The sequence below is a fragment of the Janthinobacterium sp. PC23-8 genome (assembly GCF_002250505.1).
In the GTDB taxonomy this organism is placed as follows: Bacteria; Pseudomonadota; Gammaproteobacteria; order Burkholderiales; family Burkholderiaceae_D; genus Janthinobacterium.
Genome location: NZ_NJGY01000004.1, coordinates 117,124 through 174,794 on the forward strand (window position 1 = coordinate 117,124; position 57,671 = coordinate 174,794).

Genomic DNA, 57,671 nt, shown 5'->3' on the forward strand with positions numbered 1-57,671 from the left:
AAAAGATGCTTTTGCAGTTTGCCGGCTGCCGACATCGGCAATTCGCATGCGAAATCCACGCTGCGGGGACACTTGTAGCCAGCGATCAAGGTCTTGCAATGATCAATCAGTTCCGCCGCCACCAGCTGTACGTGTTGATGCAACACCACCACGGCATGCACGCTCTCCCCCCAGCGTTCATCGGGTATCCCGATCACGGCGCACTGTGCCACGTACGGATGACTCGCAATTGCCTTTTCGACTTCAGCCGAATACACGTTCTCGCCACCGGACACGATCATGTCCTTGACCCGATCGACAATGTAGATGAATCCTTCGTCATCCATATACGCCAGATCCCCGGTGTGTATCCACCCCTTGCGCACTGTCGCCGCCATATCGGCGGGCCGATTCCAATAACCGAGCATTGCCGTTGCACCGCGCGCCACAATCTCTCCGACCTGGCCTCTCGGCAATTCTTCGCCAGCGGCATCGACCACCGCCACTTCCGACATCACTGCGGCATACCCCGCCGAACCGAGTCTGTCGGGGTGGCACGCTTGCCTGCCGTGGTATCGGGCCGGCAGAAACGTGACGCACCCACTGAGCTCGGTCATGCCAAATCCTTGCATCAGGCGCAGATCGGGCAACGCCTCCATCAATCGATCCTGCAGCGCCGGCGAGATGGGCGCTCCGCCATACACCACATGTTTGAAACTTGCCAGATTGAAGTCGGCCCGCTGTGGATGGTCCAGGATCATCTGGATCATCGTCGGCACGATCAGCGTGTCGGTCACCTGTTCGCGCTCGATCAGCGCCATCGCCGCGCGCGGCTCAAACGAAGGCAGAAATACGTGGGTGCCGCCCTTCGCCAGCTGTGACCACATGCCGAGCGCACCGGCCAGATGAAACAGCGGCGCGGCATGGAGCGAAATGGCGCCAGGCCCCTGGTCCGCCGCGATGCGGTTGATCACCGCTGCACCAATACTGCCGTGGCTGAGCATCACTCCTTTTGGAAAGCCGGTCGTACCACCCGTATAAAAAATGCCGGCCAGGTCATCGTCGCAGCGAAATGCATCCTCGATCGGCGCCGAATCGCGCACCAGGTCCTCATACGCATGCATGCCCGACGGCGTCGCGCCATCGCCCATATAGATGACGTGGCGTAACGTTGATGCGCTGGCGCGCAGCCGTATCCCCATGGCGCAAAACGCTTCGTCGACCAGCAGTATCGTGGCCGCGCAGTCATCGAGTGAAAATAGAATTTCCTTTTCACTCCAGCGCGTATTGACCGGGTTGACTGCGGCGCCGGCCCAGAACACGGCCAGCTGGGATTCGAGGTAGCGGTCGCAGTTGAGCGACAACAGCGCCACCCGATCATCCCTGTCCACGCCGAGAAGCTTCAATCCGCCTGCCAGCCGCGCCACCCGCTGGCCCAGTTCCGCATAGCTCACGCGGCGCTCATTGAATATCGTCGCGGTACACCGCGGTGCATGCCGCATCGCGCGATGCAGGTGTATCGTCAGGCTGCCAGCCATAATCGCAGTTTCCTCAGTTGACCACTCGTTGACGTCGATAAGTGCATGAATATGGGCCGCTACTCGAACCGGGGCGGGCGCTTTTCGATGAAGGCGGCGACGGCCTCTTCATGCTGCGACGTTTTGTGGGCCATTGCCTGAAACGCCGCCGACAACTCCAGCAGCGTGTCGAGCCGCACATGCTGGCCCTCTCGCAGCAGGCGTTTCGTCAGGCGCAGCGTCGGCCCCGGGTTGGCCGCGATGCGGGCGGCCAGCGCCCGCGCTGCGGCCATCAATTGGTCCTCTGGCACGACTTGGCTCACCAGGCCGCATGCCAGCGCCGCCTGGGCGTCGACGGCGTCGCCCGTAAATGACATCTCGGCCGCCTTTGAGGCGCCTACAATGCGCGGCAACAACCAGGCGCCGCCATCGCCCGGCACAATGCCGACCTTGATGAAGCTCTCGGCAAACTTCGCGCTCTCGGAGGCGATCCGAATGTCGCACATGCAGGCGAGGTCGCAACCGGCGCCGATTGCCGCGCCATTGACCGCGGCGATGGTCGGCACTTCCAGGTTATACAGGGCCAGCGGCAAGCGCTGAATGCCATGGCGGTATTCGTCGCGAATCGGCATGGGCGCTATCGCATCACGCGAATAGCGTTGCATGTCCTTGACGTTGCCTCCAGAACAGAACGCGGCGCCGGCGCCCGTGATGATGACCACCTTGATGGTCGGATCGGCCTCGATCTGCTGGCATGCAGCCAGGAACTCCGCAATCGCGGTATTGCCGGTCAGCGGATTGCGGTTCTCCGGCTGGTTCATCGTGAGCGTCATGACAGCCCCGTCACGCTCGCATTTCAAGAATTTTTCCATACAACACTCCAATTATCAGATAGGGGTCGTCGCGTGCCGATGCGCGAGATTTTTTTGAATAAACTGCAGCGCCGTGTCCTGCGCCTCCAGCACGCACTGGCCCAGCTTGGCGTTCCAGAACGACTCGCTGCCGTATTGCATGCGCCATTCATGCAGCCGCCGCGTGTAGAGCTGCAAGTCATATTCTTCTGTCACGCCGATGGCACCATGCACCGAATGGCTCAAGGCGGCGACGATGACTGCGGCCTCGCTGGTGCGCGCCTTGGCCACGGCGGCGCGCAGCGGATCGACGTGCGTATCGCCGCTCGCCAGGCCGAGCAAGGCGGCACTGCGCGCGGCAAACGTCTGTTCCGCCATCACGCTGATTTGCTGCTGAATGATCTGGAGCTTGCTGATCGGCTTGCCAAATTGCGAGCGCTCATTGGCATACGCGATCGTCATCTCGGTGAGTTTTTCCATGGCGCCGGCCATCTGCGCCGCCATCAGCGCGCCACCGATCGCCTGCCAATCGCAAGCCATCACTTGCCCGTGGCGGGACAACTCGATAGCCTGCTCCGGCAAGGTGTGCCACACCGCACTGGCCATCAGACTGCCGTGTCCCCCCGCCGGTATCCGCTCGGCCGCAGCGAGCGGCATCAACCAATCGTCGCCGGCGATGTTGAGCAGAACCCAGTCGGCGACAGCGCCATACGGCACGTTCGATGCCGTCACCGTGCGCGCGCTGTCCGTGTCCGTCCATGACACTTGCGACGCAATGCTGATCGAGCCGCTTGGAGACGCGATGCCGGCGGCACCGAGCGCCGCGCGCACCACCATCGTCTGGGCCAACGGCAGCGGCATGGCATGGCGCCCGCAGCACAGGACGAGGGGCGCAACGTCGGCCATGCACAGGCCGGCGCCGTCCTGCTCGACCACGACCAGGGCGTCGACAAATCCCGATTCCAGCATTTCCTGCCACAGCCTGTCAGCCGATTCACCGGCCTCGATGGCGCGAACCTGATGTGCAGTGCAATGACCTGAAAGAAATTGATCAAATGATTCAGTTAATAACGCATCCATACTATTTTTTCCTGGTCGATTATCGGAGGCCGAGTCCGCGGGCTATCATGCCGCGCAAAATCTCGCGGGTTCCACCCCGCAAAGAAAACGTCGGTGCCACTTGGGTCAAATAGGCCAGGGTCGCAAGCAATGGCGCATCGGCGCCGGCATCGGGCAGCGCCCCCAGCGCGTCGGCAATCAGGGACGGCACGCTTTGTTCGAATTCGGTGCCAAGGTCCTTCACCAACGCCGCTTCCACCACCGGGCTATCGCCATTGGCCAGCTTGCTGGTGACAGAAATCGACATTTCACGCAAGACGGCCAAATGGCTGATGAAACGGCCCATCAGCCGCACATTGGCGCTGTCGCGTGGCGCCGCCTTGCGCAGATAGTTCAACCATTCGTCGAGCAGGACAATGCTGGAATAGAGGCGTTCCGGACCGCTGCGCTCGAACGCCAGTTCGGCCGTCACCTGTTCCCAGCCAGCGCCTTCGGCCCCGATCAAGGCGTGTTCATCGAGTTCCACATCGTCGAAGAAGATTTCAGAGAAATGGGCGTCTCCGGCCAGGTCGCGTATCGGCCGCACCGATACACCCGGTGCGGCAAGATCGACGATAAATTGGGACAAACCCTTTTGCCGGTCGGCAGGCGAGCCCGAGGTACGCACCAGCACGATCACATAATGCGAATGCGGTGCATTGGTGGTCCAGATCTTGCGCCCGTTGAGCTTCCAGCCAGCGGCGGTTGGTTCGGCGCGGCTGCCCACGCTGGCCAGGTCCGATCCGGCATTGGGTTCGCTCATGCCGATGCAGAAAAACGCTTCCGCCTTGCAGATCTTGGGGAGATAGAACTGCTTTTGCGTTTCCGTGCCGTACTTCGCAATCAAAGGCCCGCTTTGCCTGTCGGCGATCCAGTGCGCCGACACCGGCGCGCCCGCAGCGAGCAGTTCTTCGACCACCACGAAGCGGGCAAAATGCCCGCGCGCCTGGCCGCCGTATTGCGTGGGCAAGGTCATGCCGAGCCAACCGCGATCGGCAAGCTGCCGGCTGAAAGCGGCATCGAAGCCCAGCCAGGTACGCGCCCTGACCTCGGGCGCCACGTCTTTCATGGCGGTGGCGAGAAACGCCCGCACCGGGGCACGCAAGGCCTCGTCGGCGGCGGGAATGGTTGCCAAAGGCAGTACACTGATCATGGCTCAAGTTCCGTACAAAAATGGTTAACGAATTCGCGTTCGAGTGCTTCGCGGCAGTCAGGATGGGCGATGGCGATCAGGCCGCGCGCACGCGCTTTCGGCGGCGTCCCGCGTATCGGTGCGATCCCGTATTCGGTGACGACATAGTCGATGTGTTCCGCACCGACCGTGACGGGCGTGCCGGCGCCCAGAGAGGCGACGATATTGCTATGCTGGCCATTGCGGAACGACGAACGCAGGGCGAGGATACTGAGGCCCCGCTTGGCCTCGGTGGCGCCGGCGGCGAAGTCGGGCAGACCGCCGGGCAGCGCAATTTTCCTGCCCTGCACCTGCTCGGCATTGGCACGCCCGGACAAATCCACCTGCAGCACGCTGTTGATGGCGCAAAAGCCCTCGATTCGAGCCAAGACGGCCCGGTCATGGGTGAGCGAACACGGGTGAAACTCGACTGCGGCATTGCAATTTAAAAAATCGTAGAAATCCTGCGTTCCAGCGGCCATCGTGGCGACGCTGACGCCTTGCCGCTCGCGCTTGCTGGAATTGTCGATCACGCCGCTTTCGATCAGGGGCCGCACCGCCGCCGTCACAATGCCGCTGTGCAGGCCCAAATGCCGCAAATGGCCAACCTTGGCCAAGACCATGTCCGGCAGGGCGCCTATGCCGATCTGCAAGACGGCGCCGTCGCGCAGCAACGATGCGACATGCTCGGCAATTCGACCGTCGACCGTGTCCCCTGCCGCAGCGAGCACGGTTTGCGGCGCCTCGATCGCGTCCACGAACCAGTCGATGGCATCGACATGCACGCGCGTATCGCCGCAGGTGTGCGGCATCGCGGGGTTGACCTCCGCGATAACGCGTGGCTGGCGCCGCAACGCAGCGTGCATATAGTCGACCGAGACGCCGAGCGACACATAGCCGGCGGCGTCGGGCGGCGACACCTGCAACAGCAACAGGTCGACCGCGCAGCGGCGCTGCGCAAACAGATTCGGGATGGCCGACAATGCATGGCGCTGCGCCGTCACGCGCCCGGCATTGAATGCCTCGCGCAGTCCGCGGCCGGGAAAAAAGGTGTTGAGATGCAGGTGCCGCGCCGGCGCTGGCGCCGCATACGGGGAATCGCCCATCGGCATCAAGGTATGCACCAGCACGCCGTCCATGAACGGCGCGCTGGCGGCCAACTCGCTGGCCAGGCGCTTCGGTTCCGCGCAGGCGGAATGGATCACGATCGATTTGCCGGCACCAAGATCGGCGAAATGAGCGGCAACATCGTGCAGATATTTCATTTTTATCAACCCCTTGAAATGGCCGGGCGCATTACTTCTGCGGGTAGGTGTAGAAGCCCTTGCCAGACTTCTTTCCCCAAGTGCCGCGCTCGTACATTTGCTTGAGTATCGGGTTCGGTTTGGCACTCTCGACGCCAGTCTCGAGGTACTCGTCCATCCGGGCAAGATAGGACACGTCGATGCCGGTCGCGTCGAGCAGGCGCAAGGGACCCATCGGATGGCCAAGCCCTTTCACCACCGCCAGGTCAATATCTTCCGCCGTCGCATAGCCGCCTTCATAGAGGCTGATCGCTTCGCGCGTCAGCGCACGGAAAATCCGGTTCACGATAAAGCCCGGAATCTCTTTGCGCATCAAGACCGGCGCCTTGCCGATGGCCCGGCAAAATTCCATCGCCGCGTCAATCACCTGTTCCGACACGGCCGGATGGACCACCACCTCGACCAGTTCCATGACCAGCGCCGGATTAAAGAAATGCAGATTGAGCATCCGCCCCGGACGGCCACATGTTTCAGCCAGGCGCGAGGCGCGAATGTTCGAACTGTTCGAAGCGAAGAGGGTATGTTTCGGACACAATCCATCGAGACGCCGGAACAACTCCGCTTTCGGTTCAAACTGCTCGACAATGGCCTCGATGACAAGATCGGCATCGCGCGCGGCGTCGGCCAGGTCGCTTGTGGCGCGCAACCGGGCCAGGGCGGCCTCCTTGCCCTCCTGGATCAGTTTGCCTTTGGCGATGCGTCCATCCAGATACTCATTGCAGAATTTGAACGCCTCGTCCAGCCCCTGCTGACGGCTGTCGTGCAACACCACGGAAAAGCCGCGCAGCGCACACTGCAGCGCAATCTGCCGGCCCATGGCGCCGGCGCCAATCACGGTGATTTTTTTGATGGACATCTTTATTCCTCGTTTTGTTGTGATCGCGGCGCAGCGCCGAAACGTTCCACGGCGCGCGATGAATAGCAATAATTCGACACCTCCATGTCAAATCGCGTGGCGGCCCAGGCATTGACGGCGTCGTCGATACAGCGCTTGGCGCCGCGCACGGCGTGCTGCATATTGCCGGCGATGCGCGACGCCAGGGCAATGGCCACCGCCATCTGCGTGCCGGCCGGCACCAGGCGGTTGATCACGCCCGCGCCGAGCGCCTCCTTGCCATCGATGGTTGAGGCGGTGAGTATCAATTCCTTGGCGCGCGCCGCGCCTATCAGCGCCGGCAACTTGCGGCAGCCGCCCGCAGCCGGGATCAGCCCCCATTTCACTTCAGGCAAGCCAAAGCGGACGTCCTCGGCTGCAACGATCAGGTCGCACGACAGCGCCAATTCGAAACCGCCGGCAAGCGTATGGCCAAATACCGCCGCGATCGCCGGCTTGCTGCGGCCATCGAGTTCCCGATACATGGGAAACAGTTCATTGGCGCGAAACACGGCCGCTTCGGCATCCGAGAGCGTCTGCCGTTCCTTGAGATCGATGCCGGTACAGAAGGCGCGCTCGCCGGCGCCGGTGACGATCATCACATCGACGGCGGGATCGGCCTCCAGATCCGCGATAGCGAGCCGCAAGGCACGCGTCATCGCCTGGTTGATGGAATTGAGCGCCTGCGGCCGGTTCAGCGTGATCACCGCGATGCGGTCATCGCGCTTCTCGATCAAGATTTCATTGTTCATTGGAACTCCTTATGCTTCGCGGCGTATGACCATCGCGGTCGTGACGCCACCGCCGCCGCAGATCGCGGCAATGCCCCACTCCTTGTCACGCTGACGCAAGATATTCGATAGCGTCATGAGCAGCCGGGCCCCGGAAAAGCCGGTCGGATGGCCCAGGGCGATCGCGCCGCCCCAGACGTTGAGCCGCTCCCGGTCCCAGCCGAGCGCCTGTTCATTGGCCAGCACCTGCGCCGCAAACGCTTCATTGACCTCGATAAAATCCATGTCGGCCAGCGTCATGCCGGCCCGTTGCAAGGCCAGCGCCATCGAGACCGATGGGCCGTCGCCCATCAGCGACGGCGCCACCGCCGTTTCGGCAAACGAGACTATCGAAAACAGCGGCTTGAGTCCGTGTGCGGCGGCATGTTCGTCGGTGCTAAGCACAATGGCGCTGGCGGCATCACCCATGGTGCAGGCATTGCCGGCCGTTACCGTGCCGTCCGCCTTGAAGACCGGACGCAGCAGCGCGAGCCGCTCCACGGTCGAGTCGGCGCGCCATCCCTCATCCTTGGAAAACAGCCGTCCTTCCGGACACGTCTTGCTGGCCGCGAGCCGGACCGGCACGATCTCGCCGTCAAACCAGCCGGCCTCCTGGGCCACGCGGGCCTTGGCTTGCGACTGCGCCGCGAAGGCGTCCTGTGCGGCGCGGCCTATGCCATATTTCTCGGCCTGGTTTTCGGCAGTGATGCCCATGCCATAACCGCACAGCGGGTCGATCGTATCGCTCCAGGAATCCATCAAGGTCTTGTCGCCCGAACGCAAGCCCTCCCAACGTGCCCCTTTGAGCAGATAAGGCATCGTGCTCATCGATTCCATGCCGCCGGCCATCACGAACCGGGCGTCGCCGGCCTGCAGTTCGCGGCTCGCCAACATCACCGTTTTCATGCCCGATGGACAAGCCATATTGACCGTCATGACGGGCGCCGCGATCGGCATCCCGCCCCGGATGGCGGCGGTACGGGCGGGATTGGGGCCGTTGCCGGCCTGGCGGCAGTTGGCATAAATGACCTTGTCGACAGCGGCGCCGTCAACCCCTGAGCGCGCCAGGGCGCCCGCGATGGCGACAGCGCCCAGGTCGTACACGGGCACGTCGCGCAATGTGCCGCCAAAGCTGCCGATCGGCGTGCGCGCGGCACCGACCGCCACGATTTTCGTTTTCATCTCTGTTCTCCGCCCCATTACAACTTGTAGACCCGCGCCGCGTTCTCATGCAGCACCTTGTTGGCGACTTTTTCCGACAGTCCCAGCTCGTTACGGATGATCTCGATGGCCTCCTTGTGCATCACGGCCGGATAGTTGGTGCCCCAGATGACCTTGTTCTGGCCGCGCGTCTTCATGAACTGGACCAGCGATGGCTCAAGGTATTTCGGGTTGTGGGCATCGATGCCCAGATAGACGTTTTCATGCTTCCAGGCCAGCGACATCATTTCCTCGGTCCATGGCCAGCCGGTATGGGCACCGATGATATTGAGCTCGGGGAAATCAAGGGCAATGTCGTCCATGTGGATGGGGCGGCCAAACTCATTGGGCATATGCTCGGCGGAGTGGCCGACCTGCATCGACACGGGCACGCCCAACTCGGCGCACTTCGCATACAGGGGATAAAACTGCCGGTGGTTGAGAGGAATGCCCCAGCCATAGGGGTGGATATAGACGCCCTTGAAGCCATATTCGCGCACCGCCTTTTCCACCTGGCGCACGCTTTCCATACCCAGCAAAGGATTGAATCCCGCCAGGCCCTGAATGCGTCCGCCCGACAGCTTGACGACCTCGAAGACTTCCTCCTCCGTGATGTTCCACACCAGGGTCTTCTTTTTGTACGAAAACATGCGGATCGCGGGAACCAGGGTTGTATCGCAACCGGCTTCATCCATCATGGCCAGGAACTCCGCGACCGTCTTGCCCTGCACGCGGTCCTCCATTTTCCACCACTTGATGAGCCGATACATCTCCGGCGCGTCGTACCAGTTCTTCTTGATCGCTTCCGGGGTAAACAAATTGCAATGAAAGTCGATGGCCATAGTTGTCTCCAATAACAGATAGATAATCGTCTGCGGCTACAGCGCCAGCGCGCCGCGCCGGTCGTAGTCGCGGGCCTCTTGGCCAAAGCGGATGAAATAGTCGATCGCCGCCGGGTTGCTCATCGCATCACGGCTGGCAATTTTTTCCAGCGGCAGGCCCATCAGAAGTTTGCGCACCGGCACCTCCATCTTCTTCCCCGTCAGCGTGTAGGGGACCGCATCGATGGCGTAGATCTTGTCCGGCACGTGGCGCGGACTGGCTTCGTGTTTCAACTGCGTGTTGATGCGCTCGATCAGCGCCTGGTTTAAGGTCGCGCCCGCCTTCAGCACCACGAACAGGGGCATGAAAAAGGCGCCCCCCGGCAACTCGCAACACACCACCAGGCTGTCGGCCAGTTCCGGCATTTTTTCCAGGGCCTGGTACACCTCGGCAGTGCCGATGCGCACCCCGAATCGGTTCAGCGTCGAATCGGAACGGCCGTAAATAAAGCATCCGCCACGCGCGTTGATCTTGATGAAGTCGCCGTGGCGCCAGACGCCGGGAAAGACGTCGAAGTAGGCCTCGCGATAGCGCCGGTCGCCGGCGTCATTCCAGAAGCGTAGCGGCATGGAAGGAAACGGCTTGCGTATCACCAGTTCGCCAACCTCGCCAACCATCGCCTGCCCATCGTCATTCCACGACTGCAGATCGATGCCCAATGCGCGCGCCTGAATTTCGCCGGCATACACAGGCTGGGTCGGCACCGCGGTGACCAGACAGCTGCAGGTCTCGGTGCCGCCCGATTGTGAACTGAACCAGCAATCCCGGGCCACGTTCTCATAGAACCACGCGAACAGTTCCGCGCCAACCGGCGAGCCGCCGGTCAAGGTAGCCCGTATCTTGAGCTGGAAATGGTCCTTGGGGACGACGCCATTCTTGCGCATGATCTGTAGGAACGCCGCGCTTGCCCCGAAGTACGTTACCCCGGCATCCTGGGCGATTTGCCATAAACGGTGTTGGTCGGGATGCATCGGACTACCGTCGTACAGCACGATCGCGGCACCCGACAGCAGCGACGACACGACCACGTTCCACATCATCCATCCGGTCGATGAATAGAAGAACATGACGGAGGCCGGCGTCAGGTCCATGTGCAGACAGACGAGCTTGTAGTGTTCCGCCAGGATCCCGACGTGGCTCTGCGCAATCGCCTTGGGCAGCCCGGTCGTCCCCGATGAAAACAGCACCCACAAGGTGTGGTCGAAAGGAACATATTCATATTCGAACGCGTCCGCCGGCACATCCTTGCCCTGGAACAGGTCCGACCAAAGGACGCCGTGCGCGACAAGGGCATCGGTGCGTCGCGCCTGCAGGATGGGCACGCAAACGACCTGTTCGACGCTCGGCAGCTGCGCCGCCAGATCGCGCACCTCGCTTTCGCGGGAAAATTCCTTGCCATTGAAACGATAGCCATCGCACGCGAACAGGACCTTGGGCCTGATCTGCGCGAAACGGTCCAGCACCGTTTGCACCCCGAACTCCGGTGCCGACGACGACCAGACCGCGCCGATGGCGGCGCTGGCCAGAAAGGCGATCAGCGTCTGCGGGGTATTGGGCATGTAGGACACCACGCAGTCGCCGGCCACCACGCCGCGGGCGCGCAGTTGCGTGGCCAGCTGGCGCACCTGCCGGCCCAGTTCATGCCACGACATCGTTTGCAGGGGCGTCGATTCCGAGGCAAAATACAGCGCCACCTTGTCGGCCGCGGCGCCACGCTCGGCACGCAGGATATGCTCGGCGTAGTTGACCCGGGAACCCTCGAACCACTTGCAGCCCGGCATCTGATGGGTGTCGAGTACCCGTTGATACGGCGTGATGGAATGGATCTCAAAATAGTCCCAGATCGACGACCAGAAGTCGTCGAGGTGGTCCACCGACCACTGGCGCAGCGCGCCATAGTCGTCAAATGCCAGCTTGCGCTCCTGCGCCAGCCAGCGCATGTAGGCAGTCAATTGCGACGCCTGGGCGAACGGCTCGCCTGGTGTCCACAGCAAGTCCCCTTCCTGGATCATGGTGTCCCTTCCGGCTCAAGTAATGATTGGGCGTACAACTTAAAACCAGGTCAGCACGACGCTGCCCTCGTCGACCACGGTGCCTTCCGGCGCCATGATCTTGTCGACCGTGCCGTCGACTTCGCTCTCGATCGGAATTTCCATTTTCATGGACTCGAGAATGGCCAGCGACTGGCCGGCAGCGAAGCGCTCGCCTTCCTGCACCAGTACTTTCCACATGGTTCCCGCCATCGGCGCCGTAATTTGCTTTGTCATGATCTGCTCGCTAAACGTTAAACTTGGTGGACCGCCGAACGGCGTTCGATAGGCTTGTTCTGCCGGCGGCTGTAAATGTTGAAGCGCGCAATGAGCTCATCGCGCAGATGACCTGGCTCGACCACCGCTTCGACGTGGAAGCGGTCCGCCGCCATGCCCATGACGTCGATGTCCTTGGCATATTCGGCCCGTTTGATCCTGACGAACTCATCGCGATCCTGCTCGGGCATTTCCGCCACCTGTTTCGCATACAAGGCATTGATCGCCGCTTCCGGCCCGACCAGCCCGGACATGCCGGTTGGCAACGCCAGCAAGGCATCGGGATGGGTCGAGGCGCCCGACATGGCGACATAGCCGCCGCCATATCCCTTGCGGACCACCACCGAAATGCGCGGCACGGTCGACTCGCAGACGGCCGACAACAGTTTGGCGCCATGGCGAATGATCCCGGCGCGTTCCATCTTGCTGCCAATCATGTAGCCACTGACATCCTGCAGGAACAGCAACGGTACGTTAAAGGCATTGCACATCCAGATAAACCGCGTCGCCTTGTCCGAACTGTCGACGAACAAGACACCGCCCTTCACCTTGGAATTGTTGGCGATGATGCCTACCGGCATGCCTCCCAGACGCGCGAAGCCGGTCACCAGTTCCGCCGCGAACAGTGCCTTGACCTCGAAGAACGAGTCAGCGTCGACCAGGCCGTCGATCAGCAGCTTCACGTCATACGGCACATTCTGGTTGGCCGGAATGATGTCTTCCAGGGGTTTGGCCAGCACCTTCGGCGCCAGCGGCGCGGCGCGCGGCGGCTTGTCGCTCCACACCGATGGCAGGTAGGACAGATAGGCGCGCACTTTGGCAATCGCCTGTTCGTCTGATTCGACCAATACATCGCCCAGTCCGCTGACGGCGCAGTGCATGCGCGCGCCGCCCAGCTCCTCCTCGCTGATGTCCTCGCCGATCGTCATTTTTGCCATCCGCGTCGAACCGAGCATGGCTGTCGCCTGCTTGTCGACCATGATGGTGAGATCACACAGCGCCGGGATATAGGCAGCGCCGGCCGGAGAGGGACCAAACAAGGCGCAGACCTGGGGCACGATGCCCGATGTCACCACCTGGTTGTAGAAGATGTTGCCCCAGGCGCGACGGCCAAGATAGCTGTCGGCCTGTTCATCGACCCGCGCACCGGCGGAATCGACCAGGTACACCAGGGGAATACCGGCTTCCTTGGCCACTTCCTGCATGCGCGTGAGCTTGAGAAATGTCGTATGGCCCCAGGAGCCCGCCTTGACGGTCATGTCGTTGGCAATGACGGCCACATCGCGTCCGTTCACCTTGCCGATGCACGTCACGATGGCATCGGCAGGCAGCTCGCGTGCGCTGCCTGCCAACAGACCATCCTCGAATGCCGCGCCCTCGTCAAACAGCAGTTTCAATCGATCGCGTACCATCAGTTTGCCGGCATCGACATGCTTGGCGCGCGCCTTGGCGGTGCCGCCGGCCAGCGCCAGGTCGACCTTGGCACGCAGCTGCGCCGTTTTTGTATTAGTCATTGCAGTTCCCTTCGCTGTGTGCAACGCGTACCCATGAGGGCTTGCGCTTCTCTACAAAACTGGACAGGCCTTCGATGGCTTCAGGCGCACTCCACATCTCGACAATGCGCTCGACCGTGTAGTTGAAGTTGTCCTCGATCTGATGACTCGAGACGTAGTCGATCAGGCGCTTGATGGTGCCCACGGCGGCCGGTGCGCACTGCAGCACCAGCTCGATCTCCTCATTGACCGCCGCGTCGAGTTCATCGACCGCCACGGCGCGGTCCAGCAGTCCCAGATCAACCGCTTCGGCCGCATCGAAGCGCCGCCCATTGAGGAAATAGCGGCGCGCCTTGGCCGCACCCATGCGCCGCAGCACGTAGGGCGAGATCATCGCGGGGATCAGGCCAAGGCGCGCCTCGGTGATGGAGAACACCGACGACTGCAGGCCGATGGCAATATCGCAGACCGAGATCAGCCCCAGGCCGCCGGCGTAGGCCGGCCCCTGGATGCGCCCGATCAGCGGTTTCGACAAGGTATCGAGATCGCGCAGCCATTGCGCCAGCTTGCGTGCCTCCAGAAACTTCGTGTCGCGCGATACGTTACCCTGCGCAAGCTGGTATTTCAGGTCGCCGCCGGCGCAAAAGCTCTTGCCCGCGCCGGTCAGCACCACCGCCCTCACATGCCGATCCTGTTCCAGCATCGCCGTCGCGTCCCGTCCCTCGTCCCACATCAGGCTATTCATCGCGTTGTGCACGTCCGGACGATTCAAGGTCAGCAGGCCGACGCCACGTTCATCGATGGAAACGGTAATTGTTTCGTATTTCATCTGATCCCTTTCATTACGATGGTTGACGAAAGCGCGCCAGGCTTCCACCTTTCATGACTTTTCCGGGCAGCGGATGGCCGACAATGGCTTCGGCCATCTGCGCGCATTCGATGAGACGCTCAAGGTCGATACCGGTTTCGATCCCCATTTCGTGGCACATGAAGACAAGGTCTTCGGTGCAAATGTTGCCCGCCGCTCCCTTGTGCGCCGCAAACGGGCAGCCGCCCAGTCCGCCGCAGGAACTGTCGAACTGATCGACTCCCATTTGCAGGGCCGCGTAGGCGTTGGGCATGGCGGTGCCGCGCGTGTCATGCAAGTGCAGGCCGATCCGCAAATCCGGCCAGCGCTCGCGCACGGCGCCGATCCGCTGCTCGATGCTCGCGGGATTGGCCCAGCCGACGGTGTCGGCCAGATAGAGGCCCTTGAGCGCCACGCCCTCGCCGGCGGCGAGCGCCAGCATGCGGGCGCACCGGTCGAGCACCGTCTGGACCGGCACCTCGCCCTCATAGTTGCAGCCGAATGCCGTAAAGACGATGCCCCAGCGGACCTCGACCTGATGCTGCTGATACAGGCGCAAGGTCGCCAACTGATCGGCGAAGGTGTCGTCTATGCTTTTGCCGGTGTTCTTGCTGCTGAAAGTCGACGAGGCGGACACCATCAACGAGCCGATCAGGTCGAGCGGCAGCGCCAGCGCCCGCTCGAAACCCTGCCGGTTCAACCACAGTCCGGTATAAGTGACGTCAGGCCGCTTGTGGATCAGGCGCGCGACGTCGTCCGCATCGGCCATGCCGGGAACCCTTGCCGGATTGACATAGGAAACGCAATCGATTTTTTTCAATCCCGTCTCGGCCAACGCCTCGATCAGGCGCACCTTGTCGCGCGTCGCAATGGGCGACTTCGCGATCTGGAATCCTTCACGCGGCCCCTCTTCCTGTATCGTCACGAACTTGGGCAAATCAGACATGGTTTCCCTCCCGCTGTACGCTCATACCAACTCCTTGATCGCATCATTGAGCCAGGTTGTGTGCACCTGCCCGGCCACAAACGTCGGGTGAGCCAGGATGTTGCGCAAGAACGCCACATTCGTCTCGATACCTTCGATGAGCACGTCGCCCAGTGCCGCATGCAGGCGGGCAATGGCCTGCTTGCGGTCGCCACCATGGGCAATCACCTTCATCAGCATCGGATCGTAGAACGGCGTGACCTTCATTCCCTCGCGAAAGCCCGTATCGATACGCAGGCCGTCACCGCTGGGCAGGCGCATGACATTGAGCGGCCCCGGCGAGGGCATGAAGTTCTTGGCTGGCCGCTCGGCGTAAATGCGCGCTTCAACTGCGTGACCGTGGATGCCGATGCGCTCCTGGGCCAGCTCGCGCGACAAATCTTCGCCCAGCGCCTGCCGCAGTTGCGCCACCACCAGGTCGACACCGGTCACCAGCTCCGTCACCGGATGCTCCACCTGGATCCGGGTATTCATTTCGAGGAAGAAGAATCGTCCGCTCTGCTCGTCGTACATGAATTCGACCGTGCCGGCGCCCTCGTAGCGACAGGCCGCCGCAAGGCGCACCGCGACCGCCGTCATTTGCGTGCGGATCGCGTCCGTGAGCGAGGGCGACGAGGCCTCTTCGATGACTTTTTGATGTCGCCGCTGCACCGAACAATCGCGGTCGAACAGGTGGACCGCCTTGCCGTCGCCAAAGCCGAACACCTGTACCTCGATGTGGCGGGCGCGCTGTACAAAATGTTCAAGATACACAGAGCCATCGCCGAATGCGCGCTCGGCCAACGAGCGGGTCGTCTCCACCGCCGCGGCCAGAGCCGCCTCGTCGCCGACCAGGCGCATGCCGATGCCGCCGCCGCCGGCCGCCGCCTTGACCAGCAAGGGAAAGCCGACACGCCGCGCCTCGGCCATGGCGACAGCAGCATCGAGTCCCAGCTTGCCGGTCCCCGGCGAGACCGGCACGCCCGCCTCGATGGCAATGCGGCGCGCCTGCTCCTTGTCGCCCATGGCCGTGATGACGTCCGGCGACGGACCGACGAAACGCACGCCTTCGTCGGCACATCGCCGGGCGAAACCGGCATTTTCAGCAAGGAAGCCATAACCAGGATGGAGCATGGTCGCTCCGGTGCGCCTGGCGGCATCCATGATCTTGTCCTGATCCAGATAACTCTGTCCCGCCGGCGCGGGACCAATGAGCACCGCTTCGTCGGCCATGGCCACGTGCGGCGCCCCCTCATCGGCCTCGGAATAAACGGCCACCGTCGGCAAGCCAAGACACTTGGCCGCGCGCAGGACGCGGCAGGCGATTTCACCGCGATTTGCGACTATCAATTTCACACTCATTGCTTTCTCCCATTCGGCAAATTAGCCCGTCCTGGACTTATAATAAACCGACACGTCGGTTAATGCAATGCCAGAAACGCGATTATATTTTTACTTTCTGGAAGGTAGCGGCCAGTATCTGGCGTCACATCCGTCTCATTGACAAATCCGACGCGTCGGTCTATTATAAAGGACAGATCAACTCGTGCCGGCACGCTCGTTCGCCCCGCACACCTGCCAGAAATCCCCCCACCCCCGATTGGAGAAAATAGAATGGATGCCACCGCATTTGACCTCACCCAACAGCAGCAAGAAATCAAGGAACGCGCCAAGGCGTTCGGCGACAAGTGGGCGCCCTTCGCCAAGGAGATCGACCGCAACGACGCGGCGCCGCTAAAGGAAATGGTGCAGGACTCGGTGGAGATGGGCCTGGCCGGTTTGACGATTCCAACGCAATATGGCGGAAAGAATCTGAGCGCGATTGAATTTGCCTTGGCCGTGGAGGAGGCGTGCCGGGCCATGAAATCGTGGATGGCGGGCGATATCCTGTTTTCCACCACCTGCACCGGTCCATCCGTCATCATGATGTCGGACAATGAGCTGGTCAAAGAAAAATACCTGCGCCAGATCGCTTCGGGACAAAAAACCGCAGCGATTGCACTGACCGAGCCCGATTTCGGTTCCGCGACGACCGATATCGAAACGACGGCCGTGTTTGACGGCGACGACATCGTCATCAACGGCGTGAAGAAATTCATCACTGGCGCCCCCCATTACGATCTGTACGCCACGTTTGTGCGCTGGAATGGCACGCCCGGGCTCAAAGGGATAGGGGCGATTCTGGTCGAAAAGGGAACGCCGGGCCTCACCATGGAAACAGGGCCCGAGTTCATGGGCGCCCGAGGCTCGCCGCACGGTGAACTGCACTTTACAAACTGCCGGATTCCGAAAGAAAATTTTCTGGTGGGCGAAGGCGGTTTTGGCAAGCTGATGCAAGCGTTCAACATGGAGCGCCTGTACATCTCCGCCATGTGCCTGGGACTGGCACAGGGCGCGTTTGACGAGGCAGTAGCCTACGCGGATCAACGCACCCAGTTTGGCAAGCCCATCAACGAATTTCAGGCCATCTATCACATGATCGCGGAAATGTGGACGCAGATTGAATCGGTGCGCTACATGACCTATCATGCGGCCTTGACGGCCGACGGTGGAAAATTCCCGAAAGCCCTCGCTGTGTCGGCCTGCAAACTGCATGCGGCGGACGTGGCGCGGGACGTCTGCTGGAAGGCGGTGCAAATCCTGGGCGGAAACGGCCTGGTCAGCGGGTTTCCACCGGAGCGCTGCTTCCGTGATGTGATCGTGTCGTCCATCGCCGGCGGCACCACGCAAGTGCTCAAGAACGTGATCGCTTCGCAGGTACTGGGGAAAAAGCTGGATCAACGGCGCAGCTGAGTGGATGGATGAAAGCGGGCGCGGCGGCAATCTTGCCGCCCGCCTCGCCTCCTCAGTATCGTTCGAATATCACGGCAATGCCCTGGCCGCCCCCTATGCACATGGTGACCAGGGCATACTTTCCGCCGATGCGCTCCAATTCATGGATGGCCTTGGTTGCAATGAACGCGCCGGAACAACCGACCGGATGACCGAGCGCGATCGCGCCGCCATTCGGATTGGTCCTGGCCGGATCGAGTCCCAAGCCCTTGTTGACCGCGATCGCCTGTGCGGCGAACGCTTCATTCGATTCGATCACATCCATCTGGTCGAGCTTGAGCCCGGCTTTCTTGAGCGCCAGCTTCGAGGCCGGTATCGGACCTTCGCCCATAATGTCATTTGGCACTCCGGCCACCGCATACGAGACCATGCGCGCCATCGGCGTGCGCCCCGCCCTGGCCGCCGCAGCCGCAGAAGCGAGCACGAAGAAGGCGGCGCCATCGTTGATGCCGGAAGCATTGCCGGCAGTAACCGTACCGTCCTTTTTGAAGGCCGGCTTCATCCTGGCCAATGCCTCGATCGTGGTGTCGGCCTTTACGTACTCGTCGGTATCGAACACGACCTCACCCTTGCGCGTCTGCTGCACGATCGGCACAATCTGCGACTTGAAGTGCCCTGCCGCGATGGCCCGCGCGGCACGGCGTTGCGACTCGAGCGCAAAGGCATCCTGCTCCTCACGTGAAATATGCCATTTGGCCGCCAGATTTTCTGCGGTGACGCCCATGTGGCCGACGCCAAACGGATCCGTCAGGATCGCCACCATCATGTCGACCGCCGCAGCATCGCCCATCCGTGCCCCTGAGCGCAAGGCCGGCATCATGTAACTGCCGCGCGACATGACTTCGACGCCACCGCCGATGCCAAACTCGAAGTCACCGAGCATAATGCTTTGTGCAGCGCTAACGATGCCTTGCAAACCAGACGAGCAAAGGCGACTCACTTGCATGGCGATCGACTCCATCGGCAAGCCGGCCTGAATCGACGCCACACGCGATACGTACGCATAGCGCGCATCGGTCGGTATGCAGTGACCGACCACGACGTTGCCGATCTCCATGGGATCGATACCCGAGCGGGCAACCGCCTCCTTCATCACGATGCCCGCCAATTCGGCCGGTTCCATGCTGGACAGCGAACCGCCGAATGCGCCAATCGCCGAACGCGCCGCACCTAAGACAACAACTTCCTTGTTCATGGGGATGATCCTTAAAGTATGTCAAAAAATGTCATCACTGCCTCAATTGATGAACCGATCGAAGGCCTTGCAGGTCTGGATGACAATCGGCGAAATTGGCCGGGCGCTTGCCTTGCATGGCAGCCATCGCCTCGCCTATGTCTGCCAGACTCACAAAGGCCGCCTGCACCAGTCGCTGCTGCGCCAGCCCTTCGTCCACCGAATGGTCGCGCGCGAAATTGAGCGCCGCCTTGCAGCCCGCCACAGCGAGCGGGGAACGGGCGGCAATCTCGTGCGCAACCGCCATGGCGCCGTCCAGCAGAGCGTGCGCATCGGCAAAGGTGTCGTTCACCAGGCCGAGTTCCCTGGCGCGTGCCGCCAACAGGCGGCGCCCGGTGAGGGCGTATTCGCGGGCGATGCCGTCCGGGATCAGCTTGGGCAAGCGCTGCAGCGTACCCATGTCCGGCATGGTCCCGATATTGATTTCCTGCACCACGAAGAAGGCATCGCTGGTGCTATAGCGCATATCGCAAGCGAGGACGAGATCGAAGGCCACTCCGAGGCACCCTCCGTGAATGGCGGCAATCACCGGAAACGGCGCCTTGGCCATGATGTCCAGATCGTCCATAAAGCCGGCCAACCAGCGTTGAAAGCGGAACCGCCCGCGCGGATCATCGAGTTCAAGGGCATCAAATGCCCCGGATAGCTGCTGCAAATCAATCCCGCTGGAGAAATGCTTGCCGGTGGAGGAAATGACCAGGGCGCGTGTATTTCCGGTTGCCACCATCGCCCTAACCTCGCCACCGATCGCGTGCAGCGTGTCCAAAGACAAGGCGTTCATGACCTCAGGCCTGTTCAGGACCAGATGCGACACGCCATTTTCATGACTGAGCGTAAATGCACACTGTGACATCAGCTGTTCTCCTTTCGTCTTACAGGGTACGCGAGATCAATTCTTTCATGATCTCATTCGTTCCACCGTAGATGCGTTGGGCGCGCGCATCGACATAAGCGCGCGCAATCGGGTATTCCCACATGTAGCCATAGCCGCCATGGAGCTGCACGCCCACGTCGACCACCTTGCACTGCAAATCGCTGCACCAATACTTGGCCATGGAGGCCGTGGTCGAATCGAGCCCGCCCTTGGCCAATTGCGCGATGCAGTGGTCGACGAAGATCCGTCCTATCTGGATCTCGGTTTTCAATTCCGCCAGAGAAAAACGGGTCGCCTGGAAATCGAGCACCGATTGGCCGAAGGCTTTGCGCTCACGCACATAGTCCACCGTCCATTGGAACGCGGCTTCGGCGGCCGCCATCGCGCTAATGGCGAGCTGCAAGCGCTCCCAGGGCAATTCCTGCATCGAATACGTGAAGCCCTTGCCTTGCTCGCCAAGCAAATTTGCCACGGGAATACACACGTCAGCAAAAAACAGTTCGCCCGTATCCTGGGATTTCAGGCCCATCTTCCTGAGCGGCGCGCCCTTGGTGAAACCGGGCATGTCTTTCTCGGCGATTAGCAGGCTGACGCCCTTGGCGCCAGCTGCCGGGTCCGTCTTGGCGACCACCACCACGAAGTCTGCCACCGTTGCGTTGGAAATAAATGTCTTGGCGCCGTTCAGAACATAATGGCCACCAGCCAGATTGGCCGAGGTGCGTATGGCTTTCACGTCGGAGCCGGCACCGGGCTCGGTCATGCCCAATGCACCGACCAGCTCGCCAGTGGCCATGCGTGGCAGGAAGCGCTGCTTGATCTCCTCGCTGCCGTAATGAAGAATATAATTCCCGACAATCTCCGAATGCATGGTCAGCGACAGGCCTATGTTCGAAAATGCGGCCCCCTCTTCCAGGACAATCGCGGAATAAAGAAAATCTCCGCCAGCGCCGCCGTACTCCTCGGGGAGCGTCGGGCAGAGGATGCCGGCCTCGCCGGCCTTTCTGAAGAATTCACGGTCGAAGTGACCCTGTGCTTCCCAGCGTTCCCGATTCGGCTCAAATTCCTTCTCCAGGAAATGCCGCACCGTCTTTCGAAACAACTCATGTTCCGACGAATAGATCTCCCGCTTGTTCATCCCTACTCTCCGATTCCCATTCAAGAAAACAGCCATGTTACGACTTGGCCACCACTGCAAGCGGCCCGGCCCCGCCCGGCAATCGTCAGTACAAAGCAGGATTGGGCGGCAACTGGCACGCCGCCAGATACTCGTCGCGCAGGCGCTCGACCAGCTCGGCGACCGTCGGGATGTCGTGAATGGTGGCCACGCCATGTCCGGCGCTCCACACATCGCGCCAGGCCTTGGGGCCATCGGAGCGCCGCTCGCGGGCCTTCGCCTCCCAATCGTCGCCATAGACGCCTTGCAGACTCTTGCGCAACATATTGGCGTGCGTACCGGAGACTGCGTCGGTATAGGCAACGTCATCCGCAGACGAGTCGACTATCATTTGCTTGCATTGGGCGGGAGCCATCGATTCCTGGGTGGCCAGGAAGCGCGTGCCGATATACGCCATGTCCGCCCCCAGCACCTCGACCGCACGAATCCCGGCGCCGTCACTGATGGCGCCACCCAAGACCAGCGGACCGTCCCAGAATTGGCGAATCTCGCGCGCCAGGCTGAACAAGCTCTGGGTACCCGCATGCCCGCCCGCCCCGCTACCGACGGCGATCAGTCCGTCGACGCCGGCCTCGATCGCCTTGCGCGCATGGGTCGCGTTAATGACGTCGCTGAACACCACGCCGCCGTAGCTGCGCACGGCGTCGACCACCTTGGCCGGATTGCCCAGGCTGGTAATCAGGAAAGGCACCTTGTGCGCTACCGCTGCGGCAATATCGTCGTCGCAGCGCGGATTGCTCTTGTGAAGGATGAGATTGATACCGAAGGGTGCGCACGCTTGCTTGCCGTCGCCGCTTTCAAGGGCCGCGCCGATCTGGCCGAGCCACTGCGCAAGGACGTCACCATTGCGGGCGTTGAGGGATGGAAAACTTGCCGCGACCCCCGCCTTGCATGCGGCAATCACCAACTCCGGGCCGTTCACCAGAAACATCGGCGCCACGATTGCCGGAAGCCGCAACCGGCCTTGGAACAACTTCAGCATTGTCATGATTTCTCCGTGTTTGCGCCCTGGCGCAATATTGTGTGGAATCAGCGCCGCAAACGAACAGCCGGCCCTGCATTCAGCGCGCCGGTCCCGCCATTGCGCGTTGGCACAGCATGAGCAACGCCGTCCGGCACCGTCTCGGCAATTGCCAATTAAAATATATCACAAACCGACACGTCGGTATATTTAAATGTGACGCAACGTGGAGAACAAGGCGCGGATGTTTGACAAAGCCGCCTCAATACAATTAAAATAAACCGACGCGTCGTTTAACTTAATGCATCGATAGCATCAATTTCAAGCACCAAGGAGACATGCAAATGCAAGCCACTGAACAACTTCTGGATGTGACGCAGCGCCTGACCCGATGCTGGGACCAGCGCGACGTTGAAGGCACCCTGCAGTACTACACGGAAGATGTCGATTACAGCGAACCGGGCGCCGGTGTGCACATCAAGGGACGCGATGCGTTGCGCACCTATCTCAATCGCTATTTCGAGGCATGGGATACGCGCTGGACCATCCGCGAACACTACCGGCTGGAAGGCCAGGACGCCTTGGTGGCTTTCTGGGACATGGAAGTCTGGCGACCAGGCTCCCTTGATCGCCTGATGACCAAAGGGATGGATCTGCTTGTCATCCGCGGCGACCAGATCGCGCGCGACACCGTGTATTACGATCGCACGCAGCTTAAGTCGCTGCTCAAAAAACCTGCCGCCTGAGCTGTTCATGATTCAAAGAAAAACCGGCCTCAGCCGGTTTTTTCTTTTCGTCTTGCGCCATCCGCGAGGGCCGGAGCAAGAAGCGTGCAGCCGGTGCCGGCGCATAACAGTGGCAACAATTGCTGCGCCGCCAGGCCGTGCGCCACCTTGTTCCAGTGGCCATCCATCGGCAGGAAATCGAGCCGCTCGCGCTGCACCGCCCAGTGCCGCGCAAAGACCGGCTGCATGTCGAGCACCGGATAGCCGTGTCGTTGCAACTGCTTGATCAGGAACTGCCGGTTGTCCGCCAGCCAGTTGAGCTGGCCATGGCGGGCATCGTAGAGTTGATTGCGCTCGCCATCGATGACGAAGATGTAGCGCATGCCGGCACTGCCCGGCACCGCGTTCAGCTGCGACAGGTAATAGTCAAACACCCGGGCGCGCGCAGCATTGGTGGCCGCGCTGACAGGTGCCGTGGCGGGGACGGCACTACGCCTGGCTTGCAGGGTCGAGGCAATCCAGTCCGGCAGTTTCAGGTTGTAATACACATAGCGCACCAGCGCGCAGTGCGACACCAGCTGTTTCAGCGGTGATTCCACATAGGCATTGTGCACCACGCGCACGCCGCGCACGCCCTCTTCGAACTGGCTGTGGCCGCGCGTGGCCGGCTGCAGCAGATGATTCATGCTGCCCGCATCGACCAGCACCACCACCGTGCGCGGATGCAGGCGCGGCACGTAATAGCGGGCCATCTCCAGGGTGTCGGCCAGGGTATTGCCGGAACTGGCGGCGGCCAGCACGGCGCCATTCAGTTGCCGCCCCAGCTGCCCCTGCAGGGTATCGGGCTGGTCGAGCATCAGGCTTTCCACAAAACTGTTGCCGAGCACCAGGACTTCCGGCCGTTCGCTGAAATCGGGCGAGTTGGCATAGCCTTGCCGGTTGGTCACGCCACTACGGGCATTGTCGAGCGCCCAGCCATACGAATAGACATAGTCCTGGCGCGGCAGGTAGCGGCTGAGCGGCATGCGCGCGTCGCTCGCTTCGAGGCGCAAGCCATTGGCCACCGGCAAGCACTGCAGCACCAGCTCCAGCAGCAGGGCCATGGCCAGGGCACCGGCGCCGATAAAAAGAGGAGTACGCATGGCAGAGCGGTCCATATCAGAAATTAAAGTACAAAAATTCGGACACGCCGCGCGTCTCGCTAACCGCCAGCAACAGCATGCACAACAGCAGCATGGCGCCCAGCAGCAGGGCGCCGCCCTGCCCTTCGAGCCGCTGTTCCTGCTCCGGCCGCAGGCCCCGGCCCAGCAACTGGTAGGCATTGGGCAGGCAGAATGCCGTCAGCGCGCAGGCCGCCAGCCAGGCCAGGCACGAGGGCAAGGCCATGATGCGGCTCATGCCCAGCATCGCGCCTTGCATGCCCGGGCTCAAGGTGCCGCCGGCCATGGCCTGCAGCACGTCGACGGCGACGGCGACCGAGCTGGCGCGAAAGAAAACCCAGGCCAGCACCACCGCCAGGAAAGTCGCGGCCGCGCCAGCCAGCCTGAGCGCCAGGTTGCCGCGCTGCCCCAGCACATGGCGCAAGGCGTGGTTGACGATCAGGTAGGCGCCGTGCAGCATGCCCCACACGACAAAGGTCCAGTTGGCGCCATGCCACAAGCCGCCCAGCAACATGGTGAGAAACAGGTTGCGGTAGCGCTGGAACGCGCCATGGCGGTTGCCGCCCAGCGCGATATACAGATAGTCGCGCAGGAACGTCGACAGCGTGATGTGCCAGCGGCGCCAGAAATCGATGATCGAGGTGGCCTTGTAGGGAGAATTGAAATTGATCGGCAAGACGATGCCGAACATATAGGACAGGCCATAGGCCATGTCGGAATAAGCCGAAAAATCGAAATACAGCTGGAAGGTGTAGGCCAGCGCCCCGGCCCAGGCTTCGAGCATGGTCAGGTGCTGGTGATGCAGGTCGAACACGGGGCCGACAAAGCGCGCCACGCCGTCGGCCAGGATGACTTTCTTGAACAGGCCGATGGTAAAGTAGCCCAGGCCCAGCACCAGGCGGCCACGCTGGAACACATGCGAGGCCGGCTGCGAGAACTGCGGCATCATGTCCTTGTGATGCAGGATGGGGCCGGCGATCAGGTGCGGGAAATACGTCACGAACAGGCCATAACTTTCCGGGTGATAATCCTTGACCTTGCCCGCATGGCAGTCGACCAGATAGGCGATCTGGGTAAAGGTGAAGAACGATATGCCGATGGGCAGGACCACGCCCAGCGGTGCGATGGACGCGCCCGTCAGGGCCGCCACATTGCCGAGCAAAAAGTCGGCATACTTGAAAAACACCAGCAGCGACAGATTGAACACCAGGCCGGCCACCAGCGCCCCCTTGGCCGCCTTCAGGCGGCCCTGGCCGTGGCGCAGCGCAATGCCGCGGCCGACGGCGAAGTTGGTGCAGACCGACACGGCCAGCAGCGGCAGGAAGCTGATATCCCAATAACAGTAAAACGCCACCGAGGCGAACAGCAGGAAAATGATGGACAGCCGCAGTGAGTAGCGGGAAAGAACAAAATATCCAAGCAGGGCCAGCGGCAGGAAAACCAGGAAAAACGCAAACGAATTAAATAGCACTGCACATCCCTGGCAAGGATGGATCGGCAGGCATGGCGCGCTTGCGCGCATACAGGCCGCCGAGCAGGGCCAGGCCCGCCAGCAGCATGCCGGCCGTGGCCGGCTGCGGCACCGCGCTGATGCTGTACACCTGCAGCGCGCCAAAGGTCAGCGCCGAGGCGTTGGCCGAACCGTCCACCAGGCTCAGGCCAGAGGCCGGCTGGCCAGCCGGGCTGTAGGTGTACAGATAGGAATAGCCACCGTTGGTCAGGTCGCGCGGCACGTACAGGTCGTGGCCGATGCCGAAGGTGGGGCCGAAATCGCGATCGTTGTAGGTCTGGCCGCTGCCGATGCCGTCGCCGCTGAAATACTGTTTCAGCTGCGGCAGCATCAAGCCCGATGTCAGGTTGAACAGAAAGGCCGTACGCTCGCTGTCGGGCATGGTGACATGCAGGCCGGCGCTGGCGCTCCAGCTTTGCGGATTGTAGCCGCCGACCAGCCAGGTCTGGCCCGCCTTGTTGCTCGCTTCCATGACGGAAAAGGTGCGTCCCTTGCCATCGGCCGCCGCGTGAAAGTCGAGCGAGGTGTCGCCCGCCGCCTTGGTGTAGATGGGCGTGAGCGACAGCGGGCCTTCACCCAGCCACGATGACAGTTGCGCCGTATTTTGTTCAGACAACAATATCGGCGTGGTCGCGGCCTGCGCGCCCTGGCCAGACGCCAGGGCGGCCACTGCCAGCGCCCAGCTGCTGATGGTCTTGACAACAGTTTGCATACGTCCCTCACCGGTGATTGTTTATCTACCAGGGCATTATAGTGTTACCAAACAAAACATCCTTGATAATATTTTTATATGGCTTGGCACAAGGCCGGAGGCTGCCGCCGGTGAGGCTGGCCAACAGCCGCTTCAGCCGTTTCAGCCGTTTCAGCCGTTTCAGTCGTTACCGGCATGCAGGCGCAGCAACCGGGCCTGATCGGCCGTACTGCGCACCAGCGTCGCCAGTGCGCCTTGCAGCGCCGCGCCGTCGAGCACCGGCGCTTGCAGCACGGCGGCCAGCTCGCCGGCTGCGGCGAACAATCCCAGGGTGCTGCAGCCCAGGTGCAGGCGTTCGACCTGCTGGCGCGCCTGGGCCGGCTCGCCGTGCGCCAGCAGCGTCTCGACCACGCTGGCGGCCGCCCCGGCCTGCTCCTGGAAGCCGGCCAGGTAGGCCTGCAGGCGTTCGCGATCGACGCCCAGCCGCCGCAAGGTCAGGCCCGGCGCTTCGGCCAGCGGCGCATCAGCGGCAGCGGCAGCGACAGCGCAGCAGGCATCGAGGTGCTGGCGCACCTGTTCCTGCTGGAACGGTTTGACGATATAGCCGGCGGCGCCGGCGCGCACCGCGTCGCGCACCGTGTCCTGGTCGTTGGCCGAGGACACCAGCACCAGCGGCATGGCGTCGAGCGCGCTGTCGGCGCGCACCTTGCGCAGCAACTCCATGCCGGACAGGCGCGGCATGCGCAGGTCGCAGAAACACAGGGTCGGGCGCAACCCGCCTTCGAGCTGCTGCCAGGCGGCGGCGCCGTCCTCCGCTTCCACGATATCGTGCACACCGCAACTGTCGATCAGGTGCATCAGCACCATGCGCGACACCACATCATCATCGACCACCAGTACTTTCATTGCCGTCTCCATCGCCGGCGCCTGCAATACGCCGGGTCCTTATTCTACCGAACTTCGCGCTGGTCGCAGCGCAGATTGTTTTTCATGCATCATGCTGGCCTGGCGCTGATTTCCGCCAGCAGGGCGTGCAGGCGCGGCAGCGCTTGCGCCACGCGCGCCCAGTGGCCGCCGTCGGCCGCCGCTTCCATTTCCGTGCACAGCAGATGCAGGGCCGCTTCGTCGAGATAGGCGGCGCTGCCCTTGAAGCCATGCAGCAGGCGCCCGGCAGCGTCGCTGTCGCGCGCGGCCAGCGCCACGTCGAGTTCGGCCAGCCGGCCGGCCAGGTCCTGCGCAAAGGCGCGACGCAATCGCCGCCGCAGCGCCTCGCTGCCTGCGCCCTGCCCCGCCGGGGGAGCGGTGGCGGCCGGCGCCACGCCGAACAGCGCATCGAGTTCGGCCTGGCCGCGCGCCAGCAGCCGTGGCGGCATGGATGGCAGGGGCGGCAGCAGATGGCCGCGCGCCAACTGGCGCGCGATGGCGCGTCCCAGCAGGCAGTGCAGCGCCGCCTCGTCGACCGGTTTGCTGAGAAAGTCGTCCATGCCGGCGCCCAGGTAGCGGCTGCGATCTTCGTCGCTGGCGTTGGCCGTCAGCGCGACGATCATCACCTGCTGGTCGCAGACCGGCTGGTCCGGCAGGCCGCCGGCGCGTATCAGGCGCGTCGCCGTGGCGCCGTCCATTTCGGGCATGCGGCCGTCCATCAGCACCAGGTCGTAGCGCGTTTGCGTGCAGGCGGCCACGGCCAGCGCGCCATTGGCCACCACCTCGACCCGGTGCCCCAGGTCTTCGAGCATCACGCGAATGATGATCTGGTTGGTCGGAAAATCCTCGGCGCACAGCACGCGCAACTGGTGGCTGTGCGGCGCGAGCGCCACCTGCGGCACCAACAGCGGCGCCACGCCGTCGGCCAGCGGCACGGTGAACTGGAACGTGCTGCCCTGCCCCGGCACGCTGGCCACGGCGATGTCGCCGCCCATCAGTTCGACCAGCTGGCGGCAGATCGCCAGGCCCAGTCCGGTGCCGCCGTAGCGGCGCGTGGTGCTGGCGTCAGCCTGTTCGAATTTCTGGAACAGGCGCTCCATCGCATCGGCTTCGATGCCGATGCCGCTGTCGCTGACGGTAAAGCGGATCAGATTGGCCTGGCGCGCGCCCGGCGCAACCGGCGCCAGGCCGCAGCGCTCGACGCGCAGGCGCACGCCGCCGCGCTGGGTGAACTTGAAGGCGTTGCCGACCAGGTTGACCAGCACCTGGCGCAAGCGCGTCGGGTCGCCCACCACGAAGCCGGGCAGGTCGGGCGCCAGGTCGATCGCAAAGCCGATGCTGCGCGCGGCCGCCTGTTCCCCGAACAGGCTGGCCACGTTGTCGATTGCCGCGCCGAGCGCGAAATCGATGTTTTCCATGGTCAGCTTGCCCGCTTCGATCTTCGAAAAATCGAGCAGGTCGTTGATGATCGCCAGCAGCGACTGGGCATTGGCCTGGCCGCGCAGGATCTGTTCGCGCGTCGCTTCGTGCAACTGGCCGTCGCGCAGGGCAAAGCCCAGCATGCCGATCACGCCGGCCAGCGGGGTGCGCATCTCGTGGCTCATATTGGCCAGAAATTCCGATTTCTGCCGCGTCGCGTCCTCGGCCTTGCGCTTGGCCAGGCGCAGGCTTTCCTCGTTTTGCGTCAGGCTGGCGTTGGCCAGCGCCAGCTCGTCGGCCTGGGCCCGCACCTCGATCTCCTTGGATTGCAGCTCCAGGTTTTTTTGCGACACCTCGGCCGTGCGCGCGCTGACCAGTTTTTCCAGCTTGCCCTGCTGGCGCCGCACGGCGCCCATGCGCTGGCGGTAGGCGCCGTAGATGGCGCCGACCAGCAACAGCACGGCCACGGTGCGGAACCACCAGGTCTTCCAGGTCGGCGGCAGGATGGTAATGGCCAGGGTGGTGCCGGTCTCGTTCCAGACGCCGTCCTTGTTGGCCGCCTTGACGCGGAACACATACTCGCCCGGATCGAGATTGGTGTAGGTGGCAAAGCGCCGGCCGGCGTCCGTCATGACCCAGTCCTGGTCAAAACCTTCGAGCCGGTAAGCGAACATATTGCGCTGCGGCGCGGCAAAATGCAGGGCCGCGAACTCGAGCGAAAACACGCTCTCGCGGCTGGTCAGGGTCAGGCTGCGCGTGTGGTCGATGGCCGTGTGCAGCAGGTGGGCAAACTCGCCGCGCCCCACCGCGACGTGCTTGTTGAACACCTGCAGTTCCGTGATGGCCACCAGCGGCGGCACGCGATTGTCGTGGATCTCGGCCGGCACAAAGGCGGTCATGCCGTTGAAGCCGCCGAAATACATGGTGCCGTCCTCGGCGCGCAAGGCGGCGCCGTCGAAGTAGGAGCCCTCGGCCGTGCCGTCGGCGCTGTCGTAGTTGCGAAACTGGCCGCTGCGCATGTCGAGCCGGGTGATGCCGCTGTTGGTGCTGAGCCAGAGCTGCTCGTTGTCGTCGCCGAGGATGCTGGCAACCGCATCGTCGGCCATGCCGTCCTTGCGCAGGAAGCGCCGGAAGCGGATGGCGCCCTGCGCATCGACATCCATGCGGTTCAGGCCATTGGCCGTGCCCACCCACAGCACGCCGCGTTTGTCCTCATGCAGGTAGTGCACTTCGTCGTGACTGAGACTGGACGCGTCCTTCGCATCGTGGCGGTAATGGCGGAAGGTGCCGGTGGCGCGCTCGAACAGGTCCAGGCCGTGGAAGGTGCCTATCCACAGCCGTCCCTTGCTGTCTTCCAGCACCGGGCGCACGGTATTGTCGGCCAGGCTTTCGGGCCTGGCGGGATCGTGGCGGTAGGTGGAAAATTTGCCGCTGGCGGGATCGAAATGGTGCACGCCGCCGCGCGTGGAGACCCACAGCTTGCCGCCGCGCTCGCCCGCCACATTGCGGATGGTGTCGCTGTTCGGGTCGCCCACGGCAAAGCGGGTGGTGGAAAAACGCCGCGTGGCCAGGTCAAAGCGGTGCAGTCCCGAACTGCCCCCCACCCACAGCGCGCCATCGCCGCGCGCGTACAGCGAGGTCACCTGCTCGTCGCGCGACACGCCGGGCGTGGACTGGAAATCGAACAGTTCGGTGGAACCATCGCGCGTGTCATACAGTTTCAGGCCGCCACTGGTGGCCAGCCACAGCTTGCCGGCGCCCGCATCGGCCAGCGCGCGCACTTTTTTATCGGCCAGCGCGGCCATGTCGCCGGGCGCGCGCACCATGCGCGAAAAGCCGCCGCTGCCCAGGTCGGCCCGGCTCACGCCGTTGTACCAGGTGCCGACCCACAAGGTGCCGGCGCGGTCGCGGAACAGCGAGGCCAGCTGGTTGTCGGCCACGCTGACCTTGTCACCCGTCTGGTGGCGGAACTGCTGGAAGGTATCGCTCTCGCACTGCCAGCGCAGCAGGCCGTCGGCATTGCTGCCCAGCCAGACGGTGCCGTCGATGTCCTGGTACAGGCTCGACACGCGCAGGGCCGCAAAGCCGTGCTGCGGCCCCAGGCGCTGGCGCGAGACGGGCGGCTGGCCCTTGGCGCCCAGGCGCCAGCGCTCGGCGCCGGCGCGCGTGCCGATCCACAGGTTCTGCTCGCGGTCGACCAGCAGCGCATGGATCAGGTTGTATTTCGAGGCCGGCGACGGATCGATCACAAAATGTTCAAAGCGTTCACCGCCGGGCGCCAGCATGTCCAGCCCCGTCACCGTGCCAATCCACAGACGGCCCTGGGCGTCGAGCGCCAGGCTCTTGATTTCGTTGTCGACCAGGCTGTCAGGATTGCCTGCTTCATGGTGCCAGCTGCGAAAGGCGCCGGTGCCAAGGTCGAAATGCTGCAGGCCGTCGGCAGTGCCGATCCAGAAACCGTGCACGCCATCGTCGACGATGGCGTTGATATGCCGGCTGCCGTTGCCGCGCTTGCCCTTGCCCTGGGCCTGGTAGTGGACAAAGCTCTGGGTGGCCGAATCGAAACGGTCCAGGCCATTGTCGGTGCCGACCCATAACTGGCCGCCGCGGTCGACATGCAGCACGCCGACCCAGTTGTCGGCCAGGCTGGCAGGGTCGCCTTCGATATTCTTGTAGACCACCGCGCGGTAGCCGTCGTAGCGGCTCAGGCCCGACTGGCTGCCGAACCACATGAAGCCTTGCGCATCCTGGGCAATGGCCAGCACCGATTCCTGCGCCAGGCCGTGTTCGACGCTGAGCTGGTCGAAACGCAAGGTGCGCGCCGGCGCCGCCCCGGCTTCCCCCCAGCCACCCACCAGCATGCACACCAACCACGCCACAGCGCATACACGTCGAAATACCCGCACAATCGTCCAGTCAAAAAAATGCGCGATTGCGCATCAGGCGGCGAAAAACGCCAGTACATCGTCCTTGCGGGCCTGCGTGTCGCGCTGTCCAAGACGAATCAGCTCGTTAGTATACGTTGATTCAAACAATAAATACGACGCCAGCGCCGCACCCCGCGCTTCGGCCGCGCCGATGCCCGACAACATGGTGCGTATCGGCCGCGGCAAGCTGCCGATATGGCGGCTGGCGATCGCGTCGAGCCGCTCGGACGGCGCGATCACCAGCAACTCGACCGGCCGCAGCGCTGTCTTGCCCAATAATTCGGGCGGCAGCATCGATAACGTCAGGTTGATGCGGTTCAGGCGCTCGATATCGACCGCCAGCCCGTCGAGGAAGATCGACGACAGCGCATGGCCGGCGATCTGCGCCAGGCTCGGGTAGCGCGCCGATTCGGCCTTGCCGGGCGCCGGTTCCGTCATGCGCCCGGCGCCCACCACCAGCACCTTGTTCGCGCCCAGGTGGATGGCCGGCGAAATGGGCGCCAACTGGCGCATCGAACCGTCGCCGCAGTATTCCATCTGGCCGCCGATAAACAAGGGCACGGCCGGGAAGATAAAGGGAATCGCGGCCGAGGCCAGCAGGTGCTCGACGCCGATCTGGTCCTGCAGCGCCAGGCGCTGGGTGCGCACCCAGGGAGCGATCTCGGCGCCGGTCTGGTAGAACGTCATGTGCCGGCTGCCCGAGTACGACGAGGCGGTGACGGCCAGCGCATGCAGGCGGCCGTCGGCCAGCGCCGCGTCCAGGCGCGGCAGGTCGAGCATGCGGTGCAGCAGGCTGACCAGCGGCGTGTTGTCGAGCAGGGAACTGGGCGGCGATGCATGCCACTGGCGCAGCAGCCAGCCGAACGACAGCAGCGACAGCCAGCGCGCGCCCGAACGGATCACGCCCAGCGAATCGGCGCGGTAGACCTGCTCAACCTGGATATGCTGCCACACGTCGAGCAGCTTTTGCACGCCTTCGCCGAAATGGTCGGCGCGGCAGGCCAGCGCGGTGGCGTTGATGGCGCCGGCCGAGGTGCCGCAGATAATGTCGAAGGGATTGCGCTCCGGCGCCCAGCCCGCTTCAAGCAGGATGGACGAGATCGCTTGCAGCACCCCCACCTGGTAGGCCGCGCGTGCCCCGCCGCCGGTCAGTATCAAGCCTGTTTTATTATTTTCCGTTCCCATGCGGGCAGATTAGCAGGCTCAAGATGCTTTTGGGAAAACTTGATGGCGGCGCTGTTGTTACGCCGCCATGGCCTGCTTGCCGCAAGGCAGCTTTTACTTCGGTTGCATGCGAATCGCGCCATCGAGGCGGATGGTTTCGCCATTGAGCATCACGTTTTCAACAATCGCTTTCACCAGCTGCGCATATTCGTCGGGCTTGCCCAGGCGCGAAGGGAATGGCACCATCTTGCCCAGCGCATCCTGCACTTCGGCCGGCATGCCGAGCACCATCGGCGTTTCGAAAATGCCGGGCGCCACGGTCATCACGCGGATGCCGCTGCGCGACAGGTCGCGCGCCATCGGCAGGGTCAACCCCGCCACCGCTGCCTTGGACGAGGCATAGGCGGCCTGGCCGATCTGGCCGTCAAAGGCCGCCACCGACGCCGTATTGATGATGATGCCGCGCTCGCCTTCGCTGGTGGCATCGAGCTTGCCCATGGCATCGGCCGCCAGGCGGCACATATTGAAGGTGCCGACCAGGTTGATGTTGACCACTTTCTGGAACAGCGCCAACGGATGCGGGCCATCCTTGCCGACGGTTTTCGCGGCCGGCGCCACGCCGGCGCAGTTGACCAGGCCGCGCAAGGTACCCAGTTCGCTTGCCGCTGCCACCACCGCCAGGCCGTCTTCCTCCGATGTCACGTCGCATCGCACGAAGACGCCGTTCAGTTCGGCAGCCAGCGCCTGGCCGGCGTCGACCTGCACGTCGGCCAGCACGACCTTGCCGCCGGCAAGCGTGAGCATGCGCGCGGTGGCCGCGCCCAGGCCCGAAGCGCCGCCGGTGATGATAAATACATTGTCCTGAATTTGCATGAAGTCCTCTGTTGGTTTGAATGAATGTGCTTACATTAACGTTTACGTAAACGTCATGCCAGCGCTAATTGTAGCGATTTTTTGCCTTGTAGCCAGCATTACTGCGGGCAGGACTGGAAGAATCAGCGCGACAGCACGAAAGCGCCTGCCGTGATCAGGACGATGCCGGCTATTTTCGGCAGCGTCAGCGCCTCCTGCAACACGACGCAGCCGAGCACGGTGACCAGCGCCATGGTAATGGCAGTCATGGCGGGATAGGCCAGGCTGATCTGCAGTTTTTCCAGCGCCACCGCGTAGCAGATGAAGCCCAGCGCATAGGCGCCGCCGGCGCCGCCCAGCCAGGCCAGGCGCTGCAGGTTGATGCCGCCGCCGTGCTGGCCGGACATTTTGATCAACAAGGTGGCGGCAGCGCTGGCGATGGCAGCCATCGCGCACCAGAGGTATCCTGCAAAAACAGTATTCATGGGCAATTTTCAGGTGAGTGCTGGCAGGCTGGCGCCGATGCCTGCGGCCTGGCCGGCTGCCCCCGGCCCTCGGCCGGCACGCGCACGGCGGCGGTGCCGAGGCGGGCACTGAGCGAACACAGCATCAATGCCATGGCGACAGGAATGAAAGCGTCGAACTGACGCGCTTCGTTGAACTGCCCCACCAGCGCCGTCATGACAAACAAACAAGGCAGGATGATGACGCCACGGCGCAGCGGCGACGGGGCATGGCGCCAGCCGGTGGCAGCCAGGGCATACCACAACAGCAAGGGCCACAGCTTGCGCACCAGCAGGCGCGGTTCGTCCTGCAGCAGATGGAGATTGAACATCAGCTTGCCGCCTTCCCAGGCCTGGTGCGCCGGCAGCACATGGAACAGCAGCAGGCGCACCAGGCCATACAAGAGCAGTTGCAGCGCAAGCCAGCCGGCCAGCGAGCGCAGCGGCATGCTGCCGAAAAACATGCAGGCGCTGGCGACGATCAGGAACAGCGTGATCTCGTGATTGAAGGTGCCCACCACCAGCATCGCCAGATAAGGCAGCCATTCGCGCCGCAACAAATGGTAGAGGCAAAAGGCAAACACAAAGATGATGCCGATATCATAAAAGGTGTAGTACTCGAGCGTCGGCGCCCACATGCACAGCGCCAGCGCCTGCCCCATAAAGGCCAGGTCGCGGCGGATGAACCGGCTGGCCAGACGGCGCACCGCCCACAGCATCAGCACCACGGCCAGCATCTGCGCGCACAAGAAAGCCGCGATCGCGCCCAGCTGCGGCATCGCGTAGTGCAGCAGTTGCGCCGGGAAAATGAACAGCACGCGATGCTGGAACGGCGGCCGGCCTTCATAGGCCATGATCTGCTCGATCACATACCATTGTTCTTCGGTGCCGTAATACGCCAGGAAACCCAGCGCCGCCGCCGCGTAGGTGGCAAAGATCAGGTAATCGCGCCAGTCACTGCCCGCAGCGAGAGGCCGGCGCAAACGATGCAGGGCCAGCGCTGCTGTGGCGGTCACGACCAGCCACAGGATCAGGCAAAAGGTCAGCAGCCCGTTGAGCTTGTCGAGGTAGAAATCGAGGGGATGCCTGCCGGCATGCGCCAGCAGCCGGTTCAATGCCGGCAGGGACAGCCCCTGGTACATCTGCGTCAGCAGCGCGCCGCCAGCCAGGAAGGACATAACCAGCAGTACCGCCATGCACAGGGAGAACAGCAGCAGTTGCCGGCGAAGGCGATCGAGGCTCATGGGGAGTAGCGGGAAAGTTTAATCACCATGCAATTATAAACTTTGCATGATGATTGTCGCATGATCTAGCCAAATAAATAACGATATAAACAGGCGCCCCTTGTAGCTTCTTTAGAAACACTGCAGGAACGCGCCATTGCGATGGCAGACGCGCCCATTGGCGTCGAGCGTGGCATTGCCGACGCCGCCGTCATGACGCATGCCCGAGGCGTCGCGGCAGCCGCCGCTGTCGCAGGAATTGATCGGCAAGGGCGCACCTGGCACCGGCGCATGGCTTGCCGGCGGCAGCGTTTGATGCTCAGTTTGATGCTCAGTTTGATATTCAATCACCGGTGGCGGCATGCGGGTGGCCGGCATGCGACCCATCACCTGCGGCACGGCCCGGCGCGGCGCCACCGGCGGCGCCGTGGCGCACGGTTCGATGGCCAGCCTGGTGGGGTCTTGCGGATCGAGGCGGCAGATCGGCAGCGCTGTGACGGGCACGGGATCGTTGGTCGCTTCCTGTCCGGCAGCCCAGGCGCCGCCGACGAACAACAACAGCAATAGGGTGGATCTCATCCGGTTCTCCCGCAAACGGTGATGACTGCATGGCAGGCCTGCGCGGCGCAAGACAGGGCCAGAGTAACGCTTTTTCAACAGTACCGGCGCGGGCCAGCCATCCGGACTCGTGGAGCCCGCCAGCAGCCTGGCTACCAGCGCGGCGGCGGCGTGTTCGGCGGCGGGGTGGCGGCATTGGCGGGCACCTGGCTCATCATTTGGCCGGCGACCGGCACCTTGTGGCCGCTGGCGTACATGCATTGCTGGTAGGCGCTGTCATAGCGCTGCTGCATGCCATACGCAGAACTGTCGGCCGCGCCGGTGCCGGCCAGGCTGCCGAACACCAAGCCGGTGCCGGCGCCCACGCCAGCGCCATGGCCGCCATCGATGGCGGCGCCCGCTACCGCACCAAGCACGGTGCCGAGCGCCGCGCTGCGCAGGCCACTGTCGACGCCGGCCTGCTGGGCCGAGGCGCCGCCGAGCTGCCCTTGCGCGTAGCTGCGGCACTGCAGGTCATCGCTGCGAAACTGGTCAAAGCTCTTGCCCGTGCCGGGCAAGACCATCACCGATGGTCCGTTGGGCGTGACCGCGCAGGCGGCCAGCACCAAAGGCGCCAGCAATACCATCACGTGCATTCGTTTCATGTTCCACCTCGCTGCTCAGGAAATCGCTAGCGCACGCTGCCGGGCGGCACGGCGCGCCACGGCGTTGCGCAACTGTTGACATACGGATAGTAGCCCTGGGGACGGGCGCAGTAGTACCACATCTGCGCCGTCGGCACGCCGCCCTGCTCGATATACACGGGCGGCGTCTGCACGATCACGGCCGGGCGGCCGTAGCGATAGGCGTAGGGCCGGTACCAGGGATCGTCATACCAGCCCGGACCATAGCGCCAGGACGAACCAATCCAGACGCTGGCATGCGAATGGTGGTGGCGGTGACCATGAAAATGACCATGGCCATGACCGGGACCGTGACCGCGATCAAAGCCCCAGGCCAGTGAAGGACTGGCCAGGGCGGCCAGCACGGCCACCACGGCGACGGCGGCCGCCACCAGCGGCGCCGGGCGGCGGCCGCGTGCTTGTTCAGACTTGTCCATGACCTCCTCCGTCGTCACTGTCTGCAATCATCTCCATTATTGACAGACAGTGAAGCGGACAAAAGGTGCCGTAACAATTTCTCACTTTTGATACGCGGCCGATATGGAGTACGAGAAATAGCGGCCGCTGGCCAAGCTACTGCGGCGGCGCCAGCTGGGCCGGCGTCTGCGGCGTCAATATCGGTGGCGCGGCGGCGGTCACGGGCGCCGGCGCCTTGACGGCCAGCCAGCCGGTGGCCGGCAGCAACGGCACCAGCAGCAGCGCCACGATATTGATGATCTTGATCAGGGGGTTGACGGCCGGCCCGGCCGTGTCCTTGTAGGGGTCGCCCACGGTGTCGCCGGTGACGGCCGCCTTGTGCGCGTCGGAACCCTTGCCGCCGAAATGACCGTCCTCGATATATTTTTTGGCGTTGTCCCAGGCGCCGCCGCCGGTGGTCATGGAAATGGCCACGAACAGGCCGGTGACGATCGTCCCCATCAGCAAGCCCCCCAGCGCCGCCGGCCCCAGCAGCATGCCGACCACGATGGGCACCACCACCGGCAGTAACGATGGCACGATCATTTCGCGGATCGCCGAAGCCGTCAGCATGTCGACCGCCTTGTCATATTCGGGCCGCGCCGTACCTTCCATGATGCCCTTGATGTCGCGGAACTGGCGCCGCACTTCCACCACCACGGCGCCGGCCGCGCGCCCCACCGCCTCCATCGCCATCGCGCCGAACAGGTAAGGAATCAGGCCGCCGATAAACAGGCCGACGATCACCATCGGGTTCGACAGATCAAACGTGATGTGCTGGCCCACCGATTCGAGCGCATGCGTATAGTCGGCGAACAGCACCAGCGCGGCCAGGCCGGCCGAGCCGATGGCATACCCCTTGGTGACGGCCTTGGTGGTGTTGCCGACGGCGTCGAGCGGGTCGGTAATCGCGCGCACGGAGTCGGGCAGGCCCGACATTTCGGCGATGCCGCCCGCGTTGTCGGTAATCGGGCCGTAAGCGTCGAGCGCAACGATAATGCCGGCCATCGACAGCATGGCGGTGGCCGCGATCGCGATGCCGTACAGGCCCCCCAGCTGGTACGACACCAGGATCGCCACGCACACGGCCAGCACCGGATAGGCGGTCGACTTCATTGATACGCCGAGGCCGGCAATGATATTGGTGCCGTGGCCGGTGGTCGACGCTTCGGCGATATGGCGCACCGGCTTGAAGTCGGTACCCGTGTAGTACTCGGTGATATACACCATCAGGCCCGTGAGCACGATGCCGACCACGCTGGAACCCATCATCTTGTAGCGCATCGCGTCGCTTGGCCACAGCAGCCAGGTGACCACGGCAAAGCCCAGCAGCGACAGGCCGGCCGCCCACCACAGCCCCGTGTACAGGGCCGACATGATTTTCTTGCCGGGCGCGGTTTTGACCATCGAGCAGCCGACAATCGACGCCAGGATGGACACCGCGCCCAGCAGCAGCGGATAGATGATGGCCGCGCTACTCGCCTCGCCCAGCAGCAGCGCGCCCAGCAGCATGGTGGCGATCAGGGTCACGACATAGGTTTCGAACAGGTCGGCCGCCATGCCGGCGCAGTCGCCGACGTTGTCGCCCACGTTGTCGGCGATCACGGCCGGGTTGCGCGGGTCGTCTTCCGGGATGCCGGCCTCGACCTTGCCAACCAGGTCCGCCCCCACGTCGGCGCCCTTGGTAAAAATGCCGCCGCCCAGGCGCGCGAAGATGGAAATGAGCGAGGCGCCAAAGGCCAGCCCGATCAGGGGCTTGATCAGCTCATGCTGCGACAGCCCGGCCGCGCCGGTCGAAGCCAGCAGCCAGTAGAACAGGGTTACTCCGAGTAAACCCAGGCCGACCACCAGCATGCCGGTAATCGCACCGCCCTTGAAAGCCACGTTCAGGGCCTGGTTGATGCCCAGGGTGGCGGCCTGCGCCGTGCGCACATTGGCGCGCACCGAGACGTTCATGCCGATAAAGCCGCAGGCGCCCGACAGCACGGCACCGATCAGGAAACCGAGCGCCGTGTGCACGCCCAACAAGGCATAGATGGCGATCAGCAGCACCACGCCCACAAACGCGATGGTGCGGTACTGGCGCGCCAGGTAGGCGGCCGCGCCCTGCTGGATTGCCAGCGCGATTTCCTGCATGCGCGCATTGCCCGGGTCCTGTCGCAAGATCCAGCTGCGCGAGAGCAAACCGTAAATGACTGCGACCACGCCGCAGGCTACCGCAAACCACAGACTGGCTGCCATATCGTCTCCTTCTGTTTTTATACGACGTTATTGCCAACGACCGCCACGCCCCGGATAAGGGCGCGCGGCCAGGAAAACACGACCTGCAAAAAACACCACTGAAAACGAGAGCAGCCCATCCATGAAAAAAGCGGACACCCTGGTCCGCTTTCTGTGCTGCCTTATTCCGACAGGGCGGCAAATGCGCTGTCGCGGATTTGCTCGACCGGGCCGACGCCGGCGATGCGGCGGTATTTCGGTGCGCCCGGCAGGCCGGACTGCGCCCACTCATTGTAGTAACCGAGCAGGACCTTGGTCTGGTTGTGGTACACATCGAGGCGTTTCTTGACGGTTTCGGCCTTGTCGTCGTCGCGCTGGATCAAAGGCTCGCCGCTGATGTCGTCGATGCCGTCAACCTTCGGCGGATTGAACTTGATGTGATAGACGCGGCCCGAACCGGGGTGGCTGCGGCGGCCATCCATGCGCTCGATGATGGACTCGTCCGGCACGTCGATTTCCAGCACGTAGTCGACATTGATGCCGGCGTCCTTCATGGCGTCCGCTTGCGCGATGGTGCGCGGGAAACCGTCGAACAGATAGCCGTTGGCGCAATCGGCGTCCTGCAGGCGGTTCTTGACCAGGCCGATCATGATGTCGTCCGACACCAGGCCGCCCGCATCCATGACTTTTTTGGCCGCCATGCCCAGTTCAGTACCAGCCTTGATCGCCGCGCGCAGCATGTCGCCCGTGGAAATTTGCGGAATATTGTATTTTTCTTTGATGAAGTTAGCTTGGGTGCCCTTGCCGGCACCGGGTGCTCCTAACAGTATGAGACGCATTGAAGTTCCTAAAAAACAGATTTTGGATGGGTATGTGTAATTATTCTTAGATGGTGCCGTCTTGACTATCTTTCCCTACGAAACTTACCACAAAAAATCGCCGGAGCGCCAGTTTGGTAGCGATTTGGCATGCGCTGATTGATCAAAGCCAGCAATTATAAAAGTTGGCGTTTGAAAATGTGGTATTTGTCACAAACGCACAAATTATATTTGCATGCTTGCCGTTTTGCGGGTAGTACTTACTTGGCGGCGGCCCGATAGTGCGCCTGCACCCGTGCCAGGTCTTGCGGCGTATCGACGCCGGCGGCCGGCGCATGGTCGGTCACATGCACGGCGATGGCATGGCCATGCCATAGCACGCGCAATTGTTCCAGCGCTTCGATCTGTTCCAGCGGCGACGCTTCCAGCGCGGGATAGGCCTGCAGGAACGCATTGCTGTAGGCATACAAGCCGATATGACGCAGCGGTGCGTAGCCTGGCGCCAAGCTGTCGCGCGATTGCGCAAAGCCGTCGCGGTGCCAGGGGATGGTGGCGCGCGAGAAATACAGCGCGCGGTTGGCCTTGTCGAGCACCACTTTCACCACATTCGGATTGAAGGCCTCCATCGCGTCGTGCAAGCGGTGGGCGCAAGTGGCCATCGGCACGCCGGGGCGTATCTGCGCGGCGCAGGCAGCCAGCAGCCTGGGGTCGATCAGCGGCTCGTCGCCCTGCAGGTTGACCACCACAGCCTCCATAGGCAAACCCAGCGCCTGCGCCACTTCGGCGATGCGGTCGGTGCCCGACGGATGGTCGCCGCGCGTCATGCACGCCTCCACCCCATGCGCGGCGCAGGCGGCGCGGATGTCCTCGTGGTCGGTGGCGACAATCACGCGCGCAGCCCCCGACAAGGCGGCCTGCTCGGCCACGCGCACCACCATGGGCTTGCCGCCCAGGTCGGCCAGCGGCTTGCCCGGCAGCCGCGTCGACGCCAGGCGCGCCGGGATGATGACGATGAAGGACATCGTTTATTCCACGGCGTCTTGCAAGGTGCGCGCCTCGTCGGCCCACATGATGGGGATGCCGTCACGGATCGGATAGGCGAGGCGGTCAGGGCGGCAGATCAGTTCCTGCGCCTTTTTATCGTATTCAAGCGGGCCCTTGCAAACAGGGCAGACCAGGATATCAAGCAGTCGAGCGTCCACGACATTTCTCCACAATTTGTTGGGCCAGCGCGGCATCGATTTGCGCGCTGACCGGAACCACCCACAGTCTCGGGTCGTCTTTGAGATATTCAATTTGCGCACATTTTACTGCATCCTTCTCCGTGATCAAGATCACATCCGTGTCGAGCGCGGCAAAAGGCTGGTCGAGGAAATCATGATGATCGGGCAAGGGCAGCTCGTCGAAGCACAATCCGGCCTGGCGCAGCATGGCGAAAAAACGCTGCGGATTGCCGATGCCGGCGGCCGCCACGATGCGCTGGCCGCCGGCGGCAAACTGCGCCAGCGGCAGTTGTTCGCGGCGGTCGGCAAGGCGTTCGGCCACGCCGCCGGCCAGGCGCATCTGCACCAGCAGGCCATGATCTGGCGCCACGGTGGCCGCCAGGGCAGGCGCTATCTCGGCCGCATTGATCACCGTCACGTCGCGGCGCCGGTGCGGCGGTTCGCGCAAGGGACCGGCCGGCAGCAGCCAGCCATTGCCCACGCCACGGCTGTCGAACAGCACGATTTCCACGTCGCGTTGTAGCGCGTAATGCTGCAGGCCGTCGTCGGTAAGCAGCACATCGACCTCGGGATGGGCCGCCAGCAGCGCCCGGCCCGCCCCCGCGCGGTCGCGTCCCACCATCACCGGGCAGCCGCCGTGCTGGAAGATCAGGAGCGGCTCGTCACCCACCTGCTGCGCCGTGGAGTCACTCGTGACGGCGCGCGCAGAACGGTCGGCGCTGCCATGCCCGCGCGAAATCACGCCAGGGCGCAGGCCAGCCTCGCGCAAGGCTTGCACCAGCCAGATCGTCAGCGGGGTCTTGCCGGTGCCGCCGATAAAAATATTGCCGACCACCACCACGGGCACAGGCAGGCGTGCCGATTGCAGTATGTTTGCCCGGTACAGGCCGCGCCGCACGGCGCCCAGGGCGCCGAACAGCAGCGACACGGGCCACAGGACACAGGCCAGCGGGCCGCGTTTGAGCCAGGCGCGGGTCAGGGTGGTTTCCAGCATGGGCGCTACTTGTTGCCGCCAGCCTGGGCCGCAAACGTCAGCTTTTCATAGCCGGCCAGGCGCGCCGCTTCCATCACGTGGATGACCATCTGGTGCATGGCGAGCTGGTCGGCGTTGACCACCACCACCGGGGTCTGCGCGGGCGGCTTGCCGCCGTTGGCTTTGCTGGCCGCATCCTGCAGCGCGTCGGCCAGGCCGGCCACGTCGCGGAACGACACCGGCTGCAGGTTGACCGTGTAATTGCCCTTGGCGTCGATGGTGACGTCGATCTGCTGCGGCTTGTCCCTGGCCTGCTCGGCATTGGCCGTCGGCAAGGTGATCTGCAGCTGCGTCAACTTGCTGTAGGTGGTGCTGACCATCAGGAAGATCAGGATCACCAGCAGCACGTCGATAAACGGGATCAGATTGATTTCGGGGTCTTCCCTGCCCTTGCCTTTACGAAAGTTCATTGGCGGCCACTATGGACGAGGTCGACGAACTTGACCGCTTGCTGCTCCATGTCGATGACAAAACTGTCGACCAGGGCGCGGAAATGGCGATAGAACACCAGCGCCGGCATGGCGATCACCAGGCCGAACGCGGTGTTATACAGCGCCACCGAAATGCCGTGCGACAGCGCCGAGTTCGACGCGGTGGCGCCCGGCGAGGCAAAGATCTCGATCATGCCGACCACCGTGCCGAACAGGCCCATCAGCGGCGCCAAAGTAGCAATCGTGCCCAGGGTGGTGAGGAAACGCTCGAGCGTATGGGCCACGCCGCTGCCCGCTTCCTCGATCGACTCCTTCATCACCTCGCGCGGCGCGTCGACATTGCGCAAGGCGGCGGCCAGCACCACGCCCAGCGGCGAATTGGCTTCCAGCTTGGCGATCGTGTCGGGGGTGATCTTGCCGCTGCGATAGACCTGCACCACTTCATCGAACAGCTTGCGCGGCAGGATGCGCGCACGGCGCAGATACAGCAATCGTTCGATGATCAGGGCCAGCGCGACGATGGAAGCGATCAACAACAGCCAGACAGGCCAGCCGGCGGCTTGGAATATAGCGAGCAAAGGAACTCCTGGAAAGAAAGTGTCGTGTGAAGCAGAGGCAAAACATCGAATGGCGCAATGTAGCGCTTTGCAGCGCCGTCGGCAAGTGGCGCTTGTCGCATCCGCGCCAGCTGCCAGCGCGGCACGGCGCCGACCCGTTGCCGCAGTTTTGCACATATTGTGTGGATAAGATTGTGCGCAAGCCCCCTCAACGCATAGCAAGTACTTGATTTCATTGATGATTCATGGCATGCGCAAAATACAGGCATAGCATCTTTTCACAGCTAGTCAATGTTAATTAATCAATGAAACCAAAGTTCTGCACATTTACTGTGGACAAGATTGTGCGCAAAGCCCTCAATCATCAGCAGGTCATTGATTTTAAAGGAAAAGTTTTCACTGCGCAAAAATGTGGCAGCACAAGCGCATTGCGGACGATTCGGCGGCAACAAGTTCTGCACACAATCTGTGGACAAGATTGTGTGCAAGCGCAGCGTCAGGCGCCAAGTACATTGATTTATATCGTTTTTATTGCATCGATTAAAAAACAGGCAGAAGCGGGAAACGGGCGTTACCAGCCACTGCCATCGCAAGATCAGCAGCGTTTTCCGAGCCAGTGGCAGTTCCGCACAAAAAATGTGGATAAGATTGTGAGCAAGCATCTTGGCTCTAATGAAGATCGTTGATTTTAAAGGATTTTTCATAACTGCTTAAAAATAGTGCAGCACATTTCCAGCATGCAACGGCAAAAAACCGCCGCGATCGGACAAACGATTTATCCAGTTCTCCCCATATTCTGTGGATAAGATTGTGCGCAAGCCTGTACCCATTTTTTTATGTCCTTGATTTGTAAGACTATTCTTACATTGCGCAAAAATCAGGCAAGGAGAAATAAACAGGCGCCGGTGGATAATATCGTCGATATCCACAAGTTCTGCACATTTTTTGTGGATAAGATTGTGCGCAAGGCCATTTGCACCGCACCAAGTCCTTGATTTACAATGCTTTTATTTCCATGCGTAAAAATACAGCAGCGCCGTATTTACCTGGCGAATGGCCTCGCCGAGTTGTCGTTATCCGCAGCAAATAGTTCCGCACAATTTCTGTGGATAACTTTGTGCGTAAGTGCCTGCCGGAATGCTGAGGTGCTTGATATATAAGGACTTTTTCCTGCTGCACGCAAATCAGGCATGGTTAAAATCACCATAAAATCAATGACTTGGAAATAAAACTTGTTGTTTTTCCTGATATATGACATAAGCATGACCTCGCCGACAAGATGTGGACAGATCCCTTTTCTTCCCCTGTGGAACGCCCGACCATGATGAACGAACCTGCCGCAGACAGCGGCTTTGCCGCCCCGCCCGTGCTGACCGTGACAGCCCTGAACCAGGCCGTCGCGCGCCTGCTCGAACGCTCGTTTCCGCTGACCTGGATTGCGGGCGAGATTTCCAACTTCACGCGCGCCAGTTCCGGCCACTGGTATTTCACCCTGAAGGATGACGCGGCGCAGGTGCGCGCCGTGATGTTCCGTGGCCGCGCCCAGTACGCCGGCTTTACGCCGCGCGAAGGCGACAAGGTCGAGGTGCGCGCCCTGGTCACCCTGTACGGCGCGCGCGGCGACTACCAGATCAATGTGGAAGCGATCCGCCGCGCCGGCGTCGGCGCCCTGTACGAAGCGTTCCAGCGCCTGAAGGACAAACTGTCGGCGCAAGGCCTGTTCGACGTGGAGCGCAAGCGCGCCATCCCGATGTTCGCGCGCACCATCGGCATCGTCACCAGCCCGCAGGCGGCCGCCCTGCGCGACGTGCTGACGGCCTTGCGGCGGCGCGCGCCGCACGTTTCCATCATTCTGTACCCCACCCCGGTGCAGGGCCAGCAGGCGCCGGAAAAAATCGCCCAGGCGATCCGCACCGCCTCGCAGCGGGCCGAATGCGACGTGCTGCTGGTGTGCCGTGGCGGCGGCAGCATCGAGGATTTATGGTCGTTCAACGATGAAGCTGTCGCCCATGCCATCGCCGACTGCAGCATGCCGGTGATCAGCGGCGTCGGCCACGAGACCGATTTCACGATTGCCGACTTTGCGGCCGACCTGCGCGCCGCCACGCCGACGGCGGCCGCCGAACTGGCCGCCACGCCGCGCGCCGACTGGCTCGCTTCCCTGCGCGCCGACGCCACCGATTTGCGCCGCGCCATGCGCCGGCGCCTGGACGACGCGGCGCAAACGCTGGACCGCCACAGCCGCCGCCTGCTCAACCCCAGGGCGCAGTTGCAACAGCAGCGCCTGCAACTGCTGGCCCTGTCGACCGCCATGACGCACGCCACGCGCGCGCCGCTGAACCAGTCACTCCACGCACTGGACCGCCTGCGCCACCGCTGGGCCGCCCTGCGCCCCGACGTGACGGTGCCGCGCGCCCGGCTGCAGGAAGCGCGGCGCCGAAGCGGCGCGGCCATCGTTCAGCTGCTCGCACGTCGGCGCCAGCAGCTGGGCGCCCTGGCGGCGCAGCTTGAACTGCTCAACCCGCAGCGCACTTTGGAGCGCGGCTACGCCATCGTGCGCGACGAAAAGGGCGCCGTCGTGCGCTCGCCCGCGCAGCTCAAGGCACGCCAGAGTCTCAACGTGCGCCTGGCCGAAGGCAGCGCCGAGGTGGGCGTCGCCAGCGTGCAAACGGTGATGGAATAAAAAAAGGCCGGGTGTCGCCACCCGGCCAAAACATGCTACTGAAGAACCTTCCCTGCCCTGCTGCCTAGAACTTCATCGACACCCTCGCGCCAAACGTGCGCGGCGCGTTGTAGAAGGCGCCGTAGATCTGCTGCGTCGGCTGGCATGGCATGCCCACATCGGTGCAGATTTCATTGACGTCGAGCTTGACTGCCTTGTCGGTGGCGTTCTGCACGAATGCCTCGACCGTATAGGCCTTGTTGGCCGGCTGGAAGCGCAGGCTCAGGTCCAGCGTGGTATAGGCTTCCTGGCGCTTGACGCCGGCGTGGCCCGGCACGTCGCCGTTGAAGGCGCCCGCGCCGACATAGGTCATGGTTTCGTAGTGCACCGAAGCGCGCGGCGTCAACTGGCCGCCGGCCACCGAAAAGTCATGCTCGTACTGTACCGTGGTGGAGAACTTCGGCGCGTGCTTCATGGTGCTGCCACCGACGTTCACCAGCGGCGCGGTGCTGCCGCAGGTGAGTCCCCTGGCGCGCGCCGCGTCGACGTCGCACGACAGGAAATCGTCGTATACGGCTTTCAACCAGGTGGCGTTGCCGGTCAAACGGTCGATGTTGGTCGGGCGCCAGACCCATTCCGCTTCCAGGCCCTTGACGGTGGCGCCGGCCGCGTTGAAGTTGGCCAGCACGCTGTTGACCACTTGCGATTCAAGCTTGTCCTTGTACTTCATCAGGAAGGCGTCGAGGTTCAGGGTCAGCTGACGATTGAGCAGGTCGGACTTGAAACCGATTTCATAGCTGGTCAGTTTTTCAGGCTTGGTGGTGGCGCCGCCGTCGCCGATGGCCGGCGAGTGGAAACCGGTCGTCACGGAACCGAACAGCAAGATGTCGGGCCGCAGCTTGTATTCGATGCGGCCCAGCCAGGTGGCCTGGCCGTATTTCAGGTCGGCCGTATTGTCGCCCGGCGTATTGCCGCAGGAAGCGGCCGTGATCGCGCCGCCCGGCCCGATATTGTGCGTGTTGGCCAGGCCCGTGCCCGGCTTCACCAGTTGCGCCATCTGGTCGGGCGTGAGCACGGTGGTGCCCAGCGGCGTGTTGGCCGGCCAGTTCGGACAGGCCCAGTTCTGGCCGCCGATATCGAATTTATGATCCTTGGTGTAGCGCGCGCCGGCCGTCAGCTTGAGCTGGTCGTTGACCTGCTGGCTGACCTGGCCGAACACGGCTTTCGATTTCAGCTGGCGGTCACCCTGGATGAACGACATCGACGAGGCGTACTGGCCAACGGTGGGCTGGACGAAAATCACCGCGCCGTTGGCGATATCCTGCTGCACCGCCGCCTGCGAAATCTGGCTGCGGTCGATATCGAAGCGCACCTTGTTCTTCTCGTTGAACAGGAACACGCCGGCCACCCACTGGAACGGCGCCTCGTCGTCCGAGCGCGCCTGCAGCTCGTGCGAATAGCTGTCGAACTGCGCCCAGTCGGTGCGGTTTTCCGACTTGAAGCCGGGGAACAGGCCGGCGTCGGCATCGTTGCTGTTCTGGCGCTTGTAGCGGCTCCAGCTGCCCAGGTAAGTGAAATCAAGCCCGTCGGTCGGCTTGTAATTGAGCTTGCCCTTGTAGGTCAAGATCGATTGATCGAGCGTGCCCGGGGTGTCGATCAGGGCCGAGCGCAGTTTTTCGCCCGCTTTCGGTTCGGCCGCCAGGTAGACGTTGCCGGCGCCCTGATCCAGAAAATAATCGGCGATAAAGGTGCCACGCAATTGCGGCGTGATCTTCCACAGCAGGGACGCGCGCACGCCCATCTGGTCACCGGCACCGTACTTGGCCGCGCCCGGCATCACGTTCGAGCCACGGCGAAAATCCACCGTGCCGTCGTGGCTGTCCTTGATGGCGGCGATCCGCAGCGCCACGTCGTCGGAAAACGGGATATTGAGCATGGCCTGCGTCTGCAGGTGGCGGTAGTCGCCCACCGTGATGCCGGCCGAACCCATCAGCTTGGTGGTGTTCGGCGCGGCCGACACCAGATTGACGGCGCCGGCGGTCGAATTGCGGCCGTTCAGCGTGCCCTGCGGGCCGCGCGCCACCTCCACGTGCGACAAGTCATACATCAGCGCCGTGGCGCCTTGCGGGCGCGGCGAATACACGCCGTCGACGTAAAACGCGACGGCCGGGTCGCCCAGCTCCGTGTGGTTGGCCGAGCCCACGCCGCGCATATAGACGTGCACGCCGCCCGAGTCGCCATGCTGCTCGACCACCAGGCTCGGTACCATGGTGGCCAGCGAGGCCAGGTCCTTGACCTGGTTATTCTGCAGGGTGTCCTGGTTGAAGGCGGTGACGGCCAGCGGCGTGTCCTGCACAAAGGTGTTGCGGCGCGTGGCCGTGACGACGATGCGGTCCATCTGTCCGGCTGCCGGCGCGGCTGCCGGCGCTGGCGTGGCTGCCTCTGCCGCGGGCGCGGGCGTGTCGGCCTGCTGGGCCATGGCGGCGCCACTGCCCAACAGAATCAGCTGGGCAAATGTGACGTGGGCCAGGCTGCTGGCGATGGTGTTGCGTGCTGGTTGTTTCATGATGTGTCTCCTCTACCTGCCACTGGTTGAATGATTGAATACATGGCTCTGCGGCCATTGCCTTCTTTTTTTCTGCTGCTGTTTTTAAGCCGCTGGTCAGCTCGAATTCATGACGCCTCCATCGCTTCAGTGCCTGGCGACGGCGCGGCCGCCGGCATCGAACAGAAATGCGTGCCCGTCTTCCGGCACAAAACCGATGGCGCTGCCTTGTGCCAGCGCATGGCGCGTCTCGCCATGGAGCTTGATGGCCAGGGCGTGGCTGCTGTTGTCCACCGTCGCGTGGACGATCTGCGCGTCACCGAGCTGCTCGATCAGGGTGACGGTGGCGCCGTAGCCATTACCCGGTGAAACCAGGCGCAGGTGTTCGGGGCGGATGCCGACCAGCATGCCTGGTTCGCCACCGAGTTGCGCGGCCAGGCCCGGCACGGCGGCGCACGGCAAAAAGTTCATGCGCAGCGCGCCGATAAAGCCGGCCACGAACTGGCTGGCCGGATGGCGGTACAGATCCAGTGGCGCGCCGACCTGCTCCAGGTGACCGCCATGGAACACGGCGACCCGGTCGCCCAGGGTCATCGCCTCGACCTGGTCGTGGGTCACGTAAATCATCGTCGTGCCCAGTTCCTGGTGCAGCTTGGCCAGCTCGATGCGGGTCTGCACGCGCAAGGAGGCGTCGAGGTTCGACAGCGGCTCGTCGAACAGGAACACCTTGGGCTGGCGCACGATGGAGCGGCCGATCGCCACGCGCTGGCGCTCGCCGCCGGACAGGGCCTTGGGTTTGCGCTCGAGCAGATGGGTGATCTGCAAAATCTCGGCCACCCTGCCCACGGCCACGCGCACGTCGGCTTCGGCCCGGCCCGCCATCTTCAAGGCAAAACCCATGTTTTCGCGCGCCGTCATGTGCGGGTACAGCGCATAGCTCTGGAACACCATGGCGATGCCGCGCTCGGCCGGCGGCACGTCGTTGGCCAGCATGTCGCCGATGCGCAGCTGGCCGGCGCTGATGTCTTCCAGGCCGGCGATCATGCGCAGCAGGGTCGACTTGCCGCAGCCGGACGGCCCGACAAACACCATGAATTCGCCGTCATGGATATCGAGGTCAAGTCCCTTGACGATTTCCGGGCCATCGCCATAGGTCTTGCGGATGCCGCGCAGCGAGATGGCGGCCATCTCAGCGCTCCCCGGCCGTCGCCAGCTGCGGCGCATGCAGCGCACGCTGCGCGGCGATAAAGTCGCGGTACCACAGGGCGCTGTCCTTCAGGCTGCGCTGCTGCGTGGCGTAATCGACATACACCATGCCAAAGCGCTTGGCGTAGCCCGAATTCCACTCGAAGTTGTCCAGCAAACTCCAGTAGAAATAGCCGCGCACGTCGATGCCCTGGGCGATCACGGCGCGCAAGGCGTCCAGGTGCAGCTGTACGTAGTCGATGCGCGGCTGGTCGTGGACCTTGCCGCCATCGAGCCTGTCGGCGACCGCCATGCCGTTTTCAGTGATGTAGACCGGTGGCAGCGGATACTCGCGGTGCAGGCCCACCAGCAGTTCCGTCAGCCCCTGCGGATAGGTTTCCCACCCCATGTCGTTTACGCCCAGCTTGCATTCGGGCTTGCGCGGCGGCGTCTCGCCGCTGACAAAGGCGCGCGTGTAGTAGTTCACGCCGAGGAAGTCGATCGGCTGTTTAATGTCCGTGAAATCGTTTTCAAAGATCGACAAAGCTGAAGCGTCGATATGTTTCAGGGCCAGCGCCGGGTAGCGGCCCTTGAAGATGGCGTCCATATACCACTGCACCGAGCGCGCATATTCGAGTTCGGCCAATTCGCGGTCACGGGCGCTGTCGGTGGCCGGCGTCGCCGTCCATTGATTGAGCACGATGCCCAGCTTGGCCGACGGCGCCACGGCGCGCATCGCCTGCATGGCCAGGCCGTGCGACAGCAGCAAATGGTGCGATACCTGCACGGCGGCCACAGGGTCCGCCATGCCGGGCGCGAACTGGCCCGTGCCGTGGCCGAGCACCGCCGTGCACCATGGTTCGTTATGGGTGGCGATGCTGCTCACGCGGTGGCCGAAGCGGCGCGCCACTTCGGCGCCATAGGCGGCAAAGTGATAGCAGGTGGCGCGATTGAGCCAGCCGCCTTCGTCCTGCAAGGCTTGCGGCAGGTCCCAGTGGTAGAGCGTCAGGTGGGCGTCGAGGCCCTTGGCGGCCAGCGCGTCGAGCAATCGGGCATAAAAATCGAAGCCGGCCTCGTTCCAGGCGCCCGAACCGGTGGGCTGCACGCGCGACCAGGACATGGAAAATCGGTAGGCGTTCACGCCCAGGTTGGCGATCAGTTCCACATCGTCGGCGTAGCGGTGGTAATGGTCGCAGGCCACGTCGCCATTGCTGCCGTCGGTGATCTTGCCCTCGGTGTGGCTGAAAGTGTCCCAGATCGACGGGCCGCGGCCATCGATGGCGGCCGCACCCTCGATCTGGTAGGCGCTGGTGGCCACGCCCCAGGTAAAGGTGGCGGGAAATTGAGTAACGGTATCGTCGTTATGCATGGTGGTTGGTGTCATGTTGGTGGTTTAAAAGGAACGGCTTAACCTTTGACGGCGCCTTGGGTCAAGCCTTCGATCAGGCGTTTTGAAGCGACAAAAAACATCAGCAGCAGCGGCAGCACGGCAATCGCCGCACCCGTCATCAGGGCGCCCCACTCCGTGTTGTTCGGCGCCTGCATGCTGCGCAGCGCCAGCGGAATCGTGTAGTTTTCGACCGAGCGCATCACCACCAGCGGCGTGATGAAGTTGTTCCAGGAGTTGATAAAGGTGATCAAGCCCAGGGTGCCCATGGCCGGCCCGATCAGCGGCAGCACCACGCGCCAGTAGATGGCAAATTCGCCGCAGCCGTCGATGCGCGCCGCCTCGATCAGGTCCTTCGGAATCGCCGTGCCGATATACTGGCGCATCAGGAAGATGCCCAGCGCGCCGGCGGCGCCCGGCACATACAGGGCGCGCGGCTGGTCCAGCCATCCCAGAAAATCCATCAGCATAAAGGTCGGTATCATGTTCATGAACGACGGAATGATCATCGACGCCATCACCAGCGTAAACAGCGGGCGCTTGAAGCGGAACTCGTACATGGCGAACGCATAGCCGGCCAGCGAGCAAAAAAACAGCGTCAGCGCCGTCGTCATCAGGGCCACGTACAGGCTGATGCCGATATTGCGCCAGAACGGCAGACGCTCCTGCAGCAGTTCCAGGTTATTCAGCAGCGCCGTGCCGAACCAGCGCGGCGGCGGCAGGCTGTAGATCTCGGCGCTGGTATGCGTGGCGAACACGAACATGAAGTAGAACGGCGCGACCATGATCATGGTGCCGATCGCCACCATGGCGTAAGCCGACCAGCGCGCGCTGGTGGCGGTGGCGGAAATGTTCGTGGCGCTCATCGCTGTGCCTCTTTACGTTCATTGCGGCTGAAGACGCGGTTGTTGACCCAGGTAGTGCTGGCGATGATCAGGAACAGCAGCCAGGAAATTGCCGACGCCGTGCCGAAGTCGCCCGAGGAGAACGCCGTCTTGTAGACAAAGATGGCGGTCGTCATCACCGACTGGCTCACGCCGCTGGACTCGGCCACCAGCACGAAGGGCTCCTCGAACAGCTGCAGATTGCCCATGATGGTGAGCGTCACGGCCAGGTAGATCATCGGTTTGAGTTGCGGCAAGGTGATGTACCAGAACTGCTGGCGTTTCGAGGCGCCGTCGATGGTGGCCGCTTCGTACAGGTCCTTCGGGATCACCTGCAGCGCCGACAGATACAGCACCAGGTTCCAGCCCAGATAGCGCCAGAAAATCACGAAGGCCACGGCCGGCTTGATGAACAGCGAGCTGCCCAGCCAGTCGATCGATTCGGCGGGAAACAGGCCGCCGATCACGGGCAGGCTGGCGCACCAGGCAATGAGCACATTGATCTGCCCGTAGTCGCGTGAAAACAGGGTATTGAACACCATGGCAATGGCCACGCTGGAGGTAATGAACGGTAAAAAGTAGATGCCGATCACCAGGTTGCGCGAGCGCTTGAAGCTGTTGTGGATAAACGCCGCCAGCGGAATTGCCACCAGGTGCTGCGGCACGCCCGAGGCCAGCGCCAGCCACACGGTATTGCCCAGCGAGCGCAAAAACCACGGGTCGCTCAGCGCGTACTTGTAGTTGTCCAGCCCCACCCACTGCATCGCCTCGACGCCGCTGGCCGCCTCCCACTGATTGAACGACAGGTAGATGGAAAACAGCAGCGGAAACAGGCTGAAAATGGCGAACAGGATAAAGAAGGGGCTGATGAAAATATACGGCGCCCACTTTTTCATATTGAAGCGTCGAGGCCGCAGCCGCGCCGCCGCTGGCGCGGCTGCCTCTTGCTGCGCCGGCACCGCCGACGAAGAATGAACAGTCATGACGGCTCCCTAGCGGCGCGCGCGGTGCGTGATCAAGGCCTTGGCGTCGGCCAGCGCGGTCTTGATATCCTTGTTCTGCGCCAGCACGCTTTCGAGCTCCATATTGACGATATCGCGCGCCACGGCGTCGAACTTGTCGACCCTGATCACGGGAATTTTCGCCGCCGTCTCGCGCGCCAGCAGCCGTGTTTTCTGGCCGCCGAAATACGCTTGCGGCTCGTCCATCATCGGATCAAGGTAGGCCGCCTTCAGGGCCGGAAAGGCGCCGATCTCCTTCAGGGAATGCAGCTGAATATCCTTGTTCACCGTCATGAACTTGATGAATTCCCAGGCCTGGGTTTTATTCGCGGCTTTTTTCGGGATGCCGTAAAACGAGCCGCCGTAGGAGGCCAGCGCGCCGGCCGGCAGGTTGGCCGCGCGCCACTGGCCTTTGGAATCGGGCGCCAGCCACTTTGCCAGGTGGCCGCTCAGCCAGGAACCCATCATCTGGCTGGCCACCTTGTCGCGCTTGAAGCCTTCGGCCCATTCGCCGGTCCAGGCCACGGTGCGCGCGTCGATGCCGGCCACCCGCGCCGCTTTCGCCAGCTCGAAGGCTTTCACGAAGCGGGGCGAATCGACCAGCACCTGGCCCTTGTCGCCAAAATAAATGCCTTCGCCGTCCTTCAGGTTGGCGCGAATGTAAATGTCGGCCAGGTCGCTGGCGCCGGCCAGCAGATAGGTGCCGGTGGCCGCCTTGAGCTTCTTGCCGGCGGCGATATACGACTCCCACGACTGCGTCAGGTCGGCCTCCTTGATGCCGGCCTTGTCCATCAGGTCCTTGCGGTAGAACAGGGTGCCCGGCCCCAGGTCGGCCGGCATGGCGCCCAGGGTGCCGCGCGAACTGGTCGCCTGCACGAACGTGAACGGCACGAACCTGTCGCGGTACTGCCCTGCCCCGTACGGCGGCTGCAACAGGTCTTCCATGCCTTTCGATTCGGCGAAGCTGCCCACATAGCGAAAGTCGATCGCCATCACGTCGGGCAGGCGCGCGCCGGCCGCCAGCGCCGTGGTCATGGAATTGTGATGGTCGTCGATCTGCAGGCTGACCAGTTTGACTTTCACTTGCGGATACAGTTTTTCCCACAGCGGCAGGGCCGTTTTCACGGCGCGGTCGAGGTCGGGAAACGAGGCGACGGTGATGGTGGCGGGCGCCAGCGCCGGGGCGGCAGCGGGCGGCGCTGCCGCGATGGCGCAGTTGCCCAGCAGTGACGTGACCAGTGCGCTCACGCCAAGGGTGATTGACTTCATTATTTCGTCTCCGTTTTTGAGCGTCTTCTATCTTGAAAACGTTTTCACAACATGCAGCCATTTAACACCGCAAAGAAAATGAAGTCAACCGAAAAAGTTGTCTTTTATTTTAAGATGGGCATTTGGCATGCCGCCAGCGCCCCTGTTTTCCCTATGAAAACGGGAAAAACAGCGCGGATGACGACTGTGGTTTTTTTATGAAAACGTTTTCAAGATGCTTGCCGCAAGCCTGCCGCCGGTTTATGGTAATCTTTCGTTGAAAAGGTTTTCAGAGCACTGAAGGCCGGCATCTTTGATCCAGGATAGACCTTGAACGACACCCATCACGCCGCCCCTCCCTCCACCCTGCTTGACGTGGCGCGCCAGGCCGGCGTGTCACCCAGTACCGTCTCGCGCATCCTGAACGGCACGGCCAGGGTCTCGGACGACAAGCGCGACGCGGTGCTGGCGGCGATCGCCCACATGAAGTTCGCGCCCAACCAGATGGCGCAGGGCCTCAAAAAAGGCCGCTCGATGACGATCGGCATCGTGGTGCAGGATATTTCCAGCCCGTTTTTCGACGAGAGCCTGCGCGGCGTCGACGATGGTTTGAAGGACACCGGCTACGCCTCGGTGATCGTCAGCGGCCACTGGAACGCCCGGGAAGAGGAAGACCGCATCCGCTTGCTGCTGGCCAGGAAAGTCGACGGCATCATTTTGCTGTCGGGCCGCATCTCGGACCAGAGCGTGCTCGATTTTGCCCAGCAGCGCCCGATCGTCTCGACCGGCCGCCAGATCGCCAGGCACAACGCGATCGGTTTCAAGCTCGACAATGAATACGGCGCTTATCTTGCGGTGCGCCACCTGATCGAACTGGGCCACCGCCGCATCGCCTTTATTTCTGGCCCGTCCAACAACAGCGACGCGGCCGAGCGCCTGACCGGCTATGAAAAAGCGCTGCGCGAAGCCGATATCGCGCTCGACCCGAAGCTGATGGCCGAAGGCGACTTCCACGAAGCGAGCGGCATGCTGGCCATGAACCATTTGTTCGACACGCAACAGCAGTTCACGGCCGTGTTCGCCGCCAACGACCTGTCCGCCTATGGCGTGCGCCTGTGCCTGTACCGCAAGGGCATCCGCGTGCCCGACGATATCTCGCTGGTGGGCTTCGATGACCTGCCCGGCTCGTCCTACACCACGCCGCCTTTGACCACCATCCGCCAGCCGCTGTACGATATCGGCCGCATCGCCACCGAGGCGTTGCTGGCCCTGATCAACGGCGACGCCGTACAGGCAGCCATCCCGCCACTGGAACTGGTCGTGCGCGAAACCACGCGCAGGGTGCGCTGATCCATGCACTGACACCCCTTTACGGTGTGGCCGGCAGCAGCAAAGGCGCATCCGCTTTACAATAGTGGCTCGTTCAGCAAGAATAACTGGCTCGACTGTCCGGCTCCGGCCGGATAACCCGAACAACCACCATAAAGGACATCACATGGAACATACCCTGCCACCACTGCCGTACGCAATGGACGCCCTGGCGCCGCACATCTCGCAAGAAACGCTGGAATACCACTATGCCAAGCACCACCAGGCGTATGTCACCAACTTGAACAACCTGATCAAGGGTACCGAGTTCGAGAACCTGTCGCTGGAAGAGATCATCAAGAAATCGTCGGGCGGCATCTTCAACAATGCAGCGCAAGTATGGAACCACACCTTCTACTGGAACGGCATGAAGCCGGCCGGCGGCGGCGCACCTACTGGTGCCGTGGCTGACGCGATCAACGCCAAATGGTCGTCGTTCGACAAGTTCAAGGAAGAATTCACCAAGTCGTGCGTCGGCAACTTCGGTTCCGGCTGGACCTGGCTGGTGCAAAAAGCCGACGGCTCGGTCGACATCGTCAACACCTCGAACGCCGGCTGCCCGCTGACTACCGGCGACAAGCCGCTGCTCACTTGCGACGTCTGGGAACATGCCTACTATATCGACTACCGCAACCTGCGCGCCAAGTACGTGGAAACGTTCTGGGGCCTGGTGAACTGGGAATTCGTTGCCGGGAACTTCGCGTAAGCGCAGTTTGCTGACAACGTAAAACGCCCGAGGCAGCCAAAAGCTCTGTTTGTCGCTTTTGGCTGCCCCTGAAAAAAGAAGTCACTGCCCCCGGCACTGGCTTCTTTTTTTATTTCGTCGTGAAAGATTAAAAGACTAAAAGCGGCGGGCCGGAGACGCGGCCCGGGGAGCCTGGGCTGGAGACTTGGGTGATGACATAGTTCGCTGGCGTGCTGATGATGCAGGAAAACTCCTGGTCCATTATTGTGGATCAGGAACCTTGGCCTCATCTTTCCAGCAATTAGCGCGCTCTAAAAATCACATTTATTGCACATAGACAATTGGCGCAAAAGAACTGCCGAGTGGGAAGCTTGGCACCGTCGTTGTAGACAGCAACGCCCCCGTACTGATGTTGAACTTATAGAGACGGCCGTCAATCATCGTCCGCAGTACGCCTGATGCATCGATATCAATATCGCCGAGGGTCGGGGCGATCTGCATCACGAAGGCAACCGAATTAACGCCGGTATTGGGATCGATGCGCAAAATTGCCCATCCGCCACCTGAAATGATGCCGATCCCATAGAGCTGCCCGTCCGGCCCAAAGTCAATTGCCTGCACATAGTTTGACGCACCCGACATATAGACGTATGACTGGGAAGCGCCGCTGCTGGTCAGCTTATGCAGACGATGCGCTGGGCTAGCACCCGCTGACGGCGTAAACTGGCTTAACGACATCCCGAGCAATTGACCTTGGGCGGACACCGCGAGGGCTCTCAATTGCTCGGCAGTGTTGCCACGAGCTGAACACACGCCCGACACCGGGTTCACCTCAAAGATTTGCGAAGAAGAAATTCCAATGACGACTCCATCGGGGCGGCTGTCGATGGCCATTAAGAATTGGCCGCAGCTGAAGTCAACCTTCTTGTTCATGGTTGGTTCATCAAAAGTCCAGAAATTCAATCCAGTCTGAACCACCAAACCGCTACCAGCGGGTGTTGGTCCGACCCCGTCTGCCACTGTAATCGTCACCCTTGAGGCTGTGCTGGAAGCACGCCCATCGTTCACGATCAGTGAAAGTACATAGGTACCGGAATCTCTGGCGGTGAAGGACGGCCGCACTGTGTTAGCTCCCGTGAGGGTGGGGGCAAAGAAACCGGCGTACGACTGAAAGCCCCATACATATGTCAAAGCATCGCCGTTGGCGTCAGTGCTGCTAGTGCCGTCCAAGCGAACTACATCACCCAGATAGGCCGACTGAGCGGGTCCGGCGTTGGCAACAGGCGCAGCATTAGCTGCAGTGGCAGTGATAGAGACGT

52 protein-coding genes (2 of these 52 only partly in view) are annotated in these 57,671 nt (G+C 62.6%); 6 read left to right on the plus strand and 46 right to left on the minus strand.

All coding sequences use genetic code 11. The annotated features are described in order from the left end of the window. The 15 genes in view from CD932_RS24105 to CD932_RS24175 are tightly spaced (at most 59 nt apart) and all read right to left on the minus strand, a layout consistent with a single transcriptional unit that may run on beyond the window. On the minus strand, positions 1–1,517 hold the 5' portion of the coding sequence (locus CD932_RS24105) for a long-chain fatty acid--CoA ligase (RefSeq protein ID WP_094445438.1). The gene continues 43 nt to the left of window position 1, outside the view; the window shows 1,517 of its 1,560 coding nt (coding positions 1–1,517); the start codon lies at positions 1,515–1,517; the stop codon falls past the left edge of the window. 59 nt (positions 1,518–1,576) lie between these two features. Beyond that, entirely contained in the window at positions 1,577–2,368 is a 792-nt protein-coding gene (locus CD932_RS24110) for a crotonase/enoyl-CoA hydratase family protein (protein WP_094445439.1), read from the minus strand. Positions 2,369–2,383: 15 nt separating this feature from the next. Continuing rightward, positions 2,384–3,427 (minus strand): acyl-CoA dehydrogenase, encoded by a 1,044-nt coding sequence (locus CD932_RS24115; protein ID WP_094445440.1) that lies wholly within the window; start codon positions 3,425–3,427, stop codon positions 2,384–2,386. Between the two features lie 19 nt (positions 3,428–3,446). After that, the gene (locus CD932_RS24120) at positions 3,447–4,598 is read right to left on the minus strand and encodes an acyl-CoA dehydrogenase family protein (protein WP_094445441.1); all 1,152 of its coding nucleotides are present in this window, start codon (positions 4,596–4,598) and stop codon (positions 3,447–3,449) included. Further along, on the minus strand, positions 4,595–5,881 hold the full coding sequence (locus CD932_RS24125; RefSeq protein WP_094445442.1) for an acetyl-CoA hydrolase/transferase family protein: 1,287 nt from the start codon (positions 5,879–5,881) through the stop codon (positions 4,595–4,597). Before CD932_RS24125 ends, CD932_RS24120 begins: the two co-directional genes overlap by 4 nt. Before the next feature lie 31 nt (positions 5,882–5,912). Next, the gene (locus CD932_RS24130; protein ID WP_176461124.1) at positions 5,913–6,776 is read right to left on the minus strand and encodes a 3-hydroxyacyl-CoA dehydrogenase family protein; all 864 of its coding nucleotides are present in this window, start codon (positions 6,774–6,776) and stop codon (positions 5,913–5,915) included. 2 nt (positions 6,777–6,778) lie between these two features. Continuing rightward, the gene (locus CD932_RS24135; RefSeq protein ID WP_094445443.1) at positions 6,779–7,546 is read right to left on the minus strand and encodes an enoyl-CoA hydratase/isomerase family protein; all 768 of its coding nucleotides are present in this window, start codon (positions 7,544–7,546) and stop codon (positions 6,779–6,781) included. A 9-nt stretch (positions 7,547–7,555) separates the two neighbouring features. Continuing rightward, a complete protein-coding gene (locus tag CD932_RS24140; RefSeq protein ID WP_094445444.1) occupies positions 7,556–8,746 on the minus strand; it encodes a thiolase family protein in 1,191 nt (396 codons plus the stop codon). A gap of 17 nt (positions 8,747–8,763) precedes the next feature. Next, positions 8,764–9,606 (minus strand): amidohydrolase family protein, encoded by an 843-nt coding sequence (locus CD932_RS24145; protein ID WP_094445445.1) that lies wholly within the window; start codon positions 9,604–9,606, stop codon positions 8,764–8,766. Between the two features lie 36 nt (positions 9,607–9,642). Then, positions 9,643–11,658 carry an acetoacetate--CoA ligase gene (locus CD932_RS24150; RefSeq protein ID WP_094445446.1) on the minus strand — a complete coding sequence of 672 codons (2,016 nt, stop codon included), beginning with the start codon at positions 11,656–11,658 and terminating at the stop codon, positions 9,643–9,645. A gap of 39 nt (positions 11,659–11,697) precedes the next feature. Continuing rightward, positions 11,698–11,913: an acetyl-CoA carboxylase biotin carboxyl carrier protein subunit gene (locus CD932_RS24155; protein WP_094445447.1), complete on the minus strand. Its 216-nt coding sequence runs from the start codon at positions 11,911–11,913 to the stop codon at positions 11,698–11,700. 17 nt (positions 11,914–11,930) lie between these two features. Continuing rightward, a complete protein-coding gene (locus tag CD932_RS24160; RefSeq protein WP_094445448.1) occupies positions 11,931–13,466 on the minus strand; it encodes an acyl-CoA carboxylase subunit beta in 1,536 nt (511 codons plus the stop codon). Then, positions 13,459–14,274 (minus strand): enoyl-CoA hydratase-related protein, encoded by an 816-nt coding sequence (locus tag CD932_RS24165; RefSeq protein WP_094445449.1) that lies wholly within the window; start codon positions 14,272–14,274, stop codon positions 13,459–13,461. The genes CD932_RS24160 and CD932_RS24165 overlap by 8 nt, the downstream gene beginning before the upstream one ends. A 13-nt stretch (positions 14,275–14,287) precedes the next feature. Beyond that, positions 14,288–15,238, minus strand: a complete 951-nt coding sequence (locus CD932_RS24170; RefSeq protein ID WP_094445450.1) for a hydroxymethylglutaryl-CoA lyase — start codon at positions 15,236–15,238, stop codon at positions 14,288–14,290. 21 nt (positions 15,239–15,259) lie between these two features. Next, positions 15,260–16,612: an acetyl/propionyl/methylcrotonyl-CoA carboxylase subunit alpha gene (locus tag CD932_RS24175; RefSeq protein WP_254926773.1), complete on the minus strand. Its 1,353-nt coding sequence runs from the start codon at positions 16,610–16,612 to the stop codon at positions 15,260–15,262. Between the two features lie 144 nt (positions 16,613–16,756). Between CD932_RS24175 and CD932_RS24180 the strand changes: the two genes are divergently transcribed. Further along, positions 16,757–18,049, plus strand: coding sequence for an acyl-CoA dehydrogenase family protein (locus CD932_RS24180; protein ID WP_217907362.1), 1,293 nt, complete (start codon positions 16,757–16,759; stop codon positions 18,047–18,049). A 52-nt stretch (positions 18,050–18,101) separates the two neighbouring features. On the opposite strand, the gene CD932_RS24185 is transcribed toward CD932_RS24180, so the two are convergent. From CD932_RS24185 to CD932_RS24200, 4 genes are all read right to left on the minus strand, one after another. After that, on the minus strand, positions 18,102–19,283 hold the full coding sequence (locus CD932_RS24185) for an acetyl-CoA C-acyltransferase family protein (RefSeq protein ID WP_094445453.1): 1,182 nt from the start codon (positions 19,281–19,283) through the stop codon (positions 18,102–18,104). Positions 19,284–19,317: 34 nt separating this feature from the next. Continuing rightward, positions 19,318–20,175, minus strand: a complete 858-nt coding sequence (locus tag CD932_RS24190; protein ID WP_094445454.1) for an enoyl-CoA hydratase-related protein — start codon at positions 20,173–20,175, stop codon at positions 19,318–19,320. Positions 20,176–20,194: 19 nt separating this feature from the next. Beyond that, positions 20,195–21,331, minus strand: coding sequence for an acyl-CoA dehydrogenase family protein (locus tag CD932_RS24195; protein WP_094445455.1), 1,137 nt, complete (start codon positions 21,329–21,331; stop codon positions 20,195–20,197). Between the two features lie 85 nt (positions 21,332–21,416). Next, a complete protein-coding gene (locus CD932_RS24200) occupies positions 21,417–22,358 on the minus strand; it encodes a nitronate monooxygenase family protein (protein ID WP_094445456.1) in 942 nt (313 codons plus the stop codon). Positions 22,359–22,675: 317 nt separating this feature from the next. Between CD932_RS24200 and CD932_RS24205 the strand changes: the two genes are divergently transcribed. After that, positions 22,676–23,077 carry a nuclear transport factor 2 family protein gene (locus tag CD932_RS24205; protein ID WP_176461125.1) on the plus strand — a complete coding sequence of 134 codons (402 nt, stop codon included), beginning with the start codon at positions 22,676–22,678 and terminating at the stop codon, positions 23,075–23,077. Positions 23,078–23,106: 29 nt separating this feature from the next. On the opposite strand, the gene CD932_RS24210 is transcribed toward CD932_RS24205, so the two are convergent. The 19 genes from CD932_RS24210 to CD932_RS24300 form a co-directional block, all read right to left on the minus strand. Continuing rightward, a complete protein-coding gene (locus CD932_RS24210) occupies positions 23,107–24,198 on the minus strand; it encodes a hypothetical protein (RefSeq protein ID WP_141213360.1) in 1,092 nt (363 codons plus the stop codon). Positions 24,199–24,214: 16 nt separating this feature from the next. Beyond that, a complete protein-coding gene (locus tag CD932_RS24215; protein ID WP_094445459.1) occupies positions 24,215–25,687 on the minus strand; it encodes an MBOAT family protein in 1,473 nt (490 codons plus the stop codon). Then, complete coding sequence (locus tag CD932_RS24220) at positions 25,677–26,438, minus strand: PEP_CTERM-anchored TLD domain-containing protein (RefSeq protein ID WP_094445460.1); 762 nt, start codon at positions 26,436–26,438, stop codon at positions 25,677–25,679. The genes CD932_RS24215 and CD932_RS24220 overlap by 11 nt, the downstream gene beginning before the upstream one ends. Positions 26,439–26,597: 159 nt before the next feature. Then, positions 26,598–27,323 carry a response regulator gene (locus tag CD932_RS24225; RefSeq protein WP_094445461.1) on the minus strand — a complete coding sequence of 242 codons (726 nt, stop codon included), beginning with the start codon at positions 27,321–27,323 and terminating at the stop codon, positions 26,598–26,600. 89 nt (positions 27,324–27,412) lie between these two features. Then, positions 27,413–31,621 (minus strand): two-component regulator propeller domain-containing protein, encoded by a 4,209-nt coding sequence (locus tag CD932_RS24230; protein ID WP_094445462.1) that lies wholly within the window; start codon positions 31,619–31,621, stop codon positions 27,413–27,415. Positions 31,622–31,699: 78 nt separating this feature from the next. Next, complete coding sequence (locus tag CD932_RS24235) at positions 31,700–32,872, minus strand: patatin-like phospholipase family protein (protein WP_094445463.1); 1,173 nt, start codon at positions 32,870–32,872, stop codon at positions 31,700–31,702. Positions 32,873–32,965: 93 nt separating this feature from the next. Beyond that, complete coding sequence (locus tag CD932_RS24240) at positions 32,966–33,724, minus strand: 3-hydroxyacyl-CoA dehydrogenase (RefSeq protein ID WP_094445464.1); 759 nt, start codon at positions 33,722–33,724, stop codon at positions 32,966–32,968. Between the two features lie 122 nt (positions 33,725–33,846). Beyond that, entirely contained in the window at positions 33,847–34,188 is a 342-nt protein-coding gene (locus tag CD932_RS24245) for an SMR family transporter (RefSeq protein WP_094445465.1), read from the minus strand. Further along, complete coding sequence (locus CD932_RS24250; protein WP_094445466.1) at positions 34,185–35,450, minus strand: hypothetical protein; 1,266 nt, start codon at positions 35,448–35,450, stop codon at positions 34,185–34,187. The genes CD932_RS24245 and CD932_RS24250 overlap by 4 nt, the downstream gene beginning before the upstream one ends. Before the next feature lie 111 nt (positions 35,451–35,561). Continuing rightward, on the minus strand, positions 35,562–36,008 hold the full coding sequence (locus CD932_RS24255; RefSeq protein WP_141213361.1) for a hypothetical protein: 447 nt from the start codon (positions 36,006–36,008) through the stop codon (positions 35,562–35,564). 131 nt (positions 36,009–36,139) lie between these two features. Continuing rightward, a complete protein-coding gene (locus CD932_RS24260; protein WP_094445468.1) occupies positions 36,140–36,631 on the minus strand; it encodes a glycine zipper family protein in 492 nt (163 codons plus the stop codon). 26 nt (positions 36,632–36,657) lie between these two features. Continuing rightward, on the minus strand, positions 36,658–37,086 hold the full coding sequence (locus CD932_RS24265) for a hypothetical protein (protein ID WP_094445469.1): 429 nt from the start codon (positions 37,084–37,086) through the stop codon (positions 36,658–36,660). Between the two features lie 136 nt (positions 37,087–37,222). Then, the gene (locus CD932_RS24270; RefSeq protein WP_094445470.1) at positions 37,223–39,346 is read right to left on the minus strand and encodes a sodium-translocating pyrophosphatase; all 2,124 of its coding nucleotides are present in this window, start codon (positions 39,344–39,346) and stop codon (positions 37,223–37,225) included. Positions 39,347–39,507: 161 nt separating this feature from the next. After that, a complete protein-coding gene (gene adk / locus CD932_RS24275; RefSeq protein ID WP_094445471.1) occupies positions 39,508–40,164 on the minus strand; it encodes an adenylate kinase in 657 nt (218 codons plus the stop codon). Positions 40,165–40,403: 239 nt separating this feature from the next. Further along, a complete protein-coding gene (gene kdsB / locus CD932_RS24280; protein ID WP_094445472.1) occupies positions 40,404–41,165 on the minus strand; it encodes a 3-deoxy-manno-octulosonate cytidylyltransferase in 762 nt (253 codons plus the stop codon). 3 nt (positions 41,166–41,168) lie between these two features. Further along, entirely contained in the window at positions 41,169–41,345 is a 177-nt protein-coding gene (locus tag CD932_RS24285; RefSeq protein ID WP_094445473.1) for a Trm112 family protein, read from the minus strand. Then, a complete protein-coding gene (gene lpxK / locus CD932_RS24290) occupies positions 41,326–42,360 on the minus strand; it encodes a tetraacyldisaccharide 4'-kinase (RefSeq protein ID WP_094445474.1) in 1,035 nt (344 codons plus the stop codon). Before lpxK ends, CD932_RS24285 begins: the two co-directional genes overlap by 20 nt. Before the next feature lie 5 nt (positions 42,361–42,365). Next, on the minus strand, positions 42,366–42,809 hold the full coding sequence (locus CD932_RS24295; protein WP_094445475.1) for a biopolymer transporter ExbD: 444 nt from the start codon (positions 42,807–42,809) through the stop codon (positions 42,366–42,368). Further along, entirely contained in the window at positions 42,806–43,408 is a 603-nt protein-coding gene (locus CD932_RS24300; RefSeq protein WP_094445476.1) for a MotA/TolQ/ExbB proton channel family protein, read from the minus strand. The genes CD932_RS24295 and CD932_RS24300 overlap by 4 nt, the downstream gene beginning before the upstream one ends. Positions 43,409–43,731: 323 nt before the next feature. On the opposite strand from CD932_RS24300, the gene CD932_RS28470 reads away from it, so the two are divergent. Next, positions 43,732–44,073: a hypothetical protein gene (locus CD932_RS28470; protein WP_141213362.1), complete on the plus strand. Its 342-nt coding sequence runs from the start codon at positions 43,732–43,734 to the stop codon at positions 44,071–44,073. Between the two features lie 24 nt (positions 44,074–44,097). On the opposite strand, the gene CD932_RS28475 is transcribed toward CD932_RS28470, so the two are convergent. After that, complete coding sequence (locus CD932_RS28475) at positions 44,098–44,316, minus strand: hypothetical protein (RefSeq protein WP_141213363.1); 219 nt, start codon at positions 44,314–44,316, stop codon at positions 44,098–44,100. A 395-nt stretch (positions 44,317–44,711) separates the two neighbouring features. Between CD932_RS28475 and xseA the strand changes: the two genes are divergently transcribed. After that, complete coding sequence (gene xseA, locus CD932_RS24305; RefSeq protein WP_094445846.1) at positions 44,712–46,070, plus strand: exodeoxyribonuclease VII large subunit; 1,359 nt, start codon at positions 44,712–44,714, stop codon at positions 46,068–46,070. Positions 46,071–46,134: 64 nt separating this feature from the next. On the opposite strand, the gene CD932_RS24310 is transcribed toward xseA, so the two are convergent. The 6 genes from CD932_RS24310 to CD932_RS24335 all read right to left on the minus strand — a co-directional run bounded on the left by CD932_RS24310 (position 46,135) and on the right by CD932_RS24335 (position 54,320). Next, positions 46,135–48,615: a TonB-dependent receptor gene (locus CD932_RS24310; protein ID WP_094445477.1), complete on the minus strand. Its 2,481-nt coding sequence runs from the start codon at positions 48,613–48,615 to the stop codon at positions 46,135–46,137. A gap of 126 nt (positions 48,616–48,741) precedes the next feature. Continuing rightward, on the minus strand, positions 48,742–49,782 hold the full coding sequence (locus CD932_RS24315; RefSeq protein ID WP_094445478.1) for an ABC transporter ATP-binding protein: 1,041 nt from the start codon (positions 49,780–49,782) through the stop codon (positions 48,742–48,744). A 1-nt stretch (position 49,783) separates the two neighbouring features. After that, positions 49,784–51,163, minus strand: coding sequence for a GH1 family beta-glucosidase (locus CD932_RS24320; protein ID WP_254926752.1), 1,380 nt, complete (start codon positions 51,161–51,163; stop codon positions 49,784–49,786). 23 nt (positions 51,164–51,186) lie between these two features. Continuing rightward, a complete protein-coding gene (locus CD932_RS24325) occupies positions 51,187–52,032 on the minus strand; it encodes a carbohydrate ABC transporter permease (protein ID WP_176461127.1) in 846 nt (281 codons plus the stop codon). Beyond that, complete coding sequence (locus CD932_RS24330; RefSeq protein ID WP_094445480.1) at positions 52,029–53,033, minus strand: carbohydrate ABC transporter permease; 1,005 nt, start codon at positions 53,031–53,033, stop codon at positions 52,029–52,031. Before CD932_RS24330 ends, CD932_RS24325 begins: the two co-directional genes overlap by 4 nt. A 9-nt stretch (positions 53,034–53,042) precedes the next feature. Further along, positions 53,043–54,320 carry an ABC transporter substrate-binding protein gene (locus CD932_RS24335; RefSeq protein WP_094445481.1) on the minus strand — a complete coding sequence of 426 codons (1,278 nt, stop codon included), beginning with the start codon at positions 54,318–54,320 and terminating at the stop codon, positions 53,043–53,045. Positions 54,321–54,629: 309 nt separating this feature from the next. Between CD932_RS24335 and CD932_RS24340 the strand changes: the two genes are divergently transcribed. Further along, positions 54,630–55,649, plus strand: coding sequence for a LacI family DNA-binding transcriptional regulator (locus tag CD932_RS24340; RefSeq protein ID WP_094445482.1), 1,020 nt, complete (start codon positions 54,630–54,632; stop codon positions 55,647–55,649). 145 nt (positions 55,650–55,794) lie between these two features. Then, entirely contained in the window at positions 55,795–56,373 is a 579-nt protein-coding gene (locus tag CD932_RS24345; RefSeq protein WP_094445483.1) for a superoxide dismutase, read from the plus strand. A 303-nt stretch (positions 56,374–56,676) separates the two neighbouring features. Here the strand turns inward: CD932_RS24345 and CD932_RS24350 are convergent. Continuing rightward, positions 56,677–57,671 carry part of the coding region annotated (locus tag CD932_RS24350; protein WP_094445484.1) for a PKD domain-containing protein on the minus strand (this coding region is incomplete at its 5' end). 631 nt of the annotated region lie beyond the right edge of the window, so 995 of the 1,626 annotated nt are shown.

Excerpts from the sequence above, each read along its gene's own strand:
- CD932_RS24200 (WP_094445456.1), bottom strand. The coding sequence starts at position 22,358 with ATGACAATGCTGAAGTTGTTCCAAGGCCGGTTGCGGCTTCCGGCAATC.
- CD932_RS24165 (WP_094445449.1), bottom strand. The coding sequence starts at position 14,274 with ATGAAATACGAAACAATTACCGTTTCCATCGATGAACGTGGCGTCGGC.
- CD932_RS24345 (WP_094445483.1), top strand. The coding sequence starts at position 55,795 with ATGGAACATACCCTGCCACCACTGCCGTACGCAATGGACGCCCTGGCG.
- CD932_RS24120 (WP_094445441.1), bottom strand. The coding sequence starts at position 4,598 with ATGATCAGTGTACTGCCTTTGGCAACCATTCCCGCCGCCGACGAGGCC.
- CD932_RS24145 (WP_094445445.1), bottom strand. The coding sequence starts at position 9,606 with ATGGCCATCGACTTTCATTGCAATTTGTTTACCCCGGAAGCGATCAAG.
- CD932_RS24125 (WP_094445442.1), bottom strand. The coding sequence starts at position 5,881 with ATGAAATATCTGCACGATGTTGCCGCTCATTTCGCCGATCTTGGTGCC.
- CD932_RS24295 (WP_094445475.1), bottom strand. The coding sequence starts at position 42,809 with ATGAACTTTCGTAAAGGCAAGGGCAGGGAAGACCCCGAAATCAATCTG.
- CD932_RS24185 (WP_094445453.1), bottom strand. The coding sequence starts at position 19,283 with ATGAACAAGGAAGTTGTTGTCTTAGGTGCGGCGCGTTCGGCGATTGGC.
- CD932_RS24150 (WP_094445446.1), bottom strand. The coding sequence starts at position 11,658 with ATGATCCAGGAAGGGGACTTGCTGTGGACACCAGGCGAGCCGTTCGCC.
- CD932_RS24220 (WP_094445460.1), bottom strand. The coding sequence starts at position 26,438 with ATGCAAACTGTTGTCAAGACCATCAGCAGCTGGGCGCTGGCAGTGGCC.
- CD932_RS24160 (WP_094445448.1), bottom strand. The coding sequence starts at position 13,466 with ATGACTAATACAAAAACGGCGCAGCTGCGTGCCAAGGTCGACCTGGCG.
- CD932_RS24315 (WP_094445478.1), bottom strand. The coding sequence starts at position 49,782 with ATGGCCGCCATCTCGCTGCGCGGCATCCGCAAGACCTATGGCGATGGC.
- CD932_RS24235 (WP_094445463.1), bottom strand. The coding sequence starts at position 32,872 with ATGGGAACGGAAAATAATAAAACAGGCTTGATACTGACCGGCGGCGGG.
- CD932_RS24255 (WP_141213361.1), bottom strand. The coding sequence starts at position 36,008 with ATGAGATCCACCCTATTGCTGTTGTTGTTCGTCGGCGGCGCCTGGGCT.
- CD932_RS24190 (WP_094445454.1), bottom strand. The coding sequence starts at position 20,175 with ATGTCACAGTGTGCATTTACGCTCAGTCATGAAAATGGCGTGTCGCAT.
- CD932_RS24250 (WP_094445466.1), bottom strand. The coding sequence starts at position 35,450 with ATGAGCCTCGATCGCCTTCGCCGGCAACTGCTGCTGTTCTCCCTGTGC.
- CD932_RS24260 (WP_094445468.1), bottom strand. The coding sequence starts at position 36,631 with ATGAAACGAATGCACGTGATGGTATTGCTGGCGCCTTTGGTGCTGGCC.
- CD932_RS24320 (WP_254926752.1), bottom strand. The coding sequence starts at position 51,163 with ATGACACCAACCACCATGCATAACGACGATACCGTTACTCAATTTCCC.
- CD932_RS24245 (WP_094445465.1), bottom strand. The coding sequence starts at position 34,188 with ATGAATACTGTTTTTGCAGGATACCTCTGGTGCGCGATGGCTGCCATC.
- lpxK (WP_094445474.1), bottom strand. The coding sequence starts at position 42,360 with ATGCTGGAAACCACCCTGACCCGCGCCTGGCTCAAACGCGGCCCGCTG.
- CD932_RS24230 (WP_094445462.1), bottom strand. The coding sequence starts at position 31,621 with ATGCTGGTGGGTGGCTGGGGGGAAGCCGGGGCGGCGCCGGCGCGCACC.
- CD932_RS24195 (WP_094445455.1), bottom strand. The coding sequence starts at position 21,331 with ATGAACAAGCGGGAGATCTATTCGTCGGAACATGAGTTGTTTCGAAAG.
- CD932_RS24140 (WP_094445444.1), bottom strand. The coding sequence starts at position 8,746 with ATGAAAACGAAAATCGTGGCGGTCGGTGCCGCGCGCACGCCGATCGGC.
- CD932_RS24265 (WP_094445469.1), bottom strand. The coding sequence starts at position 37,086 with ATGGACAAGTCTGAACAAGCACGCGGCCGCCGCCCGGCGCCGCTGGTG.
- kdsB (WP_094445472.1), bottom strand. The coding sequence starts at position 41,165 with ATGTCCTTCATCGTCATCATCCCGGCGCGCCTGGCGTCGACGCGGCTG.
- CD932_RS24135 (WP_094445443.1), bottom strand. The coding sequence starts at position 7,546 with ATGAACAATGAAATCTTGATCGAGAAGCGCGATGACCGCATCGCGGTG.
- xseA (WP_094445846.1), top strand. The coding sequence starts at position 44,712 with ATGAACGAACCTGCCGCAGACAGCGGCTTTGCCGCCCCGCCCGTGCTG.
- CD932_RS24310 (WP_094445477.1), bottom strand. The coding sequence starts at position 48,615 with ATGAAACAACCAGCACGCAACACCATCGCCAGCAGCCTGGCCCACGTC.
- CD932_RS24115 (WP_094445440.1), bottom strand. The coding sequence starts at position 3,427 with ATGGATGCGTTATTAACTGAATCATTTGATCAATTTCTTTCAGGTCAT.
- CD932_RS24240 (WP_094445464.1), bottom strand. The coding sequence starts at position 33,724 with ATGCAAATTCAGGACAATGTATTTATCATCACCGGCGGCGCTTCGGGC.
- CD932_RS24270 (WP_094445470.1), bottom strand. The coding sequence starts at position 39,346 with ATGGCAGCCAGTCTGTGGTTTGCGGTAGCCTGCGGCGTGGTCGCAGTC.
- CD932_RS24325 (WP_176461127.1), bottom strand. The coding sequence starts at position 52,032 with ATGAGCGCCACGAACATTTCCGCCACCGCCACCAGCGCGCGCTGGTCG.
- CD932_RS24225 (WP_094445461.1), bottom strand. The coding sequence starts at position 27,323 with ATGAAAGTACTGGTGGTCGATGATGATGTGGTGTCGCGCATGGTGCTG.
- CD932_RS24170 (WP_094445450.1), bottom strand. The coding sequence starts at position 15,238 with ATGTCTGATTTGCCCAAGTTCGTGACGATACAGGAAGAGGGGCCGCGT.
- CD932_RS24130 (WP_176461124.1), bottom strand. The coding sequence starts at position 6,776 with ATGTCCATCAAAAAAATCACCGTGATTGGCGCCGGCGCCATGGGCCGG.
- adk (WP_094445471.1), bottom strand. The coding sequence starts at position 40,164 with ATGCGTCTCATACTGTTAGGAGCACCCGGTGCCGGCAAGGGCACCCAA.
- CD932_RS24155 (WP_094445447.1), bottom strand. The coding sequence starts at position 11,913 with ATGACAAAGCAAATTACGGCGCCGATGGCGGGAACCATGTGGAAAGTA.
- CD932_RS24205 (WP_176461125.1), top strand. The coding sequence starts at position 22,676 with ATGCAAGCCACTGAACAACTTCTGGATGTGACGCAGCGCCTGACCCGA.
- CD932_RS24110 (WP_094445439.1), bottom strand. The coding sequence starts at position 2,368 with ATGGAAAAATTCTTGAAATGCGAGCGTGACGGGGCTGTCATGACGCTC.
- CD932_RS24330 (WP_094445480.1), bottom strand. The coding sequence starts at position 53,033 with ATGACTGTTCATTCTTCGTCGGCGGTGCCGGCGCAGCAAGAGGCAGCC.
- CD932_RS24335 (WP_094445481.1), bottom strand. The coding sequence starts at position 54,320 with ATGAAGTCAATCACCCTTGGCGTGAGCGCACTGGTCACGTCACTGCTG.
- CD932_RS24210 (WP_141213360.1), bottom strand. The coding sequence starts at position 24,198 with ATGCGTACTCCTCTTTTTATCGGCGCCGGTGCCCTGGCCATGGCCCTG.